General features: G+C 69.9%; 49 protein-coding genes, 1 pseudogene and 1 riboswitch. Of the genes and pseudogenes, 22 read left to right on the top strand and 28 right to left on the bottom strand.

Features of this window, described 5'->3' with window-relative positions:
* Positions 1-51 precede the first annotated feature (51 nt).
* A complete protein-coding gene (locus tag D7W79_RS02500; RefSeq protein ID WP_120523717.1) occupies positions 52-786 on the top strand; it encodes a hypothetical protein in 735 nt (244 codons plus the stop codon).
* Between the two features lie 57 nt (positions 787-843).
* On the opposite strand, the gene D7W79_RS02495 is transcribed toward D7W79_RS02500, so the two are convergent.
* The 10 genes from D7W79_RS02495 to hisG all read right to left on the bottom strand — a co-directional run bounded on the left by D7W79_RS02495 (position 844) and on the right by hisG (position 8,784).
* A complete protein-coding gene (locus tag D7W79_RS02495) occupies positions 844-1,287 on the bottom strand; it encodes a DofB protein (RefSeq protein ID WP_120523716.1) in 444 nt (147 codons plus the stop codon).
* A 222-nt stretch (positions 1,288-1,509) separates the two neighbouring features.
* Positions 1,510-2,127: a bifunctional phosphoribosyl-AMP cyclohydrolase/phosphoribosyl-ATP diphosphatase HisIE gene (hisIE, locus tag D7W79_RS02490; RefSeq protein WP_120523715.1), complete on the bottom strand. Its 618-nt coding sequence runs from the start codon at positions 2,125-2,127 to the stop codon at positions 1,510-1,512.
* Entirely contained in the window at positions 2,124-2,909 is a 786-nt protein-coding gene (gene hisN / locus D7W79_RS02485; RefSeq protein WP_120523714.1) for a histidinol-phosphatase, read from the bottom strand. The genes hisIE and hisN overlap by 4 nt, the downstream gene beginning before the upstream one ends.
* Positions 2,906-3,667, bottom strand: coding sequence for an imidazole glycerol phosphate synthase subunit HisF (gene hisF / locus D7W79_RS02480; protein WP_120523713.1), 762 nt, complete (start codon positions 3,665-3,667; stop codon positions 2,906-2,908). Before hisF ends, hisN begins: the two co-directional genes overlap by 4 nt.
* Positions 3,667-4,212 carry an imidazoleglycerol-phosphate dehydratase gene (locus tag D7W79_RS02475; RefSeq protein WP_120523712.1) on the bottom strand — a complete coding sequence of 182 codons (546 nt, stop codon included), beginning with the start codon at positions 4,210-4,212 and terminating at the stop codon, positions 3,667-3,669. Before D7W79_RS02475 ends, hisF begins: the two co-directional genes overlap by 1 nt.
* Positions 4,209-4,922 carry a 1-(5-phosphoribosyl)-5-[(5-phosphoribosylamino)methylideneamino]imidazole-4-carboxamide isomerase gene (locus tag D7W79_RS02470; RefSeq protein WP_120523711.1) on the bottom strand — a complete coding sequence of 238 codons (714 nt, stop codon included), beginning with the start codon at positions 4,920-4,922 and terminating at the stop codon, positions 4,209-4,211. Before D7W79_RS02470 ends, D7W79_RS02475 begins: the two co-directional genes overlap by 4 nt.
* Complete coding sequence (gene hisH, locus D7W79_RS02465; RefSeq protein WP_120523710.1) at positions 4,919-5,512, bottom strand: imidazole glycerol phosphate synthase subunit HisH; 594 nt, start codon at positions 5,510-5,512, stop codon at positions 4,919-4,921. The genes D7W79_RS02470 and hisH overlap by 4 nt, the downstream gene beginning before the upstream one ends.
* A complete protein-coding gene (locus D7W79_RS02460; protein ID WP_120523709.1) occupies positions 5,512-6,555 on the bottom strand; it encodes a pyridoxal phosphate-dependent aminotransferase in 1,044 nt (347 codons plus the stop codon). Before D7W79_RS02460 ends, hisH begins: the two co-directional genes overlap by 1 nt.
* Positions 6,552-7,853 carry a histidinol dehydrogenase gene (hisD, locus tag D7W79_RS02455; RefSeq protein ID WP_120523708.1) on the bottom strand — a complete coding sequence of 434 codons (1,302 nt, stop codon included), beginning with the start codon at positions 7,851-7,853 and terminating at the stop codon, positions 6,552-6,554. Before hisD ends, D7W79_RS02460 begins: the two co-directional genes overlap by 4 nt.
* A gap of 73 nt (positions 7,854-7,926) precedes the next feature.
* Positions 7,927-8,784, bottom strand: a complete 858-nt coding sequence (hisG, locus tag D7W79_RS02450) for an ATP phosphoribosyltransferase (RefSeq protein ID WP_120523707.1) — start codon at positions 8,782-8,784, stop codon at positions 7,927-7,929.
* A gap of 294 nt (positions 8,785-9,078) precedes the next feature.
* On the opposite strand from hisG, the gene thiO reads away from it, so the two are divergent.
* From thiO to moaA, 3 genes are all read left to right on the top strand, one after another.
* Complete coding sequence (gene thiO / locus D7W79_RS02445) at positions 9,079-10,194, top strand: glycine oxidase ThiO (protein ID WP_120523721.1); 1,116 nt, start codon at positions 9,079-9,081, stop codon at positions 10,192-10,194.
* 172 nt (positions 10,195-10,366) lie between these two features.
* A complete protein-coding gene (locus D7W79_RS02440; protein ID WP_120523706.1) occupies positions 10,367-11,599 on the top strand; it encodes an HD-GYP domain-containing protein in 1,233 nt (410 codons plus the stop codon).
* 67 nt (positions 11,600-11,666) lie between these two features.
* Complete coding sequence (moaA, locus tag D7W79_RS02435; protein WP_120523720.1) at positions 11,667-12,671, top strand: GTP 3',8-cyclase MoaA; 1,005 nt, start codon at positions 11,667-11,669, stop codon at positions 12,669-12,671.
* 3 nt (positions 12,672-12,674) lie between these two features.
* Here the strand turns inward: moaA and D7W79_RS02430 are convergent, their stop codons facing one another.
* Entirely contained in the window at positions 12,675-13,082 is a 408-nt protein-coding gene (locus D7W79_RS02430; RefSeq protein WP_120523705.1) for a DUF4870 domain-containing protein, read from the bottom strand.
* Positions 13,083-13,214: 132 nt separating this feature from the next.
* Positions 13,215-15,090: pseudogene (thiC, locus tag D7W79_RS02425) on the bottom strand (phosphomethylpyrimidine synthase ThiC).
* A gap of 43 nt (positions 15,091-15,133) precedes the next feature.
* Positions 15,134-15,246, bottom strand: a riboswitch (TPP riboswitch).
* A gap of 423 nt (positions 15,247-15,669) precedes the next feature.
* On the opposite strand from thiC, the gene D7W79_RS02420 reads away from it, so the two are divergent.
* The 6 genes from D7W79_RS02420 to D7W79_RS02395 all read left to right on the top strand — a co-directional run bounded on the left by D7W79_RS02420 (position 15,670) and on the right by D7W79_RS02395 (position 21,994).
* Positions 15,670-16,230 carry a hypothetical protein gene (locus tag D7W79_RS02420; RefSeq protein ID WP_147441775.1) on the top strand — a complete coding sequence of 187 codons (561 nt, stop codon included), beginning with the start codon at positions 15,670-15,672 and terminating at the stop codon, positions 16,228-16,230.
* A 224-nt stretch (positions 16,231-16,454) separates the two neighbouring features.
* On the top strand, positions 16,455-17,138 hold the full coding sequence (locus tag D7W79_RS02415; protein ID WP_120523703.1) for a hypothetical protein: 684 nt from the start codon (positions 16,455-16,457) through the stop codon (positions 17,136-17,138).
* A gap of 215 nt (positions 17,139-17,353) precedes the next feature.
* Positions 17,354-18,214 carry a hypothetical protein gene (locus D7W79_RS02410; protein WP_120523702.1) on the top strand — a complete coding sequence of 287 codons (861 nt, stop codon included), beginning with the start codon at positions 17,354-17,356 and terminating at the stop codon, positions 18,212-18,214.
* A 33-nt stretch (positions 18,215-18,247) separates the two neighbouring features.
* Positions 18,248-19,111, top strand: coding sequence for a hypothetical protein (locus D7W79_RS02405; protein ID WP_147441774.1), 864 nt, complete (start codon positions 18,248-18,250; stop codon positions 19,109-19,111).
* A gap of 54 nt (positions 19,112-19,165) precedes the next feature.
* The gene (locus tag D7W79_RS02400; protein ID WP_158616868.1) at positions 19,166-20,347 is read left to right on the top strand and encodes a Kelch repeat-containing protein; all 1,182 of its coding nucleotides are present in this window, start codon (positions 19,166-19,168) and stop codon (positions 20,345-20,347) included.
* A 237-nt stretch (positions 20,348-20,584) separates the two neighbouring features.
* The gene (locus D7W79_RS02395; RefSeq protein ID WP_147441773.1) at positions 20,585-21,994 is read left to right on the top strand and encodes a hypothetical protein; all 1,410 of its coding nucleotides are present in this window, start codon (positions 20,585-20,587) and stop codon (positions 21,992-21,994) included.
* 13 nt (positions 21,995-22,007) lie between these two features.
* On the opposite strand, the gene D7W79_RS02390 is transcribed toward D7W79_RS02395, so the two are convergent.
* Genes D7W79_RS02390 through D7W79_RS02380 form a run of 3 tightly spaced genes read right to left on the bottom strand, consistent with a single transcriptional unit; the run spans position 22,008 to position 25,416 of the window.
* Positions 22,008-24,275 (bottom strand): xanthine dehydrogenase family protein molybdopterin-binding subunit, encoded by a 2,268-nt coding sequence (locus tag D7W79_RS02390; RefSeq protein ID WP_120523698.1) that lies wholly within the window; start codon positions 24,273-24,275, stop codon positions 22,008-22,010.
* A gap of 11 nt (positions 24,276-24,286) precedes the next feature.
* Positions 24,287-24,748, bottom strand: a complete 462-nt coding sequence (locus D7W79_RS02385; RefSeq protein ID WP_120523719.1) for a (2Fe-2S)-binding protein — start codon at positions 24,746-24,748, stop codon at positions 24,287-24,289.
* Positions 24,745-25,416, bottom strand: a complete 672-nt coding sequence (locus D7W79_RS02380) for an Isoquinoline 1-oxidoreductase subunit (protein WP_120523697.1) — start codon at positions 25,414-25,416, stop codon at positions 24,745-24,747. The genes D7W79_RS02385 and D7W79_RS02380 overlap by 4 nt, the downstream gene beginning before the upstream one ends.
* A gap of 362 nt (positions 25,417-25,778) precedes the next feature.
* Between D7W79_RS02380 and D7W79_RS02375 the strand changes: the two genes are divergently transcribed.
* A complete protein-coding gene (locus D7W79_RS02375) occupies positions 25,779-26,144 on the top strand; it encodes a hypothetical protein (RefSeq protein ID WP_120523696.1) in 366 nt (121 codons plus the stop codon).
* 1 nt (position 26,145) lies between these two features.
* Here D7W79_RS02375 and D7W79_RS02370 read toward each other — a convergent pair whose 3' ends face one another.
* Positions 26,146-26,856 carry a siderophore-interacting protein gene (locus tag D7W79_RS02370; RefSeq protein ID WP_120523695.1) on the bottom strand — a complete coding sequence of 237 codons (711 nt, stop codon included), beginning with the start codon at positions 26,854-26,856 and terminating at the stop codon, positions 26,146-26,148.
* Between the two features lie 108 nt (positions 26,857-26,964).
* Between D7W79_RS02370 and D7W79_RS02365 the strand changes: the two genes are divergently transcribed.
* Complete coding sequence (locus D7W79_RS02365) at positions 26,965-27,711, top strand: DUF6600 domain-containing protein (RefSeq protein WP_120523694.1); 747 nt, start codon at positions 26,965-26,967, stop codon at positions 27,709-27,711.
* Between the two features lie 18 nt (positions 27,712-27,729).
* Here the strand turns inward: D7W79_RS02365 and D7W79_RS02360 are convergent, their stop codons facing one another.
* The 4 genes from D7W79_RS02360 to D7W79_RS02345 all read right to left on the bottom strand — a co-directional run bounded on the left by D7W79_RS02360 (position 27,730) and on the right by D7W79_RS02345 (position 33,961).
* Positions 27,730-28,194, bottom strand: a complete 465-nt coding sequence (locus D7W79_RS02360) for a GyrI-like domain-containing protein (protein WP_120523693.1) — start codon at positions 28,192-28,194, stop codon at positions 27,730-27,732.
* Positions 28,195-28,231: 37 nt separating this feature from the next.
* Complete coding sequence (locus D7W79_RS02355; RefSeq protein WP_120523692.1) at positions 28,232-29,626, bottom strand: glycoside hydrolase family protein; 1,395 nt, start codon at positions 29,624-29,626, stop codon at positions 28,232-28,234.
* Positions 29,627-29,706: 80 nt separating this feature from the next.
* Positions 29,707-31,425, bottom strand: coding sequence for a B12-binding domain-containing radical SAM protein (locus tag D7W79_RS02350; protein ID WP_120523691.1), 1,719 nt, complete (start codon positions 31,423-31,425; stop codon positions 29,707-29,709).
* A 118-nt stretch (positions 31,426-31,543) separates the two neighbouring features.
* The gene (locus D7W79_RS02345) at positions 31,544-33,961 is read right to left on the bottom strand and encodes a helicase-related protein (RefSeq protein ID WP_120523690.1); all 2,418 of its coding nucleotides are present in this window, start codon (positions 33,959-33,961) and stop codon (positions 31,544-31,546) included.
* Between the two features lie 252 nt (positions 33,962-34,213).
* Here D7W79_RS02345 and D7W79_RS02340 point away from each other — a divergent pair, with 252 nt between their 5' ends.
* Positions 34,214-34,753, top strand: coding sequence for a ferritin-like domain-containing protein (locus D7W79_RS02340; protein WP_120523718.1), 540 nt, complete (start codon positions 34,214-34,216; stop codon positions 34,751-34,753).
* 59 nt (positions 34,754-34,812) lie between these two features.
* On the opposite strand, the gene D7W79_RS02335 is transcribed toward D7W79_RS02340, so the two are convergent.
* The 4 genes from D7W79_RS02335 to D7W79_RS02320 form a co-directional block, all read right to left on the bottom strand.
* Positions 34,813-35,820: a fatty acid desaturase family protein gene (locus D7W79_RS02335; protein WP_120523689.1), complete on the bottom strand. Its 1,008-nt coding sequence runs from the start codon at positions 35,818-35,820 to the stop codon at positions 34,813-34,815.
* A 149-nt stretch (positions 35,821-35,969) separates the two neighbouring features.
* Complete coding sequence (locus D7W79_RS02330) at positions 35,970-36,797, bottom strand: PPK2 family polyphosphate kinase (RefSeq protein ID WP_120523688.1); 828 nt, start codon at positions 36,795-36,797, stop codon at positions 35,970-35,972.
* 134 nt (positions 36,798-36,931) lie between these two features.
* A complete protein-coding gene (locus tag D7W79_RS02325; RefSeq protein ID WP_147441772.1) occupies positions 36,932-37,444 on the bottom strand; it encodes a PM0498 family protein in 513 nt (170 codons plus the stop codon).
* Positions 37,441-37,878 carry a hypothetical protein gene (locus tag D7W79_RS02320; RefSeq protein WP_120523686.1) on the bottom strand — a complete coding sequence of 146 codons (438 nt, stop codon included), beginning with the start codon at positions 37,876-37,878 and terminating at the stop codon, positions 37,441-37,443. Before D7W79_RS02320 ends, D7W79_RS02325 begins: the two co-directional genes overlap by 4 nt.
* Positions 37,879-38,108: 230 nt before the next feature.
* On the opposite strand from D7W79_RS02320, the gene D7W79_RS02315 reads away from it, so the two are divergent.
* Positions 38,109-39,545 (top strand): cytochrome-c peroxidase, encoded by a 1,437-nt coding sequence (locus D7W79_RS02315; protein WP_120523685.1) that lies wholly within the window; start codon positions 38,109-38,111, stop codon positions 39,543-39,545.
* A gap of 7 nt (positions 39,546-39,552) precedes the next feature.
* On the opposite strand, the gene D7W79_RS02310 is transcribed toward D7W79_RS02315, so the two are convergent.
* Positions 39,553-40,038: an SRPBCC family protein gene (locus D7W79_RS02310; protein WP_158616866.1), complete on the bottom strand. Its 486-nt coding sequence runs from the start codon at positions 40,036-40,038 to the stop codon at positions 39,553-39,555.
* Between the two features lie 357 nt (positions 40,039-40,395).
* On the opposite strand from D7W79_RS02310, the gene D7W79_RS02305 reads away from it, so the two are divergent.
* From D7W79_RS02305 to D7W79_RS02270, 8 genes are all read left to right on the top strand, one after another.
* The gene (locus D7W79_RS02305; protein WP_120523683.1) at positions 40,396-41,028 is read left to right on the top strand and encodes an OsmC family protein; all 633 of its coding nucleotides are present in this window, start codon (positions 40,396-40,398) and stop codon (positions 41,026-41,028) included.
* Positions 40,958-41,206 (top strand): hypothetical protein, encoded by a 249-nt coding sequence (locus D7W79_RS02300; RefSeq protein WP_120523682.1) that lies wholly within the window; start codon positions 40,958-40,960, stop codon positions 41,204-41,206. Before D7W79_RS02305 ends, D7W79_RS02300 begins: the two co-directional genes overlap by 71 nt.
* A gap of 170 nt (positions 41,207-41,376) precedes the next feature.
* Positions 41,377-43,506: a PAS domain-containing sensor histidine kinase gene (locus D7W79_RS02295; RefSeq protein ID WP_120523681.1), complete on the top strand. Its 2,130-nt coding sequence runs from the start codon at positions 41,377-41,379 to the stop codon at positions 43,504-43,506.
* The gene (locus tag D7W79_RS02290; RefSeq protein WP_120523680.1) at positions 43,503-44,846 is read left to right on the top strand and encodes a sigma-54-dependent transcriptional regulator; all 1,344 of its coding nucleotides are present in this window, start codon (positions 43,503-43,505) and stop codon (positions 44,844-44,846) included. The genes D7W79_RS02295 and D7W79_RS02290 overlap by 4 nt, the downstream gene beginning before the upstream one ends.
* A gap of 103 nt (positions 44,847-44,949) precedes the next feature.
* Complete coding sequence (locus D7W79_RS02285) at positions 44,950-45,372, top strand: serine/threonine-protein kinase (protein ID WP_147441771.1); 423 nt, start codon at positions 44,950-44,952, stop codon at positions 45,370-45,372.
* 134 nt (positions 45,373-45,506) lie between these two features.
* Positions 45,507-46,847 carry a hypothetical protein gene (locus tag D7W79_RS02280; protein ID WP_120523678.1) on the top strand — a complete coding sequence of 447 codons (1,341 nt, stop codon included), beginning with the start codon at positions 45,507-45,509 and terminating at the stop codon, positions 46,845-46,847.
* A gap of 319 nt (positions 46,848-47,166) precedes the next feature.
* On the top strand, positions 47,167-48,357 hold the full coding sequence (locus tag D7W79_RS02275; protein WP_338078761.1) for a DUF2380 domain-containing protein: 1,191 nt from the start codon (positions 47,167-47,169) through the stop codon (positions 48,355-48,357).
* On the top strand, positions 48,354-48,824 hold the full coding sequence (locus D7W79_RS02270; RefSeq protein WP_120523676.1) for an NUDIX hydrolase: 471 nt from the start codon (positions 48,354-48,356) through the stop codon (positions 48,822-48,824). Before D7W79_RS02275 ends, D7W79_RS02270 begins: the two co-directional genes overlap by 4 nt.
* Before the next feature lie 66 nt (positions 48,825-48,890).
* On the opposite strand, the gene D7W79_RS02265 is transcribed toward D7W79_RS02270, so the two are convergent.
* The 3 genes from D7W79_RS02265 to D7W79_RS46170 form a co-directional block, all read right to left on the bottom strand.
* A complete protein-coding gene (locus tag D7W79_RS02265) occupies positions 48,891-49,235 on the bottom strand; it encodes a putative porin (protein ID WP_244221557.1) in 345 nt (114 codons plus the stop codon).
* Positions 49,232-51,301 (bottom strand): hypothetical protein, encoded by a 2,070-nt coding sequence (locus tag D7W79_RS02260; RefSeq protein WP_120523675.1) that lies wholly within the window; start codon positions 51,299-51,301, stop codon positions 49,232-49,234. Before D7W79_RS02260 ends, D7W79_RS02265 begins: the two co-directional genes overlap by 4 nt.
* A 192-nt stretch (positions 51,302-51,493) precedes the next feature.
* The coding region (locus tag D7W79_RS46170) for a transposase zinc-binding domain-containing protein (RefSeq protein WP_208729617.1) at positions 51,494-52,538 on the bottom strand (1,045 nt) is incomplete at its 5' end.

Raw genomic sequence — 52,538 nt, 5'->3', positions numbered from 1 at the left:
AGATGTGTATAAGGGACAGGTGCTCCGGCCGACAATCCCTGCGGCCAGGCCGTGACGCGCGCGTTGCAGGAGGCCGCGCGCCGGGGGAACCCGGCCCTGCAGGAGGCGCAGTGGAGCCTGGAGCACGCGGGGCCCGCCCTGGGCGCGGCCTGCCAGGAGCTCGTGCGCCAGGCCGTGGGCCCTGCCGCCATGACGGGAGCGGCCGTGGAGCCGCAGCTCCTGGCGCTGCTGGAGGCGCTGGCACCCACGTGCGTGAAGACGGGGCAGCTGCCCGCGGCGCTGCTGAACGCGGCGGCGGTGCAGCAGGGCTCGCGGGCGCCCCAGCTGGCGACGCTGCACACGCAGGGCGCGGTGGAGACCCAGGCCATTGAACCGGATCAGCAGACGGGGCCGGGAGACGCGTTCCGCGCATTCGACCGGGACGAGCTGTCAGGGGTGAAGCTGCCCCTGGCGAATGCCGGGGCTGAGTCGGGAACGGGCTCGGGCCCGGATGGCGCGCTGCGGCTGGGGTACGCGCCGGCGCTGAAGTACGCCGTGTCCTTCCAGGTGCTCGCCACGGGTCCGGGCTCGCTGCGGGCGCACGTCCGCGCGCCGGACGGCGTGGGGCACGCGGGGCCGGGAGGCACGGGCTTCTTCGTGGATCCCACCGTCTGCCGCTTCCGCGGCACGGGCAGGTGGGAGGTCTGCAAGCCCGGGGTCCCCCTGCTCGACGTGGACGCGCTGAGCGTCCTTCCGGAGCGGCCGGGGGTGGAGCTGAAGGAGCTGGAGATCATCGGCGCCCGGTAGCGCGGGCGCCATGACGCACGCGGCGTCGGAGGGCTTCCGACGTCGCCCGCGTGGGTCTCAGGCGATGAGGCCGCGGTCGCGCGCCTGGCGGAAGATGGACGACGCGTCCTTCTTCAGCGCGGTGGAGACGTCCTTGACGATGGCGTCCGCCGACTTGGCGACCGACAGGTAGTTGTCGAACGTGCGCGTGAGGATGAGCACGCCCGAGATGATGACTCGCTGGAGGTTGTGCTGCAGGTCCGTGCCCTCGTACACGAGCCAGGACTGCTCACAGTAGCGGCGGCCCTCGGCCACCATCTGGTTCAGGTGCGCGCGCTCGGTCGCGTCGGGAACCTTCGCCTTGGGGCTGATGGACGCGATGTACAGCACGTTCTGTCCCAGCCGCTGCGTCGCCTCCTCCATCTGCGCCATGATGGCCTGGACGTCATCCTTCGTCGGCGGGTTGTGCCAGCGCGAGAACAGGACGCGGTCGATGAGTTCGGATTGGTACGTGGCAGACACGAAGCCTCCGGGATGCGAACGCTGATGACGACGGGGCCGCTTCGTCGGGCACGGCCCGTGTCGCAGACTGGAATCTGTACCAGGATCACCGAAGCACTTGAAGAGTAGCGGACACACGCCTGCACCTTTGGGGCGCCTGTGTGCCAGCCACGCTGTGAGGATGCAGTACGGTTGGACAACTCCGCCTGGGTCGAAACCGACACGCCCGACAATCCGGGGAGTTCAGGGCGCTTTCGGGCGCGCGCGCGCGGCGAGCACGGCCTTGACGTCGTCCAGCGTCAGGCCCAGGGGACGGACCGCGACGAGCACGTGGTAGAGCACGTCGGCTGCTTCCTCTGCGGCCCGGTGCGGATCCGCGTCCGCGCAGGCGGTGACGAGCTCGGCGGCCTCCTCGCCCAGCTTCTTCAGGCGCAGGTTCCGGTCCTCCAGCAGGCGCCGCGTGTAGCTGGGCTTCGCGCCCTCCGGCAGAGGGCCCGTCGCGCGGGCCGCGAGCGTCGCGTCCAGGTGCGCGAGCGCGTCCCAGCGCCCTTCGCCGAAGCACGTCTCCTCGCCGGTGTGGCACGCGGGCCCGGCCTTCCGCACGCGCGCGAGCACCGCGTCGCCGTCGCAATCCGCGGTGAGGGAGACCACCTGCTGCGTGTTCCCGCTGGTGGCGCCCTTGTGCCAGAGGCCGCGCGTGCGGGAGCGGTAGTGCATCTCACCCGTGGCGAGCGTGCGCTCCATGGCCTCGCGGTCGGCGTGCGCCACCATCAGGACGTCGCCGGTGCTCGCGTCCTGCGTCACCACCGTCACCAGTCCCTGGCCCTTGTCGAAGTTCAGCGTGGAGAGGTCCAGCGTCATGGCCGCACTCCCTTGCCCAGCACTTCGCGCACCTGCTTCGACAGCGCCGCGTTGGTGGCGATGCCGTCACCGCCGAACGCCGTGCGCGTGCCCTTCCAGTCGGTGAACACGCCGCCCGCCTCCTCGATGATGGGTTGCAATGCCGCCGCGTCCCAGGGCGACAGGGCCTCGTCCACCATGGCCTCCGCGCGGCCGGTGGCGACGAGGAGGTAGCCGTAGCAGTCCCCCCACGTTCGGGAGAGGGACGCCTGCCGGGACAGCTCCCGCCATGCCGCGCCCTTCGCGGGGTTCTGGAGGAAGCGCTCGTCGGTGACGAGCACCACGGCCTGCGCCAGCGAGTCCTGTTCCGACACGCGCGCCGCGGAGCCGTTCCAGAAGCAGCCCAGGCCCGGGGACGCGACGAGCAGCTCGTTCACGGCCGGGAAGTAGGCCGCGCCCGCGAGGATGGTCTCCCCTTCCGCCACGGCGACCAGCGTGCCCCACAGCGGCACGCCCCGGATGAACGTCTTCGTGCCGTCGATGGGGTCCAATATCCAGCGGCGCTTCGCGCCCGGCCGCGACTCGCCGAACTCCTCGCCCAGGATGCCGTCCTCGGGGAAGTGCGCCTCCAGCCACTCGCGGGCGGTCCATTCGGCGGTGCGATCCGCCACGGTCACGGGCGTTCCATCGCTCTTGGTGTCCACGGCGATGCCGCGCCGGAAGAAGTCCAGCGCCACGTCACCGGCCTTGCGCGCCACGTCGGCGGCGGCCTCCATCAGGTCTCGCGGGTCCGCGCTCTTCATGTCGTGCTCCGGATGGAGATGCCGTTGTCCTTCAGCAGGGACTTCAAGGCGCCCACGGTGGTGAGGCCGTCGTGGAGGATGCCGGCCACCAGTGCCGCATCCGCCGCGCCGAGCGTCAAGGCATCGCGCACGTGCTCCGCGCGGCCCGCGCCACCGGAAGCGATGACGGGCACGTCCACGGCCTCCGCCACCGCGCGCGTCAGGTCCAGGTCATAGCCCGTGCGCGCGCCGTCCCGGTCGATGCTGGTGAGCAGCACCTCGCCCGCGCCGCGCCGGACGCACTCCTTCGCCCAGGCCACCGCGTCCAGGTCGGTGGGGCGCCGGCCGCCGTGCGTGTAGACGCGGTAGCGGTCTCCCTCCCGCTTCGCGTCGATGCTGGCCACCACGCACTGGGCGCCGAAGCGCTCCGCGCAGCCGGTCAGCAACTCCGGGGTGGCCACCGCCGCGGAGTTGATGCTCACCTTGTCCGCGCCGGCCCGCAGCGCGCGTCCCACGTCGTCCACGGTGCGCACGCCGCCGCCCACCGTGAGCGGGATGAAGAGGCGCTCCGCGGTGCGCTGGACCAGGTCCCACAGCGTCTGCCGCTCCTCGGCGCTCGCGGAGATGTCCAGGAAGGTCACCTCATCCGCGCCGGCTTCTTCATAGCGCCGTGCCAGCTCCACCGGGTCGCCCACGTCGCGCAGGCCCTCGAACTGGACGCCCTTCACCACGCGCCCGCCCTTCACGTCCAGGCAGACGATGATCCGTCGGCGGAGCATCACTTCACCTCCAGGGAGACGCTGCCCTTCATGCTGAAGACGACGCCGGAGTCCACCATCGCGTCGCGCAGCGCGAGCCCCAGCGCCTTGAAGGCCGCCTCGGTGAGGTGGTGGCTGTCCTTCCCGCGCAGCACCCGCAGGTGGAGCGTGATGCGCGAGTGCTCGCAGAACGAGCGCATCCAGTGCTCGTACAGGCGGTTCTTCAACGGGCCCCGGTAGTAGAAGCGCCCGCCCGCGTCCAGGCACGCCTGCACCAGCGCGTCGTCCATGGGCAGGGTGCGCTCGCCGTAGCGCGCCGCCGTGGCGGGGATGACGCGCTGGACGGCGGTGCCCAGGGTGATGGCCACGTCCTCCATCAGGTGGTGGCGCAGGTCGCCGCGTGCGCGCAGGGTCAGGTCCAGCCCCGCGTAGCGCGCGAAGGTGGCGAGCATGTGGTCGAAGAACTTGAGGCCCGTGTCCACCCGGGCCACGCCCGAGCCGCGCGCCAGCTCCACCGTGACCTGTGTCTCCTTCGTTTCCCGGACGACCGTGGTGACCGTGCTCATTCCGTGAACTCCCGCGCGACCGCGCGCGCATCCAGCCGTCCTGTGTAAAGCGCCATGCCCACCACCGCTCCGTGCGCGCCCACCTTCGCCAGTGCGCGCAGGTCCTCCAACGTCGTCACGCCGCCGGAGGCATAGAGCCGGTGCCGGCTCGAACGGGCCACCTCCTCCATCAGCGGCAGGTCCACGCCGCCCAACTGCCCCTCCTTGTGCACCGCCGTGACGAGCATCCCGCCCAGCGGCAGTGGCTCCAGCGCGGACAGCACGTCGCGGATGTCGCGCGCGCTGCCGGCCGTCCAGCCCCGCGTCACGACCTCGCGGCCCTTCACGTCCGCGGCGACCACCACGCGGCCCGGGAAGCGCTCGGCGACCTCGGTAAGCCACGCGAGGTCCTCGATGGCGCGAGTCCCCACGACGACCGAGGACGCCCCGCCCGCGAGCACCGCCTCCACGCGCGAGGCGTCGCGAACCCCACCGCCCACCGTGAAGGTGAGGCCCGGGGCATGCGACACCAGCCGCGCCACTACGTCCGCGTTGGAGCCCTTGCCCAGCGCCGCGTCCAGGTCCACGACGTGGAACGTGCGGAAGCCCAGCGCGAGCCACTGCTTCAAGGCGTCCAGCGGATCCACGCGCACGCGCTCCGCCTCGTAGGAGCCACCCACGAGCTGCACGCACGCGCCTTCCCTCAGGTCGATGGCTGGGATGGCGATCACGAGGCCACCTCCTGGAGGAACGCCTGCACGAAGCGCACGCCCTCGTGGGAGGACTTCTCCGGGTGGAACTGCACGCCCAGCACGTTGCCGCGCCGCACGGAGGCGGGGAACCGGTCGCCCTCGTGGGTCGTCCAGCCCACCACGTCGCGCGACTCCACGGCACGACACACGAAGCTGTGCGCGTAGTACACGGTGGACAGCCGCGCGGACTTCAGCGCCCGGTCCTCCTCCACGTCGTTCCAGCCAATCTGCGGGACATGCCGCGCGGCCAGCCGCGTCACGCGGCCCGGGAAGTAGCCGAGTCCCTGCCCTGCCCCCTCGTCGCTCTCCTCGAAGAGGAGCTGCATGCCCAAGCAGATGCCCAGGCACGGCAGGCCCGCGTCCAGCGCCTTCCGCATCGCCTCGCGTCCCGGAGCCAGCCGAGCCGCCGCCGAGCCGAACGCACCCACGCCGGGCAGCACCAGCACGTCGGTGTCCAATGCCCGCAGCGGATCCTCCTGCACGCGCACGTCCGCTCCAGGCGTGGTGGCCAGCGCCTTGATCAGCGAGTGCAGGTTGCCCGCGCCGTAGTCGAACAGGGTCACTCGCATCACAGCACCTCCTTGAGCGCCTTCAGCGCTGAAGACATCAGGGGCCAGGGACCGCAGCCGATGCGCAGCGCATCGCCCACGCCCGTGAGCCCTTCGAACACCCGCACGTTCACGTTGCGCTCCCGCAGCGCTTCGCCCACCCGCCGCGCTTCCGGCACGGGGACGAGGAGGAAGTTCCCCTCCGAGGGCAGCGGCTCCAGGCCCAGCGCCCTCAGTCCACCGCGCAGCCGCTCGCGGTTCTCCACGGCCTCCGCCGCGCAGGCCTCCATCCACGCGACGTCCTCCGTGAGCGCGGACACCGCCACGGCCTCCCCCAGCGTCGTGTGCTTGTAGGGCCCCCGCGCCTTCTCCACCTCCGCGACCAGCGACGGTGCACCGACGCCCCAGCCCACCCGCAGGCCCGCGAGGCCAAAGGCCTTGGACATCGTGCGAGTCACCAGGACGTTGGGCCGCGTCCGCGCCAGGTCGAGGAAGTCTCCGCCCCGCGCGAACTCCACATAGGCCTGATCGATGAGCACCACGCCCCGGGCCTGATCCACCAGCCGCTCCAGCGCCGCGCGAGAGGCCACCGTGCCCGTAGGGTTGTTCGGCGTGCACACGTAGATGAGCTTCGCCCCCGTGGCGAGCAGTCCCTCCACGTCCAGGTCCAGGTCCGCCCCCGCCCGCAGCGGCACGGGCACCGGCTTGAGCGCGCTCAACCGGGCGAACATGGGCACCATCACGAACGTGGGATCCGGAAAGGCCACCACGTCTCCGGGCTCCAGGAAGGCCCGCAGCGCGCAGTCGATGACGTCGTCCGAACCGCAGCCCGTCGTCACGTTCTCCACCGCGACGCCCGCGTAGTGGGCCACGGCGCGCTTCAGGTCCGGCGCATAGCCGGCGGGATAGCGGGAGAGCTTCAGGAGGCCCTCTTCCCGCAGCACGCGATCCGCAGAGGGCGGTGAGCCAAAGAGGTTGGTGTTGTCGCTCAGGTCCACCCGGCACGGCTTCTTCGCGGGCGAGTACAGCGGGATGTCCCGATACGTGTCGCGGAAAGGAATCACGGCACCCTCCAGGCCCGCGCCGCGGCCGCGTGGGCGAAGAGGCCCTCGCTGTCCGCCAGCGTCCCCACGTCGTCGGCCATCGCCGCTGCTGCTTCTGGCGTCACGCGTTGCCACGTGGTCCACCGGTAGAAGTCCAGCACGCTCAGCCCCGAGTACGCCCGGGCCAGGCCCGCCGTGGGCAGCACGTGGTTCGCGCCCGTGAGGTAGTCGCCGAAGGCCACCGACGCGCGCTGCCCCACGAACACCGTGCCCGCGTTGCGAACGCGCACCAGGTCCTCCGAGGGCTGGGTCGTCGCGAGCAGGAGGTGCTCCGGCGCGAACTCCGCGACGAAGGGCCACGCCTCCTCCAGTGAGTCGATGCGCAACACCGCGCCCCGGCTGCCCAGCGCCGAAAGGACGATGTCGCCGCGCCGCGCGACACGGGCCTGCTGCTCCACCGCGTCCCGCACCGCCTGCGCCAGCGGAGCGCCCACCACCAGCGCGACGCAGCAGGCCTCGGGGTCATGCTCCGCCTGGGCCAGCAACTCGCGCGCCACGGACTCCGGTTGGGCACTCGCATCGGCGACCACGAGGATTTCGCTCGGTCCCGCGGGAGCGTCGATGGCGACGGCGTCCACCACCTGGAGCTTCGCCGCCGCCACGTAGGCATTGCCCGGTCCGACGATGCGATCCACCCGGGGAACGCTCCGCGTGCCATAGGCGAGCGCGGCCACCGCGCCCGCGCCGCCCAATGCGAAGACCCGGTCCGCGCCCGCAAGCGCCGCCGCCGCGAGCACTCCCGCGCTCGGCAGACCGTCTGGCCCTGGGGGAGAGCAGACGATGACCTCGCCCACGCCCGCCACCTTCGCGGGCACCACGCCCATGAGCACGCTGCTGGGGTACACCGCCCGGCCGCCGGGGGCGTACACCCCGACCCGGCTCAGCGGATCCGGCCGGCGGCCCACGACCACGCCGGGCTCCGTCTCCACCTCGATGGCCTGGGGCCGCTGCACCGCGTGGGCCCGGGCGATGTTGCGCGCCGCACGGGCCAGCGCCTCGCGCACGCCGGACGGAATCGACTCCAGCGCCGCGTCCCACCGTGCGCGCGGAACCTCCAGGGACTGGAGCTCCACACGGTCGAACTCGCGAGCGAAGTCGAAGAGGGCCCGGTCACCTTCCGTACGGACTCGCGCGATGAGCGCCTGGACGCGGGCCGCCACCTGGGCGTCCGACTCTCCCGTGCGCGCCAGCAGCTTCCGCCGCGCTTCGGGCTCCAGTGCGGACAAGGCACCCTGGTACTTGAGGACCGGAGCGCTCATGGCGTCGCACTCCCGATGCAGAGGACGAACACGCCCCGCGACCGCCGCACATTGGACTTGAAGAGGGAGGCGCTCATGCCATCAACCTCTCGATGCGCGTGACGAGGATGCCCTGCCCGCCCAGCGCCTTCAGGGCGTTGACCGTGCGGTAGAGCGTCTTCGACGAGACCACCGCGTGCACCGCGACGAAGTGGCCCCCGTTCATCACGTCCACCACCGTGGGACCGTTGAGGCCGGGCAGCACCTCGCGCACCTGCTCCAGCGACGTCTTCGGGACGTTGGCCATCAGGTAGCGCCGCCCGCGCGCCGCCAGCACCGACCCCAGCGCCTGGGTCAGCTCCTCCAGCGCTCGCCGGGCCTCCGCGCCGTTGCGTGGATACGCGACCAGCCGCGCGCTGGACTCCAGCACGGTGGACACCTCCCGCAGGCCGTTCATCTTCAGCGTGGAGCCCGTGGACGTGAGGTCCACCACGATGTCCGCGATGCCCAGGTGCGGGGCGATCTCCGCCGCGCCGCTCACCGGCACCACCGTCACCTTCTGCCCGCGCTCCTGGAAGAAGGCCTGCGTCAGCCGGGGGAAGCAGGAGGCCACCCGCATCCCGTCCTTCACGTCCTCCACGCGGGTGATGCCGCTCTCGTCGCGCGCGGCCACCACCAGCCGGCAGCGGCCGAACTCCAGGTCCATCAGCGACTCCAGCTCGCGCCCGGCCTCGTTCACCAGGTCCCAGCCGGTGACGCCCGCCTGCGCGGCGCCGTCCGCGACGAACTCCGGAATGTCCTGGGCGCGGACGAAGATGGCCTCGAACTCGCCGCCCAGGGACGCGGTGAGGGCCCGCTCGCCCCGGGCACGCACCTCCAGGCCCGCGTCGTTGAACAGCTCGCGCACTTCCTCGGACAGACGTCCTTTGTTGGGCAGGGCAATCTTCAACATGGTTGGGCTCGGGGGACTGCGGTGGCGGAAACGAAAAAAGGCCCGTCCTGGGGGGGACGGGCCTTCGGTCACTGCGGCATCTGCCGGAAGTGGGTGCGTTCTAGTGCGTCACCCAGGCATGCGCGCGGCGAACGGTCCCGTCATGGGCCGGCCGATGATGCGCATGGTGGTGATGCAGGGACGTGGAACGCACGGCCCTAGGGTTAACGACTGGAGGCCTCAACGTCAAGTCACCCCGGGTCATCGTCCGTCTTGACGCTTGCAAAGCCGTGCTTGCTTGAGCACAAGCGGCGCATGGCAACCTCCGACGTCCTCGTGGTGGGCGGTGGCGTGATGGGCTGCGGCATCGCGCTGAGACTCCGTCAGGCCGGTGCGCGCGTGACGGTGCTGGAGCGCTCCATCCCCGGCGCCGAAGCCTCCAGCGCCGCGGGCGGCATCCTCGCGCCCCAGTGGGAGGCCGACGGACCGGGCCCCTTCTTCGAGCTCTGCCTGCGAAGCCGCGCCCTCTACGGAAGCTTCGCCTCGGAGCTGCGCGAACTCTCCGGCGTGGACATCGCGTACCGGCCGTGCGGCCTCTTGCGCGTCGCGTTCGACGAAGCGGACCTCCACCACGTGGAGTCCACCGTGGGCTGGCAGCACGGCATGGGGCTGCGCGCCGAGCTGCTCGATGGCAGGGCCGCGCGCGAGCTGGAGCCGCGCCTGTCCCCCACCGCCGTGGGCGCCGCGCACTTCCCGGATGATCATCAAGTGGACAACCGGCTCCTCGTGCGCGCGCTCACCATGGCCGCCGCGCGCGTGGGGGCGGTGTTCAGGAGCGGCTACGTGCGCGGCGTGGTGCACGAGCACGGCCGCGCGGTGGGCGTGGACCTGGACGGGGAGGTGCTGCGCGCGGACGCCGTGGTGCTGGCGGCGGGCTCGTGGTCGTCCCTGGTCCAGGGTGCGGGCGTGTCGGCCCAGGCGGTGCGCCCGGCGCGCGGGCAGATGGTGCAATTGCAGACGCGGCTGCCGCTGCTGGAGCGCGTGGTGACGTCCGCGAAGGGCTACCTGGTGCCGCGCGCGGATGGGCGGATCATCGCCGGGAGCACCATGGAGCACGTGGGCTTCGACAAGCAGGTGACCGCGGCGGGCCTGGCGCGGATCCTCGACATGGCGCTGGAGCTGTGCCCGGACCTGGGCAGCGCGCCCGTCACGGAGACGTGGGCCGGCTTCCGTCCCTGGACCCAGGACGCGCTGCCGTACATCGGGCAGGGGCCCACCCCCGGCCTGTTCCTCGCCACGGGCCACTTCCGCAACGGCATCCTCCTCACCCCCATCACCGCGAAGCTCGTCGCGCAGGCCGTGCTGGGGGAGAAGCCCTCGGTGGACCTCACCCCCTTCCGCTACGACCGGGGGACGGTGGCGCGCGGATGACGCAGGGCGCCTGCCCGCCCTACTCGCCGGGATGGGGAATGCGCCGAGGACCGCTGACGTTCACCCCGGCGCCAGGGCTCGCACCCCACCCTGGATGGCAGGGAGGCGAGGGGGTGATGATTTCTCGCACTCGTTCGCCTTTAATCCCTGGAAACCTCTAGAATCTTCCGCCGTGGAAGCCATCCCCCCCGCACCGCCCAGAATCCTGATCGTCGACGACGACGACTCCGTCCGCGACGTCATCTCCGTGCTCCTCCGTGAGGAGGGCTACAACTGCGTCGTGGCCAACGGCGCCGAGATGGCGCTCGACGTCGCGGGTGAAGAAGAGACGCCGCTCGTCATCAGCGACATGAAGATGCCGGGGCGCGACGGGCTGTGGCTCCTGGAGAACCTGCGCGAGCGGCTGCCGGACACGTCCGTCATCATGCTCACCGGCTACGGCGACACCGAGTCGGCCGTGGACTGTCTGCGCCGGGGCGCGGTGGACTATCTGCTCAAGCCACCCAAGCTCACCGACCTGATCCGGGCCATCGAGCGTGCGCTCGCCAAGCGGCGCATCGAGATGGCGCGCAAGCGCTACCAGAAGAAGCTCGAGGGCAAGGTGCGCGACCGCACCGCGGAGCTTCGCAGCGCGCTGCACAACATCGCCAACACGTACCAGAACACGCTGCTGGCGCTGGTGGCGGCCCTGGACGCGCGCGAGCACGAGACGAGCGACCACTCCCAGCGCGTGGTCAGCTACACGAGCGCCATCGCCAGCCGCATGGGCATCCGCGGCAAGGAGATGGAGGAGATTGGCCGCGGGGCGCTGCTGCACGACATCGGGAAGATTGGCGTGCCGGACGCGGTGCTGCTCAAGCCCGGCAAGCTCACCCCCGACGAGTGGCTGGAGATGCGGCGTCATCCGGAGATCGGCTTCCAGATGATCCAGAACATCCCCTTCCTCTCCACCCCGGCGGACATCGTCCTGTCGCACCAGGAGCGCTACGACGGCGCGGGCTACCCCCGCAACCTCCAGCGCAACGAGATCCACATCGGCGCGCGCATCTTCGCGGTGGCGGACACGCTGGACGCGATGACGAGCGACCGGCCGTACCGCAAGGGCACGACGTTCGCCAACGCCATCCAGGAGATCAAGCGCTGCGCCAACACGCAGTTCGACCCGGACGTGGTGAAGGCGTTCCTGGACATCGGCGAGGAGGGCCTCATCCGCATCAAGAAGGAGATGGCGGAGAAGAAGCTCAACCCGATGCAGGCCGCCGCGGACGCCGCCGAGTCCGAGGCCGAGCTGGCGCGGCTCACCGACCTGGACGACGAGCCGGACTCTCCGCCGGTGGGCAGCACCGCCACGCCCATTGGCGCGCCGCCCGCCATCATCCGCTCCGCGTCCGGCACCGAGGGCTGAGCCGGCCCTCGGGAAGCGGTGTCTTTCCCCGGCCGGGTTGCTATCCATGATGGCGGAAGGCCCCGCGATGACCGCTCCCCTGCCCGCTTCGAATCCGCTCGCCCCGCCGCTGTGTGACGCACAGGGGCGGCGCATGACGTACCTGCGGCTGAGCGTCACGGACCGCTGCAACTTCCGCTGCACCTACTGCTCGCCCGCGTCATGGGGCGGGAAGAAGGACCTGCTGGACGCGGGCGAGTTCGAGCGCATCGTCTCCGTCTTCGCGCGCATGGGCATCCGCCGCGTGCGCCTGACGGGCGGCGAGCCGCTCGCCCGGCCGGACATCCTGGAGATTGCCCGGCGCATCGCCGCGGTAGCCGGCGTGGAGCACCTGGCCATCACCACCAACGCCAGCCGCCTGGAGTCCCTGGCCGTGCCGCTGCGCGACGCGGGCGTCACCCAGCTCAACCTGAGCCTGGACACGCTGTCCGCGGACGTGTTCCGGCGCATCTCCAAGCAAGGCGACTTCGCGGCGGTGCTCCGCGGCATCGACGCGGCGGCGGGCGCGGGCTTCCAGTCGCTGAAGCTCAACGTCGTGGTCATGCGCGGCGTCAACGACGCGGAGGTGCCGGAGCTGGTGACGTACGCGCACGCGCGCGGCATCACCCCGCGCTTCATCGAATTGATGCCCTTTGGCCAGGGCACGCCGGTGCCCACGGCGGAGCTGCTGGAGCGCCTGGCGGCCTCGGGCCGCGTCCTCACCGAGGAGCCCCAGGAGAGCGCCGCGTCACCCACGTCCGGCCCGGCGCGCTACTGGCGCACGGAGGGTGGGCGTGTGGGGTTCATCTCCCCGCTGACGCAGAACTTCTGCGGCGGCTGCAACCGGGTGCGGGTGGCGTCCAACGGCGACCTGCGCAGCTGCCTGGGCGGCCGGGCACAGGCGCCGCTGCATCAGCTCATCCGGGGCGGCGCGACGGACGCGGAGCTGGCCGTGGCCGTGCGCCGCGCGCTGGGAGAGAAGCCGGAGGGGCACCGCTTCACGGAGGCCGGAAACGGCGCCACGCTCCTGCCCATGATGGGCATTGGCGGCTGACGGCTACTTCACCATCCGGATGTTCACCGGGTAGCGGTAGAGCTCGCCGTCGTTGGCCTTCAGGCCCGCCATGACGCTGAACACCACCGACGCCAGGAAGGTGATGGCTCCCGTGATGAAGCCGAGGCCCAGCGCGCACACCAGCAGCGCGGAGACGGTCATCGCGATGGCGACGGTGATCTGGAAGTTGAGCGACTCCACCGCGTGCGCGCGGACGAAGGACGACTCCTTGCCCTTGGTCAGCATCAGGAACAGCGGCACCGCCCAGCCCAGGAAGCCCGCGCCCACCACGAGGCCGGCGATGGTGCCCAGATGGGCCAGCATCCCCATCGTCTTCTCATCCTGGGTCGCCGTGGGCGAACCGGTGATGAACGTGCCGAACTGCTGATCCTCGCGCTGCCCTGGGTCCATGAAAACGCCCTCCCAATCTGAATGGGGCGCGACGGGATGCGCCCGGATGGGGCGCAACATGGCATGCCGTGTCGGTGCCTGTCATCCAGTGGACAGGGGCCGCGCCAGGAAGCCCCCGTCCGCTGGCCGGCTTCAGCGGTACAGCTCGTGGCCCGCCTTCTTGAATTCCTCGCTCTTGTCCTTCATCCCCTGCTCCAGCGCCTGGGTCTCGTTGACGCCGACCTTGTCCGCGTAGTCGCGCACGTCCTGGGTGATCTTCATGGAGCAGAAGTGCGGGCCGCACATGGAGCAGAAGTGCGCGACCTTGGCGCCTTCCGCGGGGAGCGTCTCGTCGTGGAAGGCGCGGGCGCGCTCGGGGTCCAGGGACAGGTTGAACTGATCCTCCCAGCGGAACTCGAAGCGCGCCTTGGACAGGGCGTTGTCGCGGGCCTGCGCGCCCGGGTGGCCCTTGGCGAGGTCCGCGGCGTGGGCGGCGATCTTGTACGTGATGACGCCTTCCTTCACGTCGTCACGGTCGGGCAGGCCCAAATGCTCCTTGGGCGTCACGTAGCAGAGCATCGCCGTGCCGAACCAGCCGATCATCGCCGCGCCAATGCCACTGGTGAAGTGGTCGTAGCCCGGGGCGATGTCCGTGGTGAGGGGCCCCAGCGTGTAGAACGGCGCCTCGTGGCACACGGCGAGCTGCTTCGTCATGTTCTCCTGGATGAGGTGCATGGGGACGTGGCCGGGGCCTTCGATCATCACCTGCACGTCGTGCTTCCAGGCCACCTTCGTCAGCTCGCCCAGCGTCTCCAGCTCGCCGAACTGCGCGGCGTCGTTGGCGTCGGCGATGGAGCCGGGGCGCAGGCCGTCACCCAGGCTGAAGCTGACGTCATACGCCTTCATGATCTCGCAGATCTCCTCGAAGTGCGTGTAGAGGAAGTTCTCCTGGTGGTGGGCGAGGCACCACTTGGCGAGGATGGAGCCGCCGCGGCTGACGATGCCGGTGAGGCGCTTCGCGGTGAGCGGGACGTACTGGAGGCGCACGCCCGCGTGGATGGTGAAGTAGTCCACGCCCTGCTCGGCCTGTTCGATGAGGGTGTCGCGGAAGATGGCCCAGGTGAGCTCCTCGGCCTTGCCGTTCACCTTCTCCAGCGCCTGGTAGATGGGCACGGTGCCGATGGGCACGGGCGCGTTGCGGAGGATCCACTCGCGCGTCTCGTGGATGTTGCGGCCGGTGGACAGGTCCATGACGGTGTCCGCGCCCCAGCGGATGGACCAGACCATCTTCTCCACCTCCTCCTCGATGGAGGACGTGACGGCGGAGTTGCCGATGTTGGCGTTGATCTTCACCAGGAAGTTGCGGCCGATGATCATCGGCTCCACTTCCGGGTGGTTGATGTTGGCGGGGATGATGGCGCGGCCCCGGGCGATCTCATCGCGCACGAACTCCGGCGTGATGACCCGGGGAATCGCGGCGCCCCAGGAGTGGCCGGGGTGCTGGGCGGCGAGCGAAGCGTCGAGCTTCTGGTTCTCGCGCACGGCGACGTATTCCATCTCCGGCGTGATGATGCCCTTGCGGGCGTAGTGCATCTGGCTGACGTTGGCGCCAGCCTTGGCGACGCGGGGCTTGCGGATGTGGGCGAAGCGCAGGCCGTTCAGGCGCGGGTCGGCTTCGCGGGCGCGGCCGTACTCGGAGGTGATGCCGGACAGCTCGTCGGTGTCGTTGCGGCTGCGGATCCAGTTCTCACGGACGGCGGGCAGGCCCCGGCGCAGGTCGATGTCGGCGGCGGGGTCGGTGTAGGGGCCGCTGGAGTCGTAGACGTAGACGGGGGTTGGGGGTTTCCGGGCCGCCGCCAGCGGGGCCGTGGTGACGCGTGGGCGTCTGGGCAATCTCGCGCAGGGGGACGCGGAGGTCGGGGTGCAGGGACCCGGACGCGTAAACCTTGCGCGAGGCGGGAAGCGGGCCGCGGCTGATCCCCTCCAGCACCTTCCCATCGACCTTCAGGCTCTTGGACGCTCCACTCATCGGACGGCTCCTCGTGAAAACGGACGGGAGTCGGGACGGGCCTGGAGCACCCACACCGCTTCCCTCCGCCGGTACTAACCGGTTCAGGTTCAAAGGGATCGGAAGCGGCCACGCCTCCGTCTCAGCCTCCTCCCGGAGGCACCCCTAGCGACTGCGGAGCGGTGTAGCGCAGGGGGAAGCGGGCTTCAACCCGGGTGGCCTCGAGCCCGGGGACAGTGGACGCACGGCGGCCCTGCGGGGAGGGACGGGACGTAAGAGAGGGAGTTTCAGGGCTCTCCAAGCTGCTCGCCTGAGAACGCGACCCAGACAAGCCGGGGCCCTGCCTGTGATTGCGGCATCGGCTGATCTCTAGTGAACTCAATGAAGCGGCAGAATGCTGCCTCGCTCTCATTCCGGAGGTGTACTTCCATGTCTCAAAATGCTCCTGTGACTGCGGCGCCAACCGGTGCCGCGCCCCCGCGACGCGCCAGGTTCGGAAGCATCATCCTGCTGGGCGCCGGGGTCGTTCTGCTCGTCGTGTTGGGGACTCAGATTGCATCCTCCCTCAGCGCAAGCGGGGGTTCCCTTGAGGCCACCCGGATGTTCGTGCCCAACCTATGGCTCGACGATGTGGCCAGCTTCACACCACACTCATCATTGACTCCGGATCGCCGGGAAGAGATCCGAAAGCTGCGTGATCAGGCCAACCTGCACGTCAGTACATATATCGCGCGGAACCGGTCAGATGCCCAGCGGAGCCAATACGCCGAGTGGATCGCCTTTGGCCTCAGCTCACTGATTACATTGCTCGCGGGGTACTTCGGACAATTGCCAGAGCCGGCCGCTGCCCCATCCGCACCGGACCCTGCATCCCAGGCAACAGGAGGCGCCCAAACGGCCAGGAGTCCGACGCGTGGGGCTCGCGCGGTTTCCCGAAGCAGGTTCGCCGTCATGGTAGGCGTCGTGGGGGCGCTGGCTGCGATTTCGACCGGGTTCTCCAACAGGTTCCAGGTCGCCGCCGCAAAGAGCCTCGTTGAAGCCAAAATCATCAGTGAAGCCCTGGAGAAGACCATGAAAATCGCCGCTGCGCCCACGAGCGAGGCGGATCTGGAAGAAGCGCTCCAAAGTCTCCAGCAAACGCTTCTGCTCAACGCCCCATGAGCCGCGCGTCAATTCTGTTCGTTGCACTGGCGCTGGCTGGCTGCACACCCCCTGAATCCACTGTTCCAAAGCTCTCGCTGCCCCAGCAGTACGGGCTTCAAGAGTCATTCCGCTACCGAAGCGCCATCTCGGAGGCAGTGTCACTGGCGAATAGGGTCCTGGGGCCAGGTGCGCCCATTCGCTTGTACCCCTCCTGGAGGGGCGGTGAAGGCGGCTTCCAGCCCGTGTACGAGAAGGGTGGTGGCTTCTCGGTGACACTGGGAGTTCCTGTCTATGCGGTGGAAGGCAAGAACCTCGCTCCGGAGTATTTCGTCTTTGTCCCGCCCAAGGGACATGGCGTCTTCGTCAACGTGGACCGTCTCCCCGACTTCTTCCGTCTGTTCTCTCCGACGACTCGCATCGAGGGCTTGCCCGTTGATGAACCACGGGTCCTGGCATTCGCGCTGATGCATGAATCAGGACACCTTTTTCATCAGGATGCCGGCAGCTTTGACAGTACCCACCCCCTGGCACTCCAAGACATGGTTGCCGTGGAGCTGACCCTGGAGGATGTCAAGGCGGGACGGACTGCCCACCTCAACCCAGAGCTTCGCGCGGACCTCTTCGCGCTAGGATATATCAATGAAGCCTTGTCTGATGGGTCCGACACGGACAGATGGATGGAAGCCAAAAGCATCCAAGGAACGTTCAGCACGACGACGTTCAACATCACAGGGCTACGCGTCGTGGAGGGATTCGGCGAGCAGGGTTTGGCGCGGCGGGCGCGCTTCCGGGATGGCAGCTACTCCCATCCCAACTTCGAGTTGCGCATGCATGTCCTCAACTATCTCAGCAACCCGGGCACTCAGGCAGAGGAACTGCTGAGCACCTTCCTGAAGGAGCGAAGCGCTCCGCCCAGCGGCGAATAGCGCCGGGTGCCTCCCAGGCAACGCGAACAACACCGCCTGTCGCTCCGGGAGCAACAACTGAGAGGCGCCCTCCCCTCTCCTCCCTCTGGGGAGCGCGTTGGTACGGCAGTTGAAATGAGTCACTCCATCCACGGGTCGCGGCGGTAACGGCGCGTCGTGGCAGGGGGAGCCCCTCGGCGGGCACTTCCTTCACTTCTGTGAATGGAGGCAGGACCATGCAGCGCAACAAATGGCGAGTCTTCTCGCGCACGGGCACCATTGTCGTGACCCTGGGGCTGATGTCCGGCTCCGTGGCGGTCGCGCAGGACAGGCCCACTTCGGAAAAGCCGTCGGACATTCCTCCCAGCCGCGTCATCGCCGGCCGGGTCCTGCACTCGCCTCCGAAGCTGGATGCGGCGGATGCTCGCAAGAGCGTCAATGCCTTCATCACCTGGGCCGGTGAGTCCATCGTGGAGGAGCAGAACGACGCGCGCCGGGCGCTGGCCTCCGCCGCGAAGCAGCCGGCGCTCATCCAGGCCTTCACCGAGGACATCCTCGAGTCGCACAAGTCCGGCGACACCAGCCGCGCGCTCGTGGGCCTGGGGCTGCTCGGGGAGATGCGGACCTACGACGGCGCGAAGTTCCTCGTGGAGTTCGTCCGCATGCCCCTGCCCGACAAGGGCACCGTCATCGAAGGCGAGCTCCAGGAAGAGGCCCAGCAGGCGCGCCTGCAGGCCAAGGCCATCGCGGGCGTCGCGTACCTGCGGGACCCGGAGTTCGACCGCGAGGTGATGAACCAGGCCGGCGCGCACCCGTCCGTCATCGTCCGCGCGGAGGCCATCAGCGCCTTCCTGTGGAACCGCGGGGACACGCTGGAGGCTCGCAAGGAGCTGGAGCCGTTCGTCCGCAAGGAGGAGCGCCTGTTCCTGGACCGCGTCCGGCGCGTCAGCGGTGAGGGCGCGGACGCGTTCAACCGCAAGCTGACCGCCTACCTGAAGGCCCACCCCGAAGTGCAGGCGCCGAACCCCGAGCCGAAGGAGCCGCGCCCGCCCGAGGAGAAGCCCAACACCTTCGACGTGACCCCTCCGAAGTTCTGACCTTCCCTCACGACCTGAGGAGCGAGAACGCCCATGAATCTCAAGCAAGGCATTGCCCTGATGTCGTCCGTCCTGGCCTTTGGCCTGGCCACCGAGGCCGGCGCCGTCTGCACCCAGACGGCCGCGAGCAACGCGGACCGGGCCCTGTGGAACACCCACGGCTGCTGGCAGGACTTCTTCCTCTGGCAGTACCAGGCCTACGGCCTGCGCTCCGGGGACTGGAGCAACCGCGGCTGGAATGACGCCTGCAACGTCAACCTGGAGTTCCCCAAGCACTGGAACGCGTCCTACCTGCTGACGTACGGCATGGCGGACAACCTCTCCCAGTCCTTCCACGGCACCTCGGACTACCGAGCGACGGCGGAGGCGCGCAGCAGCAAGTTCCACGATAGCCTGTATCACAGCATCACCGACCGCACGGACGTCTTCGGGACCTTCACCCCCCGGTTCTGGCCGTGGGACACGGACCGCGTGGAGACGGCCTGCCCGCTCTACAACCCGACCGTCAGCAACTCCAACCCGGGCTCCCGCGCGGGTGACTACATGCACGAGGGCTGGCACGCGTACTTCGACAAGTACAACTTCAACAATGGCAACACCGGCGGCCACCGGCCCGGTCCGCAGGGCGCCTGCACCATCAACGGGTGCGACTACTTCTACTTCCATGGCATTGGCGCGTATGCCTTTGGCGCCATGTGGGAGAACAATGGCACCGCCAGCCGGTTCCACTCGCCCAACCAGGTGCAGGTGGAGTTCCTCTGCGACGTGGCGGACCAGTCGCAGTGGTGGATCCCGCTGAGCGTGCGGCAGACTGCCGCCGCGGATGCCAACGGCCGCGCCGCGTCCCGCTTCATCAACGGCCCGGGCTACACCTGCGGCAGCCCGCGTCCCTGGTAGTTGGAGGAATCCCCGATGGCGCATTCGAAGCGTCACGCAGTGAAGCCGTTTCGGATGCGCCTGGGTTCAGGCCTGTTCCTCCTCACCCTGGTCTGCTGCTCGAGTCCGCAGAAGGCCGGGGTGGAGGAACAGGGCACCTGGGAGCTCCTGCCCACGGGCGCGGGCCCTGGCGCGGGGCTCCAGGTGGCGACGGTGTTCGACGGCCAGGACGTCCTGCTCTGGGGCGGACTGGGCGGCTGCACCGTCAACGGGGTCTGCGGAGACGGGGCCCGGTTCGACGTGGCGTCGAGGACCTGGACGCCGCTGTCGTCCCAGGGCGCTCCCGCCGCGCGCACGCTGCATACGGCGGTGTGGACCGGCCAGCGGATGCTCGTCTGGGGCGGCGTGGGGTGCGGTGAGCGGCCCCAGACACCTTGCGGCGACGGGGCGGCCTACGCACCGTCCACCGACTCCTGGAGCGCGCTTTCGGCCCAAGGCGCGCCCTCCGCTCGCGGCTGGCACTCGGCGGCATGGACGGGACGGTGGATGCTGGTGTGGGGCGGCGAGGAGCCCCAGCAGACGCGCGTGCTGGGCGATGGGGCCCGGTACGACGTGGAGGCCGGCGCCTGGACGCCCATGTCCGGCGCCGGGGCACCCGTGGCCCGCCGCTACCACTCCTCGGTGTGGACGGGGCAGGCGCTGCTTGTCTGGGGTGGCAGCGGCGGGGCCTCCGTGGACGTGGCGCTGAGCGATGGCGCGGCCTACTCCCCCGAGACGGACTCCTGGCGTCCGCTGTCTTCCCAGGGGGCTCCCCAGGCCCGTTGGGCGCACACGGCGGTGTGGACCGGGACGAAGATGCTCGTCTGGGGCGGGCTGGGCTGTGGCAGCGACGGTCAGGACCTGCCGCGCTACTGCGAAGGAGGCGCCGCGTATGACCCACGGCTCGATACCTGGTCGCCCCTGTCCGACAAGGACGCGCCCTCCCCCCGCACCGGCCACTCCGCGGTGTGGACCGGGACGAGGATGATCGTCTGGGGTGGCGCCTCGTCGAAGTGTGGCTCCGGTGGCGCATGTTCGGATGGCGCGGCCTACGACCCCGCCACGGACACCTGGACCCCGCTGCGCACCCAGGGCGCCCCGACCGCGCGGTCGGGGCACTCGGGCGTGTGGACGGGGGACGCCCTCTTCATCTGGGGAGGCATGGGCGGCGGCGGCTCGGAGGTCGCCCTGTCGGATGGGGCCCTGTGGGTGCCATGAGCGCGTGACAGGCGGCCCGCCGAGCCCCACCTGGTCCGTTCTTGCCTTGGTTGAGAGGAAGGGCGCAGCATCCCTGGCACATCCTCTTCCAGCCTCCGCGCGCGGGCTGACTCGGGACACGCATCCATGGGCCAGATCAACTGCAAGCAGTGCAAAGAGAAGAAGGAACAGGGAAGCAAACCCGGCTTCTGTCAGGACTGCTGTGCCCGGTATGCGTGTCCGCTCTGTCCAAAGCCCATGTTGCCGGTCAACGTGGGCGTCACCACCCTCAACTGTGAAGGCTGTTCCAAAACCTTCCAGGCCCACATGGGCTGCGCCAAGAGCCTCAAGGCCGCGCCGCTGTGCGCCAGCTGCCAGTCCTCCTCCACCGGGTCCACGGGACCGAGCATCACCATCCTGTCGACGCTCCACGGCACCCCGACTGAACACGGGATCGAGTTGATCAAGGATGGCCGGACCTGCAACGCGTGTGGCGCCAGCTACGACCAGGGACGTGATGCGTGCCGCATTCTTGGCATCTCCGGGGATAGCAAGAACGCGCACTGCGTGATTCCCCAGACCATCCTCAAGCGGACCGGGAGGCTGGTGTTCGAGTTCTACAACCTCGTCTGCAACGCTCCTTCCGGAAAGACCCTCCGGAAGACGCAGAAGCGGGCCCACCTGAGGCTCAAGTCCGTCCCCACGCTCCCCATTGGCCTCTGCTGGGCGCCGCAGGAGGCGATCTGCTCCGAGGTGCAGGCGGTCCTGAACGAACTGGTCGAGATCGAGGAGCGGCCGACCGACTCGTCCGGCGTCGAAAAGGAATTCTTCTATTTCGATCAGGTCACCACCAGCAATGAAGGCTCAGGGCTCTTCAACCGCGCGAAGGAGGTCATCGGCCAGGGCAACCTGGGAGACTTCTACACGGGGAAGCAGTGCGGACTCTGCGAAAGCATCCAGGGAGACCTGCCCATCCTGGAGCGCTACTTCGTGCTCGTGGCGTTCGAGAAGGCCGTCAAGCTGCTCCCCCGGTTCGTCTCGCAATACAAGGAGACCTCCATGCGCGCCGTGCAGCGCATGTCGAGCTTCGAAGTCGCCGAGGAGTCGAGATTCAATGCCTTCGCGCGCAGGACGAAGCAAGGCCCAGAGCAACTCAGGCGCCTCCGCGACAGGCACGTCAACACGATGGAGCAATTGCAGACGGAGCTGGCCGGCTTGTGGGAGACCCATGACTCGGAGCAGGCCGTGCACCTTGGCTTCATCAACGATCCGCTGGTGCGGGCGTGGGTCGAGGCGCTGGTGAAGCGGGACTTCCAGATCCCCGTCCTGCGGGCCATGCTCCAGGTCTACGTGGGCAAGCACCTGTATCGCGCCATCGAGCGACACGCCAATCCCTACGCGTTCCTGATGAGCTGGATGGACGTGGAGCTGATCCAGGAGATCCACGCCCGGTTGGAGAAGATCGCGGCGCAGTACCACCCGCTGCCCGCGGAGGTCGCGCTGGACCTCTGGCCCCTCTTCCTCCAGTTCTACGCCGCGTCGATGTTCTCCGAATGCAGCAGCAAGCCCGTCCTGCCGGAAGTGGAACGGCTCATGACGTTCCACGACAAGCACATCCACAGCGTCCGGCGCAGCACCGCCTGGGAGCAGTGGAGCCGGACCGTCTGACGTCCGCGCCGGCTCACACCTTCACGGTCTTCACCAGCGGCAGCTCGCGCACGCGGGTCCCCGTGAGCGCGAAGACAGCGTTGGCCAGGGCCGGGGCCACGGGGGGCACTCCGGGCTCTCCAATGCCTCCCGGGCGGCCGTCGCTGGGGATGATGTCCACGTGGATCTTCCGGGGCGTCTCCGCGATGCGCGCCAGGCGGTAGTCGCGGAAGTTGCTCTCCACCGTGGCGCCGTCCTTCATCGTGATGGCGCCGTAGAGCCCCAGGCTCAGGCCGAACACCACCGCGCCCTCCATCTGCGCCCGGACGCGCTCCATGTTCACGATGGTGCCCGCGTCGGCGACGATCCACGCCTCGTCCACCCGGATGCGCTCGTCCGCGTCCTTCACCACCGACACCACCACCGCCACGTACGTCAGGAAGCTGCGGTGCGCCGCCAGGCCTAGCGCCCTTCCCTGCTGCTTGCGCTCGTCCCAGCGCGCAAGGCCCGTCACCCGCTCAATCACACGCCGCAGCCGCGCCGTGTCCACCGGGTGCTCTTCAATCGGCTGGCCGTAGTTGGGCACCTTCGCCACGCCCAGGTCCTTGGGCGTCACGATGCGGGAGGGCCCCAGCACCTCCAGCAGCGTGTCGCGCGGATCCGTGCCGCGCTCGTGCGCCAGCTCGTCGATGAAGCTCTGCACCGCGAACGCGTGGTAGATGTTCGCCACGGACCGCAGCCAGCCGATGCGCGTGTGCGCCCGCGCCTCGCAGTTCTCCATCCGGACGTCGGGGATGGCCAGCGGCAGGTCCATGATGCCCTGCCCCATCTCCCCTTCGCCCGCGAACGTCGCGTCCGCGAACGTGGAGCCGATGGGCGGGAACGCGATGCGCTGGTGCCACGCCACCACCTTGCCGTTCGCGTCCAGGCCCGCCTCCAGCCGCTGCGCGCTCGTGGAGTGGTAGTAGTCGTGGCGAACGTCGTCCTCGCGCGTCCACTGCAGGCGCACCGGCGCGCCCACCGCCTTCGCGACGAGCGCCGCCTCCACCACGTAGTCCGGCTTCGACTTGCGGCCGAACCCGCCGCCCAAGAGCGTCACGTGCACCGTCACCTTGGACGGGTCCAGGCCCAGCGCCTTCGCCACCTCGCTGCGCGCGGCCTGCGGGTTCTGCGTCGTGGCCCACACCTCGCAGGTGCCGTTCTCCACCTTCGCCACCGCCGCGGGCGGCTCCATGGGCGCGTGCGCCAGGTGCGGCGTGTTGTACGTGGCCTGCACCCGCTTCGCCGCCTTCGCCAGCGCGCCTTCCGCGTCACCGACGTTGCGCACCACCTTGCCCGGCTTGCCAATCACCTCCAGCAGCTGCTCGCGGTACGCCGCCGAGTCGTAGACGGCGTTGTCCCCGCCCTCCCACGTCACGTCCAGCACCGCGCGGCCCTTCATGGCCGCCCAGGTGTTGTCCGCCACCACCGCCAGCCCGCCCAGCGGCTGGAACAGGAAGGGCTTCTTCGCCGCCGGCAGCTCCACCACCTGCCGCACGCCCGGCACCGCCAGCGTCTTCGTCGCGTCGTAGCGGGCCACGCTGCCTCCCGCCACGGGCGGACGCGCGATGACCGCCGTGCGCATCCCCGGCAGCACCACGTCCGCGCCGAACACCGCCCGGCCCGTCACGATGTCCGGCCCGTCCAGCAGCGGCAGCTCCTTGCCCAGGTTCTTGAGCTCGCCGCGCGGCCGCAGCGTCACGGCCTCCTTCTTCGGGACCTTGAGCTTCGCCGCGTCGCTGGCCAGCTCGCCGAACCGGAGCGTCCGCTGCGTGCCCTTGTGGAACACCGCGTGGTCGCGCGCCTCGCACTCCGTGGGCGCCACCTTCCAGCGCTTCGCCGCCACCGCGACCAGCATCGTGCGCGCCGTCGCGCCCGCGTAGCGCAGGTCGTCGAAGGTCTTCCGCACGCTGCTGGAGCCGTCCGTGTTCTGGTCGCCGTAGGCCTCGTCGCCGTCGCCCTGGACCACCTTCACGTGGGCCATGTCCGCGCCCAGCTCATCCGCGATGAGCACCGGCAGCGAGCTGCGCACGCCCTGCCCCATCTCCGAGCGGTGGCAGACGATGGTCACCACGCCGTCCGGTGCCACGTGGACGAAGACGTTGGCGCGGAGCCCTTCCGTGGGCACCGCGGGCAGCGACGTGGGCATGGGCGCGGCGTGCGCCCTGGCGGGGAGGACCACCTCCAGCCCCAGGCCCCCGGCCACGAGGCCCATTCCCGCGAGCACGGAGCGGCGCGACAGACGGATGCGCATGTCTTGCATGGTGGGGGTCCTCACTCCGTCGGCAGTCCCGCCGCCTTCTTCACGGCGGTGCGGATGCGCGTGTACGTCCCGCAGCGGCAGAGGTTGCCCGCCAGCGATTGATCAATCTCCGCGTCGGTGGGCTTCGGCTTCTTCGCCAGCAGCGCCGCCGCGGTCATGATCTGCCCCGCCTGACAGAAGCCACACTGCGGCACCGCCAGGTCCACCCAGGCCTTCTGCAGCGGGTGCGAGCCGTCCGGCGATAGGCCTTCAATGGTCATCACCTCGCGGCCCTCCGCGCGGCGCACCGGCGTCACGCACGAGCGCACCGCCGCGCCGTCGATGTGCACGACGCACGCGCCGCAGAGCGCCTGGCCGCAGCCGTACTTCGTCCCGGTCAGCGTCAGCACGTCGCGCAGCGCCCAGAGCAGCGGCATCTCCGGATCCACGTCGAGCACGTGCTCGGTTCCATTCACTCGTAGACGGATGCTCACGGTCGGCTCTCCTCGCGCGGGCACTCCGCGCCGTCCTTCACCCACGCGGCCATCAGGGCCCCGAACCCGGCCTGCGTCCCCGGCGCCGGCACCCGGTCCGCGCCCGGCTTCCAGCCCCAGCCCACCAGCTCGTCATGCGCGGAGTGCTCAATCAGCTCCGCCAGGCTCTTGCCGCCGTTGCGCGACGGGTCCTTCAACTGCTCGCACAGCGAGCGCGGCGTGCGTCCCTCCCAGAACATCACCTTGGGCGCCAGGTGCCACTTGGGCGCGCCGGGGACCCGCGCCAGCTGCGCGTTGCGGTCCTGGTGGCAGGAGGTGCACTCCAGGCCGGGCACGCCCTGGTCTTCAGGGCCACGGGCCACCGGCGGGTCATGGACCTGGCCGTTCATGCCCTGCAGGGGGCTGTCACCCACGGGGTGGCAGTTGACGCAGCGCGGATGCAGCATCACCCGGCTCGCCTCCAGGAACAGCGCCCGCGAGCGCTCCTTCTTGTCGCCAATGCCCGCGAAGGCCTCCGGCGTCCGGAGCGCTTGCGGATTCTCGGGCGGCGGCACCGCGGCGACATGCGCCGCGCGGCCTCCACATCCCGCGCCGAACAGGAGCGACAGCGACAACCCCGCCGCCCCCGCGCCCAGCACGACTCCCAGTGCTTTCGAGCGAAGCTTCATCGTGCCCCGTCCATCCCTTCGGCCAGAGGTCGCCCGGCCTCATGCGCAGCGCCACGAGGCCGGACGGGTCATGATGCCCGGGTCCAACCTCCGGCGAGCGTGTCAAAAAGCCGCATGGCCTGTGAAGTGATTCTTCACAACGGTCCAGCCTGGGAGTGCACGGCGCCGTCACGCGGCGTGGGGGACGGCGGCCGTCGTGAAGGCCTCCAGTCGCGGGCCGTGCCTGGGTGACACGGGCCGCTGGCGCGATTGACGGAATGTCCTTTCGCAGCCCCCGGGGCTTCACGCAAGTGCGCGGAATCGCGTGCGCGAGGGGTTGGAACGCCGTGTGTATTGGGAAGCGCGCAAGGAGATAGCCCGCCATGCGCCAGAGCCCCGCGTCGTCCGTGTTCTCCCTCACCCGCCTCTTCGTCGAGCAGTGCGCCCGCTGGAGGCTGCGCGAGGAGGTCATCGCGTTCATCCTCGAGTTCGGCACTCCCGCCCGCGCGTGCGGTGCCACCCACCTCACCGTGCACGAGCGCGACCTGCCCGTGGCCCTTCGCGATTCGTCGCTGGCCCGGCAGGCGCGCGGATGGATCCTCATCCTCAATGACGAGGACCGGCTCCTCACCTGCTACCGCCGCCAGGATGCCTCGCGCTTCCTGCGGCAGAAGTCCAAGCGCCGCCCCGCGGGCGTCTCCCGGGACCGCGACGACGTCCTGCGCGGCCTCCAGTTCGCTCCGGCCTGAATCAGTCCAGCCCCGCCTTGCCCACCGCCCAGTAGGCCTTCACCCTGGGCGTGGCGCGTTCGCCGTCGCCGCGCAGCCGTGAGCGCAGGGCCTGGATGGACTGCGCCCGGCCCGTCATCACCAGCGTCGCGCCGGGCTTCGCGCGCAGCGCCTCGCGCAGCCGTTCGTGGACCTGCGCCAGGTGCGCGTCCCCTGGCGTGCGCTCCACGTCCTGGCCCTCGAAGCCCAGCTCCCGCAGCGCGGGCGCGCAGTCCTCCCGGCGCGTCACCTCGAAGAGCGGCGTGACGTCCCGCTTCGCTCCGGTCCGGAGCGCGTGCGCCACCGCGAAGGACGTTTCGTCACCGAAGAGGACCACCGGCGCGTCACCGGCCTCCAGTGCCACCGAGCGCCGGGGCCCGAAGAACTGGACCGGGTCCCCGGCGCGCACGTCGCGGCCCCACTTCGCTCCCGGGCTGTCGCCGTGCAGGTACACGAGGAAGGCCGTGGCGCCGCGCGTTTCGTCCCACGACAGCGGCGTGTACGTGCGCATGCCCAGCCCTGGCAGGAACACCTGCACCTTGTCGCCAGGGGTCCAGCCCTGCCCCCGCAGCGCTGGCCCTTCACAGTCAATCTGGCGAAAGGCGCGCGACACCTCTCGCACCTGCGTGACCCGGGCGTCGGTGAAGAGGAAGCGGCCCAGCATGCTTCCCAACATGGCCTTCGCGGATGCCATTGGAACCTCCGTTCAGGCGTACATACGCCCCCCTTCCGGCGCTGGCTCGTGAAGTTGCGTGAAGTCATCCGCACCTTGCAGGGCGTACCCCCACGAAAGGAACCGGACATGGGCCCCTGGCACACCCGGGTGCGCTGGCTTCGGACCGGCGGCGTGACTGTCTTCGCCATCCTGGCAGCCAGCGGCTGCGCGCTGGGCCCGGCGGACGACTTCGGGCCGCAGGTGACGTCGAGCGCCGGCTCCCTGACCCAACCCATGTCCCAGTTCCGGGAGGTGCTGGCCCCCTACGGCACCTGGATGGAACTGCCGGACGTGGGCTGGGTCTGGCGCCCGGACCCGAACGTCGTCGGCGCGGACTTCGTCCCCTACTCCACCGGGGGCCAGTGGGTGTCCAGCGATTGGGGATGGACCTTCGAGAGTGATTGGGATTGGGGCCAGGCGCCCTTCCACTATGGCCGGTGGTTCGTCGCGCCGTCCGCGGGCTGGGTGTGGTGGCCCGACAGTGAGTGGGCGCCGGCCTGGGTGGACTGGCGGTCGGGGGATGGCCTCATCGGCTGGCAGCCGCTCGCGCCTCCCGGCATCAGCACCGGGCTGAGCTGGACCTTCGTGGGCGTGAACGACTTCGTGCGGCCCGACGTGGGCATGCATCGACTCCCGGCCTCGCGGGTCCAGGAGCTGATGCGCCAGACGCAGCCCGTGGGCGAGCACGTGGTGGCTCGCGAGGGGTACTGGAACCGGGGGCCTGAGCCAGCGGAGGTCGCGCGTGTCACGGGGCGGCCCGTGCCGCTCGCGAAGCCCATGACTCCGCCCACGGGACATCCGCCGCGTGCGCACTCCGAGGGCGCTGACCGCTGACGGTGACGAAGCGGCCCGTCAGTCGAGCAACGGCCGGTTGCACTCCGTCCGCCACGTCTTGGGGTCGGGACTCGACTCCGGCCCCGAGACGTAGACCTCCCAGACGTCCTGGGCCGTGTGGAGCCCCTGCTCCCGGATCCACGCCTCGAACTCGCCCCAGGCGGCGCCCAGGCCCTCATAGGGTCCCTGGTAGACGGCGCGTACCACCTTCATCGCGGGCCACTGCCCCGGCTTGACGCGGCCCGCGGCCTTGACCGGCGAGGGCACGGGCACGCTGATCTCCAGGTCGAAGACCTCCGGGTCGATCCGCAGGTGATGCACGAACCACGGCCCCGCGGGCTTGAGGCCCTGCGCGGCCACGGTGGCCATCACCTCCGAGATGCCCGGCCCCATGACCTGACGGAGCTGCGAGCGGGGCACGGTCACATGGATGAGCGCGGTGTGCTGCGCGTCCGTCTGCGTGATGCGTGGGGTTTCAATCATGGAGAGGCTCCTGGCGACTTTTCGAGTGTGTCGCAGCCTACTTCACGCAGTGGAGGGCAGGCCCCTTGGGGATGCCGTCCCACTGAGTCACGCTCATGGACGCGATGGACGAGTTGTTGTGCGTGATGGCCTCCAGGCAGCTCACCGGCCACAGCCGTCCGTCATCCAGAGAGAACGCGGCGGGGCGGCCGGACGCGCCGTAGACGGGCGCTCCCGAGTGCATCGAAGCCCCGTAGGGGACGCGGTAGAAGATGTCGGACGCGACGCCGATCGCGTTGCGTGACAGGTCCAGCGCGGGGGCGGCCAGCGCGAACTGGAGCCGCGTCCCACCGCGCACCAGGGTGAGCGGCAGGCCGGCGCTCTGGATGAGGTAGCCCTCGTACACGCGCCCCATCGGCACCTGGTCGCACGAGCGCCCCGTCAAGAGGTCCACGCCGCTGTGCGCCAGGTTCCAGGTGTTCACGTCGCCCGTGCCCACCGAGCGGAGGATGTCCACCGGGACCGTGCCGCACGTGGATGACGCGACAGCGTGCTTGTCCGGACGCGACACGATGGCCGGCCCTTCCGTCCACGTCCCCGCGACGTCGAACTGATCCACCTGCTGGTTCAGCGCGCTGTTGAAGAGGAAGACACGCGTCGCGCCGGAGGTGCTTCCGTCCACCGCGACGGCGAACGTGTCGTTCGTGTCCACGTACTGCCAGTCCACGGAGAACGCGCCGATCAGCGAGTGCCGCGTGTGGTTCGCCGCCGTCCGGGGCGCGAAGCCCGTGGCCGTCAGCTCCTCCACGCCCGTCTGGAAGGTGGGGTCCGACGAGCGCAGGACGAACTGGCCCCCGCCGTTGCCGTCCACCGCGTAGCCCGTGGAGTCCGTGAAGATGAGGTAGAACTTCCCCTCCACGTACGTGACGCTCGGCTGCCCCGCGCCGTACTTGTTGGGCACGGTGCGGTAGTCCCGCGCGGGCACGATGATGGGATTGCCGCCGTTGAGGCGCGTCCAGTTGAGGCCATCCGGACTGGACGCCACGCCAATCATCGTGGTGCCCGTGCCGTCGCCGTAGCCGCCGTAATACATGTAATACGTCGCGTCGACGCGGATGACGGACGGATCACAGACGTGGATGCCGTCGAACTGCGCGGCGTTCCCCGTGGGCCGGAACACCGTGTTGTAGCTGTTGGCCGCCGTGGAGCCTCGCGCGTGCCACGGGCCGCCCAGGCTGTCCGCCTCGGCGTAGAGGATGTAGTCGCCCGCGATGCCGCCGCACCACCACATGCGGTAGACGCCGTCCTTCATCACGCTCGGCACGTAGTCATACGAGGTGCGCGAGTACACCGGCGCGTTGCCACCCCGGTAGTTCGTCACCGTCGCCGCGCCAGCACCCGAAGCCAGCAGGCCGCCGGCCAGCGTGAGCCACAAGGTCGCATTCCTGAACATCGGACCGCTCCTTCTTCATGAAGAGGGGCTATCACGATATCCATGACTTAAAGCTATTGCACGCTTTGGCGTCCCGTGCCCTACGCGGGCTGGAGGAAGCGTCCTTCCACCAGGTGGTCGATGACGTCATGGGCGGACTGCGGGTCCAGCCTTGCCTTCGAGCCCAGGTGCGTCACGGCGTGGGAGACGGTGGTGGGCTGCTTGAAGGCCTCCAGGGCGGCGAGGAGGATGGCGCCGTCCTCGCCTTGCGTCAGCGTCGGGTCATTGAATCTGCGCGGGCTGACGGACGGGGCGCAGCTCAGGGTGATGCCGTCCACCGAGCGCAGCACCGTCACCGGCTCCTTCGCCAGCTTCGCGGGCGCGCGGTGGCTTCCCAGCCAGTCCCCCAGCGTGAAGCGCTCCGTCGAGGGCGCGGTGTTCTTGAGCCGCGTGCGCCCGTTGAGGGTGACGCGCTTCCTCGCGTCCCGGTGCTTCCAGACGAGGGCGTCCACCCGGTCCGAGTTGCGCTGCACCGCGGCCTCCAGCTCCGCGTCCTTGAAGCGGATCATCGGCACGGACACGTCGCCGGGCTCGCGGCGCTCGAAGTAGTCGAGGAACTCCGCGAACGTCTTCGCCTCCGTCACCATGTCGAAGCGCGCGGGGTGCTCCGTGACGAGCGCTCCGGGCTGTGCCTCCAGCCGCTGGTAGCCCACCACGCAGTCCAGGCCGATGACGCGCTCCACCAGCTGGAGCTCCTCCGCGAGCCGTGCCTTGTTCGTGAACGGGAGGCCGCCGATGCCGGAGATTTCGATGTCCACGTTCGGGTGGCGGCGGACGGACTCGATGACATCGAGCAGCTCGCGGTCCTTCGCGCACGGCTTGAGCAGGCCCTTGCCCATCTGCTCCAGCCGCTGCTGTTCGGAGAAGCAGCCGATGTCGATGACCATGTAGATGCGCTGGAAGGTCGCCGCCAGCGCCGCGACCAACTCCACGCGCGGCACGCCCCAGAGGAAGTACGTGCAGCAGTGGCGGGAGAGGTCCACGCCCGCCCAGGTGCTCCCCAGGAACTCCGCCGTGCTGCCCGCGAAGTCGTAGCGCATCTGCCACGTCCGGCCGGCGATCTCCTGGTGGTCCCGGCGCACGTTCTCCTCGGAGCGCAGGAACGGCTTCGCGCGCCCGAAGTCCGCCTTCTGGTTGCCCCGGGCCCCGCCGCAATACAGACAGTTCTCCCCACAGCCCTTCCCGGGCGCGACCCAGCCGGAGAAGGAGTGCGCATCCCGCTGGCTGAGGAAGATGTCCTTGAAGTGCGAGTAGTAGACGTCCTCCGTATTGGTGGCGCGCTGCACGTACGCCAGCGGCAGCCTGCGGGGACGGCCATCCGGCGTGCGCGTCACGACGTTGGGCGGGGCTTCTTCGCCGTTGCAGAGCGCCAGCAGCGGGACCTCTCCGTCGCCCAGCACGACGTGGTCGATGCAGTCGAAGCCGCTCAGCTCCTTCCACCAGTACGACGCGGAGTTGCCGCCCACGACGATGCGGATGGACGGGTCGATCTTCCGCACGGTCCGCGCGATGAGCAGCGCGCGGTCCACGTGGTGGAACCACTTGAGGCTGATGCCGATGAGCTTCGGGCGCACGCGGGCGATGAGGCGCTCGAAGGTGTCCTTCACCTCCCCTGCGCTCTCGTCGCCGTCCCACAGCCGCACGAAGGCTTCAATCCCGCCGCGCCGCAGGTAGCTCGCCAGGTAGAGGATGCCGCACGTGGCTTCGCCCGTTCCGGCACCGACGAGGAGGACTGGCGAGAGGGCACGACCACCGCTCATGAGACGACCACCGGCCTGGGTTGGAGACGGCGCCAGCGTAGGCCAATCCGGCCGGAGCCCGCGTGGATTCGTCGCCTCCCCTCCTCCCGGGCAGCCGGCCTGCTCCCTGGACGTCCCCTCATGAGGGGCGTTCGTTGAGCCACTTCGATGCCGCCGGCTCACGTCCGCGAGCACCATTCGCCTCGGGTGCCGTCGCCGATGGCTTCCGTCCGCGCTTTCTCCGCCGCCGCTTCGAGGCCGCGCCCTGGGGCTGTCCCCCCAGCGCCCGCAGCACCTGCGCGCGCACGCCGCCTTCCAAGCGCAGTTGCTGCATGAGCGCTTGCGCCTGCCGGGCACCCTGGGGATTCCGCAATCCCTCCCCCAGCCGCTCCACGATGTCGATGCGCAGCGCCACCGGGCCGATGACCTCGTAGCCGAAGGACCGCGCGTTCCGGCCGGCAAGCGTCGCGACGTTCAGCGCCGGCTCCTGCGGGATGCCCTGCGGACACGGGGCCTGCTGGAACAGCGCCGTCAACATGGCCCGCCGCTCCAGGGCCTGCGGCGACAGGGCCCCGGTGACGTAGAGGAACCGCTGGCCCTCGTGGACCCCCTGCGCCTTCAGCCGCTCCCGCGACTCCTCGTCCAGGAGCTTCCACTGTTCGCGCGCCTCGCCCTGGGAGATGACCCCCAGCCCTTCCGCCAGCCGGTAGGCCACGCCTCGCATCGCCGGTGCGCGGCTCTCGCCCGTGAAGGACTCCGCGGGAAAGCCTCCCATGGCCTCCGTCACCAGGTCCTTCGCCAGCGCCACCAGCCGGCGCTCCAGCCGCTGCCGCGCGCCGCCCGTCCACACCTCCGGCTCCGCCAACGCCAATTGCGGCGAGCGCCGGTCCCGTCCCCGCACCAGCCGGGCCAGCGGCTGGCTCTCGAACGAGATGCGCCCCATCGGGTCCACTTCGAAGGCGTCGTGCGTCGCGTCCACCACGCGCTGGACGAACTGCTCCTCCGTCATCACCGCACCTTCCGCGCCCGGCACCTCCGTCAGCAACTGCCCCAGCTTGGCGAAGGGACTGTCCGAACCGACCTGCGGCTGCGCGCTGGCCCTCACGAAGCGGCGCGCGCTCCTCCTCGCGGCCCGCTGGACGAAGCGCTCCACCAGCCGCTCATGCAGGGCATCGCCCAGCGCGTCCTCGATGCGGCGCGTGCGCTCCTGCCATTCCTCCGCGTCGTGCAGCCAGCCCGGACGGTGGCTGATGTACGTCCAGATGCGGATGGCCGCGAGCCGGTCCATCAGCGTGTGGATGTCCCCGGACGCGTCGTCGAGCGGCGACACCTGCCGGCCCAGCCACGTGGGGTCCAGCTTCCCATCCCCCGCGGTCAGCTGGAGGAACGTCTCGCGCAACAGCGCGACGTGCTGGCCGAAGAGGCCCTTGCGGAAGTCCGGGACCTGGCAGACCTGCCACAGGAGCTCGACGGACGCCTTGTCGGTGGTGACATCCCGGATGGCGGGCACGGCCGACAGCCCCTTGAGCGCGTCGAAATCATCCGCGCGCTCCACCCGCACGAAGGCGTTGTCGCGCGGCGCTCGCGACAGCGAGTCCAGCAGGGCCTCCGGGCTGGAGAAGTCCAGCAAGGAGTTGCGCCAGATGAGGCTGCGCACCGCGGGGAAGCGGTGCGATTCGATGGCGGTAACGACGCGCGGCGGAAGCTCCGGCAGCGTGTTCAGCGCGCCGAAGCTGCCATCGTTCAGGTGGCGCCCCGCGCGGCCGGCGATCTGCGCCAGCTCGTCGGGATACAGGTCGCGCTGCTCGGCGCCGTCGAACTTGGAGAGCGTCGCGAAGGCCACGTGGTTGAGGTCCAGGTTCAACCCCATGCCAATGGCATCCGTGGCCACGAGGTACTGGACCTCGCCGGACTGATACATGGCCACCTGCGCGTTGCGCGTCCGGGGCGACAGCGCCCCCAGCACCACCGCCACCCCACCCCGCAGGCGGCGCAGCGATTCGGCCAGCTCGTAGACGCGGTCCGCGGAGAACGCGACCACCGCCGAGCGCGGCGGCAGGCTCTTCAGCGACTTGCGCCCGGAATAGCGCAGCTGCGAAAGGCGCGTGGCGCGCTTCATGGACGCATGCGGGATGAGCGCCTGCACCATGGGCCGCATCGTCTCCGCGCCCAGGAACCACGTCTCCTTGCGGCCGCGCGCGTGCAGCAGCCGGTCGGTGAAGACGTGCCCGCGCTCCCGGTGCGCGGCGAGCTGGATCTCATCCACCGCGAGGAAGTCGACCTGCCGGTCCGTCGGCATCGCCTCCACGGTGCAGATCCAGTAGTCGGGCCGGGGCGGGATGCGCTTCTCCTCGCCCGTCATCAGCGCGACCCGGCCCTCGCCCACCTTCGCGGTCACCCGGTCGTAGACCTCTCGGGCAAGCAAGCGGAGCGGCAGGCCGATGATGCCTGAGTCGTGCTCGAGCATCCGTTCGATGGCGCGGTAGGTCTTCCCGGTGTTCGTGGGCCCCAGCTCCGCCACGACGACGGACGGCCGGCTGGATGGGCTCGAGCTCATTGGCGAAGACTAACCCCGAACCCCCTCCTCCGCCCTGGGGGCCGCAAGGGGTGTTCGTGGGCAACGTCCCTGCCCGCGCAGGGCATGGAAGCAAGCGTCGCCGGCGGGAATCGGCTCCGGGGACACTGGAAGCCCAGGGCCGCGGGGTGGGACGGACAGGCGCGGTGTTCCCGGCACGCGGGGGCAGGAGGGATGGGCGGCGTGGCCGGGGCCGCCCAGCTTCCCGACACCCAGCCGCCCGGAGGCACCGCCATGGCCGACACGCGTCCGCAGCCGTTCGTCACCGACCTCCAGGAGCTCCACCGCCATGCGCGCGAGCAACTGGCGGCGGGGGCCCGCACGGACACCGCCGGGGGCGAGCTGAAGATTGGACTCACGCTGCTCAACGCCGCGCTCGCGACCACGGTCGTCTGCGTGCGGCGCTACACACGCCACGCCTTGTGCGCGGCAGGCCCCGGTTCGGAGGCGGTGAAGGCCGCGTTCGGCCGGCACGCGCGTGAGCAGCAGGACCACGCGCTGAGGCTCGCCGAGCGCATCCAGCAGCTGGGCGGCCGGCCGGATTTCAACCTTGGAGGACTCATGTCCAGCGGTGACACCCAGGACGAAGAGGGGCGGACGCTGGTGGAGCTGCTCCGCGAGAACCTGGCGGCGGAGCGCGTCGCCATCGAGACGTACCGCGAGCTGATCCCCTACTTCGCGGAGCGCGACCCCACCACGGGGCGGCTGCTGGAGGAGCTCCTCACCGAGGAGGAGGCACACGCCAAGGCGCTGCAGGTGCTGCTGGAGCCTTGAGACCCCGGCCCGGTGGGTTCCTCGGGCGGGTCTCGAACGGACCCGCCGGGCCGCGGTCCTCAGGCGCCGTGGACAAGCCGCGCGTCGCGGTAGCGCACCATCCGCTTGAGCGACGGATCCCACAGGTTCAGCCGCAGGCAGCCCACGATGTCCTTCAGCGTGAGCGTGGTGACGTGCGGCCCCTGGAGCTCCGGGATGGCCGCCATCGCCTCCGGCAGCCGGTAGAACGGGATGCGCGGGTTGAGGTGGTGCACGTGGTGGTAGCCGATGTTGCCCGTGAACCACTCCATCACCGGCCCGAAGCGCATGTAGCTGCTGGCCTCCAGCGCCGCGTCCGCGTGGTTCCACGCGGCCTCCGGCAGGATGGCCACGTCGTCGAAGTTGTGCTGCGCGTAGAACAGGTACGTGCCCAGCGCGTACGCGACGACCAGCGGCCCCAGGAAGGCGCAGAGGTAGACGCCCAGGCCGAGGAAATGCCAGACGGCCGCGGACAGCGCCACGTGCACGCCCAGCGCGAGCCCGGAGGTCCAGTAGCGCTTCGGGTTCTTCACGAACGGCTGGAGGCACAGGCTGTAGAGGAACGCGGTGAAGTAGCCGAGCATCAACGTCACCGGGTGGCGCTCCACCACGTAGCCCAGGCGCTGCGCGCCCGTGGCCTTGCGCCACTGCTCCGTGGTCCAGGTGACGAAGGTGCCCGCCGAGTCCGCGGCGATGCGCGCGGTGTTGGCGTGGTGGTGGTTGTGCGTGTCATTCCAGATGCGCGCGGGAGTGAGCGTGAGCAGCCCCTGCACCTGGAAGAGGACCTTCGCCCACCGCGACTTCGGCAGCAGCGCGCCGTGCATCGCGTCGTGGAAGAGGATGAAGCAGCGGATGAGCACCAGCGCTTCGATGAGCCCGCCCACGATGCGCAGGGGCCACCAGGGCGCGGCCACCGCCAGCGCCACCGCGCCCGCGAGCGCGGCGTAGGTGGAGAGCAGCGCCCCGACGGAGCGCGCGGTGTCCTGGGCCGCGAAGGGGCGCGTGCGGGCGATGAGGTCCTTGCTCGACGGCGACGCGGTTCGTTCCATGTCGACAGGGCTCCGGGGGTGACCGCCCGGCGACACACCGGGACGGATGACCGACCGTGTTGTCCCATCCCCATGTCACGGCCGGGTCAGCGGTTCCCACGACGCGCGGCGTGTGCTCGCGCGTCATCCATGACGCGCAAGGCCGTGCCTCAGCGCTTCTTGCGCCAGGCGCGCAGCTCGGCCTTCTTGTGCTTGCCGACCTCGTCCAGCCGCTCCTGCCACTGTTCGCGGTAGGGGCGCAGGGCCTCCGCCACGGCGCGGGCCACCACCAGGTTGCGGTACCACTTGGCGTCCGAGGGCACCAGGTGCCAGGGCGCCTGCTCGGTGGACGTCTGCGCGAAGACGTCCTCGTAGGCCTGCGTGTAGTCCGCCCAGTGCTTGCGGTCCTCCCAGTCGCCCGCCGAGATCTTCCAGGCCTTGCGCGGCTCCTGTTCGCGCGCCAGCAGCCGCTGCTCCTGCTCCTCCTTGCTGATGTGGAGGAAGAACTTGAGGATGACGGTGCCGTGCTCCACGAGCAGGGTCTCGAAGTCGCGGATGTGCTGATAGCGCGCCTTCCAGAGCGGCTTGGGGACCAAGTTGTTCACCCGCGCCACGAGGACGTCCTCGTAGTGCGAGCGATTGAAGATGGAGAACTCGCCCTTGCGCGGAGCCTCGCGGTGCACGCGCCAGAGGAAGTCGTGCTCCTGCTCCTCGGTGCTGGGCACGCCGAAGGAGGTGACGCTCACGCCGCGCGGGTTGAGGCTGCCCACCACGTGCTTGATGGTGCCGTCCTTGCCAGCGGTGTCGCGCCCCTGCAGGACGATGAGGACGGAGTTCATCTTCGCGCCCCACAGCAGGTCCTGCAGGTCGAACAGTTCCTCGCCCAGCGCCTCGAACTCCGCCTTCGCCTCTTCCCGGTCCGCCTTCTTCGGCGGCGACGTGGAGATGCGCTCGAGCTTCACCTTCGCGCCCTGCTTGTCGTTGCGGATGATGTCCATGGTCCCCTTCGCTCCAGGTATCAGCGGCAGCGTGCCCGGAGCGAAGGCGGATTCACACCGTTCCAAGCCGGGACGGCGGCAAAACGTCCGGGTCGAACCATTCGAGGCCCCTGTGGCGTAACAGAGCCGGCGCCTCAGGAGGGCAGCACGGCCCAGCCGCGAAGGTCATCGTGGTTGCTCAACTCCAGGAGGGCATCTCGACGGTAGCCTTCCAGGTCCGCCGTGAGCCAATGCTCTCCCGTCCGTTCCAGATGAAAGCGCAAGGTGCACGCGTTGCTGCATCCGAGGATGAGCACGAACCGCCGATCCCCTGGGAGCACCCGCTGCAACGCCCAGGCGAGTCGCAGACCGTAACCCACCTGGTCCTTGAGGCGCAGCCGGCGGGCCCACGGGTCCTCCTCGAACGAGCCCACGAAGTCAGCAACGTGGATCTTGTTCGCGAAGCACTCGTAGCCGGTCGCGTCCTGGAAGTCGGGATGAATGAGTGGGGCGCTCTTCGTCGCCGCGCGCCGAAGCACCCAGAAGCCATGGTCCTCGACGACTCCTTCATCGAGCAGCGCCTGCATCCTGGGCGTGAGCGGACGAGCCATGACTTCATGTACCCGCGCGTTGCGCAGATAGGCCCGCATCAACGCGTTGGTCCTCAAGGTGGCACCTCTCCCAGGTAGTACAGCCCCTTCTCCACGGACGAGGCAAACTTCGCGTCCGTCTTGAGCAATTCGTTTACCCAGCGGGGAGCGTTCGCGAAACTCCTGGAGGCGGGATCGTACAAGTACTTCGCACCCGTCTGCGCGTCCTGGAAGTGGAGCTGCCCGGGGCGAACTCCGGGCGCTGGGTTCTCCACATCGAGACGGATCCGTCCCTGCTTCCAGAGTGTCTTGCTGTCGATGCGGGCTCCGCGTGCCCCCAGCATCCTCGGGGCGGGCGTGTCCGCTCCGCAGCCCTCGTACTGCCCTGGATGCCGCTTCAGGCAACATGAGACGGTGCTGTCTGACTGGTTGCACTCGCTGGAGATGATCGCGGCCCCACATCCAAGGCCGCAGGACAGCAGGAACAACACCAGCCATTGGATGACGGGCATGGGCTCTCCCGGCCGTGAGGTTCAGCAGGCCCCCGGAAGCATGTGCCTGGACGTGCGACGCCCAGCCGCGATGCTGGCGGCACCTCGTCCGCTGCTCGACGGCATCCCGGCCTCACCGCCCGCCGCGCAACGGATGAGACCGACCCCAGGGCATGGCGCTCTTCTTCGGGGTGACACGAAGAGGGGCCCGCGGTGTTTCCCTGCCATCGCAGCCAACTGGAGGGGAACACATGGCAGGGCATCGACTCATCGCGCGCACCGTGGGGGCCTTCGTGCTCGCCGGGCTCGCTGGCTGCACTGACGCCGTCGCGCCCGTGGAGTCCACCGGGGAACTCGCGACATCCGAGGCGGAGCTGGTGTCCCCAGCGCAGGCGGCCGCCGGCAAGAAACACTTCCAGGAGGCCCTTCCCGGCACCAACGGGCGCTCCTGCGCGACGTGCCACGTGCTTTCGGACAACACCGCGCTCACGCCCGCGCACGTGGAGGCGCTCTGGGCCCGGAACCCCGCGGATCCGCTGTTCAACCGCATCGACGCGGATGACCCCACCGCCGCCGTGCCCACCTACGAGCACCTCAAGAAGGGACTGGTGCGCGTGGTGCTCCCCCTTCCCGCGAACATGGACGTCATCGACGTGCAGGGGAACGTCATCACCGCCCCGGACCGCAAGGTGTCCGTCTGGCGCGCCGTGCCGAGCATCGCCGACACCGGCTTCTCCGGCCCCTTCCAGTTCGACGGCCGCGAGACCGACCTCGTCACCCAGGCCCAGAGCGCCGTCACCAGCCACAGCCAGGGCGGGACCGTGCCGCTCCCCGTGCTCCAGCGCATCGCCGCGTTCGAGCGCACCGTGTTCAGCTCCCCCCGCGCCCGCTTCGTGTCGGAGCTGTTGGAACAGGGCTGGCCCCTGAGCGCCATCCCGGATCCGGACGCCCTGCTCCTGCTCGACGCCTCCGAACGGCGTGGACGCGACGTCTACAACCTGGCCTGCGAGGCCTGCCACGGCGACCGCACCCGCAACCGCGTCGTGAACCGAGCCACGCACGACGCCCTCTTCTACGCCCTCAAACCCGACGGCAACATCCAGTACACCGTCACGCCCGGCGGCCGGCCCGAACCCGTCCGCGTGCCCCGCCCCCACAGCGAGTTCCTCAACGCCGGCTACGCGTTCATGACCTACCTGGGACAGCGCGGCGTCGTGCCCCTCTTCAACACGTCCGTCGACTTCCCCCAGTACCGCTTCCGCTTCTACACGGACGGCACGCGCCAGCACCCCGTCACCGACCTGCCCCCCATCCCCGTCACCGCGAGCGGCCACCCGGATGACATCAACCCCGCCCTGGATGAGAACGGCGCGCCCATCGTGGGCCCCGCGCTCGCGGCCCAGTGGTACTCCACCGACCCCGGCCGCGCGCTGATCAGCGGCGACCCCGCGGAGTTCGAGGCCTTCGACGTGCCTTCCCTGCGCGGCATCGCCCGGTCCGCGCCGTACTTCCACGACAACAGCCACGCCACGCTCGCGGACACGGTGGACACCTACAGCCGCTTCATCCTCCCGGGCATCCCCACGGTGGGCCTGCCGCTGCACCCGCCCGAGTTCCCAGGTGGGCCGCCGGAGTCCCTCACCCCGGCGCAGAAGCAGGACCTGTTGCGCTTCCTCCAGCGGCTGTGAGCGCCCGTCAGCGCCGCCACTCCAGCTCCGGCGCCGACACCCGGGGCGGAGGCGGCAGGAAGGTGTGCGCCAGCCCCCGCAGGCCCCGCGCGAAGAACTCCTCGCGGATCCACTGACACAGCGCCGCCGCCTCGCCCTCGTGGCCGGGCGTCAGATTGAACGTCGCGGACCACTCCACGAAGGTCTGCCCGGTCGCCGTCACCGGCGTCACCCGCAGCTTCGCCAGGTGGTCGCGCACGGGCAGCGGGCTCTCCAGCAGCGTGTACGCATAGCTGCGCGCGTGCGGGTCGTGCTCCAGCCGCGCCTCCAGGTACACCTCGCCGTCGCGCGTGGTGAGCCGGCGCAGGGGCCCGGGACCGGCCTCGGGACGCGTCACCCGCTCGCTGGAGACGACGCCCGGGTGCCAGCGCGGAAGATTGTCAAAGCCTCCCACCCGGTCCCAGACCACGTCCGCGGGGGCCTGGATGAGCTGACTTGCATACGCTTCGGCCATCGGTGCCTCACCTCGTTCTTGCATGGACATGGTTCAAGCGGCCGTACGGCCCTGGAAGCCCTCGCAAAGCCATACAATCAACGAACACCCTTCCCCACCGCGTCGAATCACACCCATGCCGTCCCCCCATGTCAGGCATTGCGGTGCTGGATGTGGAGCAGGAACGGCGGGGGCGAAATCGTCCAAAAGGGCTGTTGCAGGGCGGCCGCATCCCGGGCCAGGGCGCGTGTGGCCCCGCGATCACCGCCCTACCTGGGGGGACTCGTACCCGAGGGCAGGTGCCAGAGGGATGAGAAGCATTGCCGCGGCATGGGTGTTGAAAGCGCATTGCACAGGCCCCTACCGAGGACATGCCTGATGACCTCCGCTTCCATCACCGAGTACGAAACGCGCCTCTACTGGCAGGGAGAAAGGGGCGCGGTGCTGACGAGCGACCATGCGCCCCCCGTACCGATTGGTCGTCCGTTGAACGGCCAGGACAGCGGCCCCGGGGATGGGCGGTGGGACCCGGAGGCGCTGCTGGTGGGCGCGGTGGAGGGGCGCACGCTGCACGCGTTCCTGGACGGGGCACGGGAGGCGGGCGTGGGAGTGCTCTTCTACCAGAGCTGCGCGACGGCCCGGCTGGTGAGCGGAAGCCCGGAGCAGGCCGCCCACTTCACCGACCTCATCGTCCGGCCGCACGTCGCCGTGGCCAGCGCGCGGGAGGCGGAGCACGTGCGCCAGCTCTTCGCCCAACTGCCGGCGCGCTGCTTCCCCAGCTCCATGCTCCAGCTCACCCCGCGCATCGAGCCCGTGGTGGAGGTCTGGGCCCACGCCCGCCGCCGGGACGCCGGGACACCTGTCGAAAACCACGCACCCGCCGACGACGAGGAGGCAGCGGCGGTTCCCTGGGAGGACGGCGTGCGCAGTGTGGAGGTCCATGCCGACGAATCCACAGACGACCCCGCCCGAGAAGCCGGTGAAGGAGCCGGAGCCGAAGCCCACGCCTGAGATCGAACCGCCCCGGCCGTCCGTCCCGGAGAAGGATCCACCGCCGGGCGAGCCCCGGCGCCGGGAACCGCCTCCGCCCCTGCAGGACCCCGAGGTGAAGCCGGGCATCCAGGACCCACCCGCGCATGATCCCAACCGTCCGGGACCGCCGGACATCATCGCGGGGCCTGCTGTCTGAGATTGCACGCGTCCGCGCGGCTCGGGGGTTTCCACAGGTCCCGCGCACCGGGCGTTCCACCTTGTTCACCGGGAGGGAGGGCTTCCCTGGACCTTCGTCCAACGCCTGCGTTGGCGGGGTTCGCGTGTCGATGCGAGGACCCCTAAAGTAAGGCGCGCTTCCCGCGCGCCATGTCCTCGCCCTCTCCTTCCCCGCTCCTCCGGATCACCGCCGTCGCCGCCGCGTGCGCGGTGTTCATGGCCGTGGTGGGGGCGTGGAGCGGAAGCCTGGCCCCGGGGCCTCGCATCGCCGTGCTGGCGGTGAGCGCGTTCGTGCTGGCGGCGGTGGGCGCCGCGGCCGCGCTGCGCGCCCTGGCCCGGAGCGAGCACGAGGGCACCCGGCTGCGCGAACAGGTGGACGACGCGCGGGCGCTGCGCGACGCGGTCATGACCATCACCCCGGTGGGCTTCGCGTTCTATGACCGCGACCTGAAGTACGTGCACGTCAACGCCGCGCTCGCCGCGATGAATGGCCTGCCCGCGGAGGCGCACCTGGGCCGCCACGTCTCGGAGGTGCTGCCCGCGCTGGGCACCGCGCTGGCGCCCCGGCTCGCCCGTGCGCTGGAGTCGGACGCGCCCCTGCAGGACCTCAGCCTCCAGGTGGAGACGCCCGCGGCCCCTGGCGAGACGCGCTTCTGGTTCGGGAGCTATTCGCGCGTGCGCGGCGCGGGCGGCGCGGTGCTGGGCGTCATCGCGGCCCTGTCGGAGGTCACGGAGCGGATGCGCGCGGAGGCGTCGCTCCAGGAGCACGAGGGGCGCCTGGACGTGCTCACCCGGTCGCTGCCGGACTACCTGTGGGGTGGGAAGCTGCGGGACGGCGTGTTGCGTGACTTCTACTGCACGCCCGTCATCGAGCGCACCACCGGCTACCCGGCCAGCGCCTTCACCGGCAGCGGCCCGCAGGGCACGCCCTCCCCGCTATGGTCGGAGATGATCCACCCGGAGGACCGCACGCGCTACCGCGAGTGCATCGAGTCCCTGGCCCTGGCCCCGAGCACGGAGGTGGAGATCGAGCACCGCATCATCTGCGCGGACGGGCGCCTGCGCTGGGTGCGCAGCCGCGCCGCGGCCTCCGGCCTGGACGACCGGGGCGGCGTGCACCTGGGCTGCGTTGTCACCGACATCACCGACCGGCGCCTCGCGGACGACCTGCGCCAGCGGCTGAACGACAGCTTCCGCCGCTCCGCGACGGAGTGGCGCCGCACCTTCGACGCGGTGTCCTCGCCGCTGCTGGTGCTGACGGCGGACGGCATCATCCACCGGCTCAACGACGCCGCCCGCGTGCTCTTCCGGGAGGCGGACCCGTCCGGCCAGCCGTTGTCCGCGACCGACGGGGCGCCGCCCTGGTCCAGCGCGGGACCGCTGGTGGAGGAGCTGCGCGCGACGCACGGCAGCGCCAGCCGCCAGGTGCACGACGCGGAGTCCGGACGCACCTGGGAGCTGGCGGCCGCCTGGGTGGATGAGCAGGCCAGTGGAGAGCCCCGCATCATCCTGGTGGCCACGGAGATCACCCGGCTGCTGGAGCTGCAGGCCCACGTGCGGCGCGGTGAAACAATGGCCGCCATGGGCGCCATCGTCGCGGGCGTGGCCCACGAGGTGCGCAACCCCCTCTTCTCCATCTCCGCCGTCGTGGACGCGGTGGAGGCCACCTACGGCGCCCAGCCAGAGCTGAAGCCCTACCTGGACGTGCTGCGCGGCGAGGTGCGCCGCCTCACCCACCTCACCCAGGAGCTGTTCGAGTACGGCCGTCCCACCCGGGGCGAGTGGACGGACGGCGCCGTGGGCCCGGTGGTCGCCGAGGCCCTGTCCGCCTGCGCGCTGTCCGGCGACAAGGCCTCCGTGAAGCTCACGCGCGAGCTGTCGGACGCGCTGCCACCGGTGCGCATGGACGCGCGCCGCCTGTTCCACGTCTTCCGCAACGTGGTGGAGAACGCCGTGCAGCACTCGCCCCAGGGCGCCACCGTCCACGTGACGGCGGAGGCCGTGGAGGAGGCGGGCCGCCCGTGGGTGCGCTGCACCGTCCACGATGGAGGGCCCGGCTTCAAGAGCGAGGACCTGCCCCACGTCTTCGAGCCCTTCTTCAGCAAGCGCCGGGGAGGCACCGGCCTGGGGCTGTCCATCGTCCAGCGCATCCTGGAGGAGCACCAGGGGCGCATCCGTCTGTCCAACCATCCCCAGGGAGGCGCCGAGGTGACCATCCTGTTGCCCGCCCTCCCCCCGGTTGTGATCGCCGGGCTCCTTCCGAAGTCACAGGTATCATGACGCGTACCCGCATCCTGCTCGTGGACGACGAGCCCGGCGTCCGGCTGGGCATGAAGGGCTACCTCACGCAGCACGGCTTCGACGTGGACGAAGCCACCAGCGTGGCGGAGGCCCAGGAGGGCTTCCGCACGCACCGGCCCGACGTGGCGGTCATCGACTACCGGCTGCCGGACGGCACCGCGCTGGAGCTGCTGCCCCGGCTCAAGGAGCTGGACGCGGCGGTGCCCCTGGTGGTGCTGACCGGGCACGGCTCCATCGAGCTGGCGGTGCAGGCCGTGAAGGAAGGCGCCGAGCAGTTCCTCACCAAGCCGCTGGAGCTGGCGGTCCTCAAGGTGGTGCTGGAGCGGCTCGTGGCCCAGCGGCGCGAGCGGCAGCGGCTGCTGGCGGACCGCTCGCGCACGGCGCGCACCCAGGTGGACCCCTTCCTGGGGAACAGCCCCGCCATCCGAGCGCTGCGTGACGAGGCGGAGCGCGTGCGCGACAGCGACAGCCCGGTGCTCGTCACGGGCGAGACGGGCAGTGGCAAGAGCGTGCTCGCGCGCTGGCTGCATGAAGGCGGGCCGCGCAAGGAGGCCCCCTTCGTGGACCTGAACTGCGCGGCGCTGTCCAAGGACCTGCTGGACTCAGAGCTGTTCGGCCACGAGAAGGGCGCCTTCACCGGCGCGGTGGCCGCGAAGCAGGGCCTGCTGGAGGTGGCGGACCGGGGCACGCTGTTCCTGGATGAGATTGGCGACATGGACGTGGCCGTCCAGCCCAAGCTGCTCAAGGTGCTGGAGGAGAAGCGCTTCCGGCGCCTGGGCGACGTGAAGGACCGGCGCGTGGACGTGCGGCTCGTCGCGGCCACGCACCAGGACCTGCAGGTGGCCGCGCGCGAGAAGCGCTTCCGCAGCGACCTGTACTTCCGCATCAGCACGCTCATCCTCCACGTGCCGCCCCTGCGAGAGCGCGCGGAGGACGTGCCGGTGCTCGCGCGCCACTTCCTCGCGGAGATGGGCGCGCACCGGGGCCGGGGCCAGGTGGAGCTGGAGCCCGACGCGGAGCGCGCGCTGATGGCCTACGGCTGGCCGGGCAACATCCGCGAGCTGCGCAACGTGCTGGAGCGCGCGGTGCTGCTGTCCGGCACCTCCCGCCTGTCGCGCAGCGCCCTGCGCTTCGAGTCCCTGCTGCCCGCGGAGGAGCCGCTGGGCGAGGACCTCACGCTGGAGCAGCTGGAGCACCGCCACATCGAGCGCGTGCTGGCACGCGAGGGCGGCCACGTGGAGCGCGCGGCGGCGAAGCTGGGCATCTCCCGCAGCTCCCTGTACGCGAAGATCAAGGGCTGGCAGCACAAGGGGGGCTGACGGCGGTGCGCGGGGATACGGGTTCGAGTCCCGTACTCCTCGCCACTGGCTCTCGCGGGAGCAGAGCCAACGCGGGCTCGCGGCACTGGCCACGACGATGGACATGCACCTGCCACCCTTCGTGGAGGACACCGTCCAGCGCGCCATGGTGTTCAGCGGCAAGGACGTGAAGGAAACCGCGTTCGGGCTGTCCACCTCGCTGCGCTCCGTCTTCCTCCGGCTGCTGTGCCGGGAGCCGGCGTCTCGCTACCCGACAGCGGCGGCGCTGGAGTTGGAGTTGCGCGGGCAGCTCGTGCGGCTGGGGCCGTACAGCGCGGCGTATGCGGTGAAGGAGGTAGAGACCGCCCTCTTTGAAGGCGGCGAGGCCATGGAGGAACTGAATCTGCTGGAGGACGAGGGTGGCATCGTCCCAGCCTTTCCGTTGCTGAGTCAGGACGCCATCCGCACGGAGCCGCACCCGCTGCGCAGCGCGGACGAGACGACGACAGAGCCGGGACCGGGCGCCCTGCGAATGACGCGCCATTAGCCGTCGCGGGCCCGATGCGGCCGGCCCTCCTTCCCTTCACCCCTGGATAGCGGCGCGGGGCCTGCGGGGGCCGGGCTGAATGTCAGCCGTGTGTCCTTTGCTCTCCTCGGAGGAGTCAATCCCAGGGGGCGTGGATGCGAATGACGCGAAGTGGGGCTGTCTGGCTGTGGCTGCTGTTGCCGGTCGCCGCATGGGCCGAGGACGTCCCGGAGGTGCCACCGGTGGAGGAGGAACGGCGCCCACGGGACGAGGCCTGGCGCAACCTGCTGCGCATGGAGGCGACGACGTTGTCCTTCCTGCCGCGCACGGGCATCGGCACGGACGAGGGCTTCCTCCAGGTGGAGCCGACCCTCATTCTCGACGGAGGCGAGGACTTCGGCCTCAACCTGGGCACACCCGTGCGGTTGCGCCTCTGGGGCGGTGGTGGGGCCGCGGGCTTCGTGCGACGCGAGGACTGGGACAGCCTCTCTGACTTCGGGCAGGTGGTGCGCGGCCTCAAGCTGGGCTCGAACGACGCGCCCGTGGGCGTCTGGTTCGGCGCGCTGGAGTCCTACAGCCTGCTGTCCGCGCACCTCGTGCGGCGCTACTCCAACCGAAGCAATCCCGACTACCACCCAGTGGGCGGCTTCCTCACGGGCACGCTGGGGCCCCTCTATACGCAGGCGTTCGCCTCGGACGTACTGGGCGCGCGACTCATGGGGGCGGAAGTCGCGCTGGACCTGGAGCACGTCCTCTTCGGCCAGCCCCGCGCGCAGGGCCGGTACACGCTGGCGCTGTCGGCGGTGCATGACTGGGGGGAGGCCGGAGGTCGCGCGCCTCCGGTGACGCTGGCGCACCTGGACGCAACCGCCGTGGTGGTGGTGCGGCCGGGCTTCGAGGCCCACCTGCTTGCCGGTTGGGGCGGACGGCCCGGTGCGAGCGGCGCATGGGGTGCGGTGGTGGGTGCGGGCGCGGATGCGGTGACACCCACGCTGGACATGCGGCTGCGGTTGGAGGTGCGCAGGCAGCATGGTGGCTTCCGACAGGGATACTTCGGCCCGGACTACGAGCTGGCGCGCTTCCACGCGGCGGGGCCGGAGGGCGTGCCACTGGCGGAGGCCCTCTTCCCGGACGGGACTTCCGCCTATGGCGAGGCGGAGGTGGGCTGGGACGCGGTCCGCTACGGCGGCCTCTCCAAGCACCTGAAGCTGTCGCTGGGGGTGGAGGCCTTCAACTGGGGCCGCATCGACGTGGACGGGCGCGTGGCGGTGCAGCTCTTCGCGCGCAGCCTCGAAGTGGCGTTGAAGGGGCTCGGAGTGGGCATGGTGCGGCCCGGGGCGCGCTACCTGGGGGCCGCCGAAGCCCGCTGGCGATTGCTGGGCGGGAAACTCTACGCGATGGGGACGGGCGGCACGCTGCTCTTCCCCACGCCGGAGGGGACGCTGCGGCCGGGGGCTTTCGCCTCGGTGGGCTTGGGGGTGGACAATGCGCGCTGATGCCCTCTTGCTGGCCCTGGTGCTACTGGCCACGGGATGCGCCTCTGTGCCGCAAGCGCATGGGCGAGGCCAAAGCTTGAGCTATGCACCGCGAGAGGACTCCTCGCCCGCGTGGGTGGAAGCTCCGAACGATGAGCCCCCGCGCGCCCAGAATTTCCTCCCGCGCGCGCTTGCTGGGCCCGAGCAACGGCTCCTGCGCCGCCAGCAGCCGCGTGACGACGTGACCGCCGTGGGAGGCGGAACTGTCGGGGGCGGGGTCCGGAGCAATGCATTGACGCGGCAGGCAGTCCTCGACGCGACGAAAGACGTGAAGGGCTCCGTGACCCGCGTCGAGGCCGCGTTCACCAAGCTGGCGGCCCGTCCTCCGGACCCCTGGGGCTGGAGTCTCACCGGCGTCTTCACGCGCTACCTCGACCAGGGCTCCAAGCAGGTAACGTGGCTTCATGGCGCGCTTGGGAGCGCCACCGCGTTGACGGAAGTGGCCTCGGAAGTTGGCGACACGGACATGGAGCTGGGCCTGCTTCGCATGACGGGGCCGAAGCTCCAGGCGGCCCAATTCGGAACGCTCCTGCTGGCCACCTGGGTGGACTTCCTGCACCTCGCGGACGCCGTACTTCGCAACTGCCCTATGTGCAGTGCCGAGAAGCTCTTCGCGGACCTGTATCGCGTGCAGGGGCTGATGGAGCCCACGCTGACGGACCTTGCCTCACTGGACCCGGAGCGGGTGGAGGCGGCGACAACCGCGATGCCCGAGCTGATGGGGAAGCTGACGCGTGAATTCGACACACTCCAACGGGAGACCCGCGAGACCCTGAAGCTTGGCGGGCAGGTCATCGCGGCGATGCAAGCGGTGGAGATGGTCACGATGATCTCCACGATGAAGATGGCCCTGCCACGCGTGCCGCCCTCGGCCCCTGCGGCGCTCGGCGTGGGACTGGCAATGAGTTCAGGCGGCGTCATGGTGGGCTCGCGGCTGGTGGTCTCCGCCGAGTGGGTGGAAATGATGCGAAGGCTGGTGCAGGCGGGCGTCATCTCCGTGCCTGCCGTCGGCGCGGCTGTTCTCATTCAGGGCGGACAGGTCACGATGGCGCAGGCGCATCAGGACTTGCCCGAGGGCGTGCGAGAGGCGCTGGGGGACAGTCCCGAGGTGCGCGGCATGCACGTCACGGGAAAGGCAGGGGCGGGCATGTCCGATGCCCCCAAGCACCACGTCCTGCCGAAGGAGCACCGCGAGTGGTTCGAGCAGCGCGGCTTCAAGGGCGACATGGACATCGACCAGTTCTGTGTCCGCCTGGAGCAGGCCCACCACGAGGCGATTCACGGAGGGGGAGACTGGAAGCTGGGGCGCATGTGGCCCGACGAGTGGAACAGAAGGATCATGCGCGCGCTCCAAGTTGCCGAGGCCAGCGCCGGGAGGCCGTTGACGCGAGATGCGATCCTCAAGATCGTCGGCAAGAATATGAAGGCCTACGATATCCCAATGAACTTCACTCCCGGGAGAAGCCGATGACCGATGGACGCTCGTGGCAGGGGAATTGGATCGCCCGCCTGTATGAGCGCATCCGTGAGCGGGGGTACGACTCGGTCACCGCCTTTGCTGAAGATCGCCCCACGGCGTCACTCGTCGCTCTTGCAGAGGAACTTGGCCCGGACGACATTGCCGGCGTCCAGGTGTTCAAAGGGTTGGTCGCTGAGGCTGAGCGCGGCAAGAAGCTCACTCGATTGGCTCGCGGACAGCTTGTTCGCGAACTGTCGGATGTCCTCCCCAACGGCTGGCCAGATGTGCTGAATGATGATGCCCGCCTGGAGGTCGCGATAGCACTCGGCCAATGGTCGGCATACACCCCAGAACCCCTGGTGGAGCGTGTAAGGAGTGCTAGCGGCGCACTCCTGGCCAATCCGCCTCCGGCCGGTTGGCGTCCGCTCGGTCCCGATGACGAGTTTCTTCGGACGCTCCTGCCGGACGATGAAGCCTGACCGTACTCCTCGCTAAAAATTGAGGGACCGCACGCGAAACAACACAACAGGGGAACGACCACCAAATCAGAACGCGACCTGGAACCGGGACAGCACGACGTTCTCTGCTTCCCTGTCACCGTCCAGGGCCCCGCCCACGTAGTCCGTGCGGTGGTAGTTCAACGCGAAGCGCACGCGGCGGTTGAAGGCAATCAGCGTGGCGACACCGAAACCCCGGGCCCGGCTCACGGAGCGGGTCGGGTCCGCGAAGACGGGGAACGCGTCGTCATCCATGTCCAGGCCCTGGTAGCGCAGGGAGAGCTCCAGCGCGCCGCCCTTGCCCGTCTTGGGGTCGAAGGGGCGGCGGGGCTTGGGCCGTTGGCGCTCTCCCCGCTGGCGCCCCATGACGCCGACCAGGTGGGCACCGTTCACCCTCCAGACCAGGCAGGTGCCGGCACAACCGAGGCTGGGATCCCGCCCTCGCCCGGCACCGCGCCCGAGTTGATGTATGTCAGAACGTCGGTCGTCGTCGTGTACGCCCAGCCAGCGAACGAGACGGCGATCTGCGCTGCCTTGGCCGCCTGACCGCCCGGCGCGAACCACTCGACGAGTTGGACGATGACCATCGGCAGAGCGAACCAGCCGACGTCAAGCATGAGGCGGAACAGCTGCCACGTGAGGCCCTCCTGCGCGATGACCAGTAGCACAGAGAGTAGCGCCGCGGTGATGCTGGCCTCGGGATTCAGCTTGGCAATGAGGATGACGGCCTCGATCACCGCCCTGACATTCTTGTTCTCCATGAGCAGGCTCATCACTCCTGTGCGCGCCGCCTCTTGGCTGATCAGGAGCGGACCGAGCCCGAGCGCCAAGAACCACCCGAAGGTGAAGTCATAGACAATCGGCCACAGCTGCCACAGCTCAGGCGGGAAGTCGCCCACCTTGTCCTGGAGCGCGAGCGCCCGCAGGTGGCTCTCGCGCCCCTGCTGCGTCGGGTTCATGAGGAGCGTGAAGGTCGAGGGCAGCGTCAGCAGGTCGCTTCCCGCTGCGACGATCGCCTTTCCCGGACCGACCGCGGCGAACATCGAGGTCGCGCCGACGACGCTGAGCGCCGCCGTGCCGTTCGTAGTCAACGAGGCGACGAAGACGGCCGGGGTGCCCGGCGCTACGTACAGCGTGCCGTCCGCTTTGAGCACGACCGGGGTGCCACCCGGGTCGGTCAGCGTCATCTGGCTCGGGTTCCCTGTGACCGGGTGGGTCGTGAACTGCGTCGTGGGCCCGGAGACCAACGCGTTCGCGAGGACCTGGCCCGAAGTCGTGTCGACCGCCCAGAAGCTCCCGGTGCACGTCTGGACGGCCACCTCGTCGCCGTCGCTGAACAGGCCGGCCAGAGAGATGAGCTGCGAGGGCTCGACGGCGGGGAGGGTCGCGCTGACGGTGAACTGCGTGCCTTCCTCCACCACCCGCCCCACCGGAACGTCCGGTCCCCACGCGTACGTCATCGCGAACGTCTTGGGGACGTTCGGCCAGCTATCGACGAACAGCGCGTTGTTGGGCGTGATCTGCAGGGCGTTGGCCTTGACGAGCGCGCGGACCTGCGCGGTCACGTCCGCCTTGCCGTACGCAGCTCCGAGGACGGTCAGCGTGAGCGGGTCAGGCGGCGGCCGGTACGGCGGCCGTTGAGCGCTGTAGCTGTAGTCGACGACCACCGCATCGCCTGCGGGAACGACGAGGAACTTCGGCTGCTCGTCGCCGTACTGGTAGGCGAGGCTCAGTGTCGCGGTTTCCGGTGCCGAGGGCCCCTCCGGCGTCCCAAAGACATCTTCGTTCGCTACCACGTTGAGCGTGCGGCGGCGGACCTTGTCCTGCGCGATGGACGTGACGTCGCTCAGTCCCCAGAACGCGCTCAGCACGCGGAGCGGCGGGCGATACGTGACGAAGTACGTGGCGTTCTCCTGGACGACGTCGATGAACGGTGCGTAGTCGCTATAGCCGGCGACGATTACCAGGGCCTTGGTGACGTTCGGCCAGGTGTCGCCCAACGTAGCGTTGTTCGCGGTCAGGCTCAGGGACTGCGTGGCGGCGTCGACGAGCGTGCGAACCGTCGCGGTCACGTCGCTCGGGCCGTACGTCGCCGCCAGCACCTGCAGCAGGGGACCGGGGTCATCCACCGCCGGGCGCGCGCGGTACGCCTCGAACTCTGCCGCGCCGATGGTCAGCGTGGCGTTCTCTTTCACGACGGCGACCGAGACCGGGCCGGTGCTGCTGTACCGGTAGGCGACGGTAAGCGACTTTGTAACGGTCGGCCATGTGTCCCCGAAATTTTCGTTCGTGGCGTCGATCGAGAGCGACTGCGGTGTTGTGTTGCGGTTCACCGCGGCGATGACCGCGCTCGTCACGTTTACCAGACCATACACTGCGCCGACGATCTGCAGCTCGGGCGCCGGGGCGTTCGGGGTTGCACCAGCGGCAGGCGCGGAGGGGGCGGGTGCTCCGGTCATGGGTCGTCTTCCTCTACGCGGACGGTCTTCACCTTCCGGCCGCGCGCTGTCAGGTGGTGGAAGCGGCGGGAGTTGATCAACGAGGCGCGCCGACCGTACAACAGAGAGCGACCATAAGTCGCCGTCTGAGCCGCTCGGCGAAAATCCACTCGCGGTGTCCTCTCCTTCATCCGCTCCTTCCTGGCCGCTGCCTCAAGCCCCGTGCTCGCCTCCTCCGCACCTGCTTGAGGACCAGAAATGGCCGCAGTTTGGCGACTGGAGCGAAGACGCCGTGGAACCTCGTGAGGTTTGCCCGAGGCACCAGGCACCAGGGAAGCCAGGCGACGCAGCAACTCCAACCCGGTGAAGAGGAGGTGCGTGGTGCCGTCCGGCAGCGGTCGCTTCTCCCTGCCTGTCGTTGGCATGCAGGTGCGTGTTGGCGTGCAGGGAGAAACCCTCCAGCAAGGCGCATCGCGGCTGCTTGTTGGGAGGGGGCCGGACGTCCACCTCCGTCCAGCGCAGCCGTTGCTGCAGGGAGTGCTCCTGGTACGCCTGCAGCGCGTCCTCAGGCCCTTGCGCGGGCAGGGCCCCTCTCTTCTCCAGCAGGCGCAGCACCCGGTGACGCACCACCTTCAGCAGCCGCTCCACCTCACCTTGCGGGGGCGGCGGCAACGCTTCGAAGTGCACGCCGCCCTCCCCCGGAACGAAGACGCCTTCCGGCACCAGCGCATGGTCGTGAGGGGTTACTTGCAAGGCCGAGCCGAAAATCTGGAGAAAAGAGACGGCCCCGGTCTGTCCACCGCGCACGCCCTGCCCCCGTGCCCTGCGACGTTGCAGGGCAAACACCGCTCGCAGGAAAAGGGTGAGGACGCCCGAGAGCAGCCCCTTCTCCTTCAGCAGTCCCCATCGCACCCGGTGCGGCAAGGACAACGCCGACTGACGGTAGGGCACGTGCGGCAGCACCCGCTCCACCACGTGCACCGCTGTCACCTGCGCCCGCTTCGCGTTGCAGGAGGGACACACCCCTCGCCCCTTGCACGAGAAGGCGACGAGCAGTTCGTCCTTACAACTCTCGCAGCGCACCCGCGCGAATCCGTGCACCAGCACGCCGCACTCCAGGTAGCTGGCGAAGTCCCGCTCCACGTACCGGGGCAGGCCGCGCCCCACGTCGCTCGCCTCCGCCAGCAGCGTGGCAAGGTTCTCCCTCACCGCCTCGTACAGCACCGTCCCCTCCGGCTGCCTCCGCCGGTACGCCCCC

Origin of the sequence: Corallococcus exercitus, from assembly GCF_003611585.1 — a bacterium.
GTDB classification, from domain to species: Bacteria; Myxococcota; Myxococcia; order Myxococcales; family Myxococcaceae; genus Corallococcus; species Corallococcus exercitus.
The sequence above is the reverse complement of the archived record's forward strand: the minus strand, read 5'-3'. Positions and strand labels throughout refer to the sequence as shown.

Bases quoted from the DNA above. Each gene is read 5' to 3' on its own strand.
- hisIE (WP_120523715.1), bottom strand. From the start codon at position 2,127: ATGACGCTGGACCTCTCCACGCTGAACTTCGACAAGGGCCAGGGACTG.
- hisN (WP_120523714.1), bottom strand. From the start codon at position 2,909: ATGAAGAGCGCGGACCCGCGAGACCTGATGGAGGCCGCCGCCGACGTG.
- hisF (WP_120523713.1), bottom strand. From the start codon at position 3,667: ATGCTCCGCCGACGGATCATCGTCTGCCTGGACGTGAAGGGCGGGCGC.
- D7W79_RS02475 (WP_120523712.1), bottom strand. From the start codon at position 4,212: ATGAGCACGGTCACCACGGTCGTCCGGGAAACGAAGGAGACACAGGTC.
- hisH (WP_120523710.1), bottom strand. From the start codon at position 5,512: ATGCGAGTGACCCTGTTCGACTACGGCGCGGGCAACCTGCACTCGCTG.
- hisD (WP_120523708.1), bottom strand. From the start codon at position 7,853: ATGAGCGCTCCGGTCCTCAAGTACCAGGGTGCCTTGTCCGCACTGGAG.
- hisG (WP_120523707.1), bottom strand. From the start codon at position 8,784: ATGTTGAAGATTGCCCTGCCCAACAAAGGACGTCTGTCCGAGGAAGTG.
- thiO (WP_120523721.1), top strand. From the start codon at position 9,079: ATGGCAACCTCCGACGTCCTCGTGGTGGGCGGTGGCGTGATGGGCTGC.
- moaA (WP_120523720.1), top strand. From the start codon at position 11,667: ATGACCGCTCCCCTGCCCGCTTCGAATCCGCTCGCCCCGCCGCTGTGT.
- D7W79_RS02430 (WP_120523705.1), bottom strand. From the start codon at position 13,082: ATGGACCCAGGGCAGCGCGAGGATCAGCAGTTCGGCACGTTCATCACC.
- D7W79_RS02420 (WP_147441775.1), top strand. From the start codon at position 15,670: ATGTTCGTGCCCAACCTATGGCTCGACGATGTGGCCAGCTTCACACCA.
- D7W79_RS02410 (WP_120523702.1), top strand. From the start codon at position 17,354: ATGCAGCGCAACAAATGGCGAGTCTTCTCGCGCACGGGCACCATTGTC.
- D7W79_RS02405 (WP_147441774.1), top strand. From the start codon at position 18,248: ATGAATCTCAAGCAAGGCATTGCCCTGATGTCGTCCGTCCTGGCCTTT.
- D7W79_RS02400 (WP_158616868.1), top strand. From the start codon at position 19,166: ATGCGCCTGGGTTCAGGCCTGTTCCTCCTCACCCTGGTCTGCTGCTCG.
- D7W79_RS02395 (WP_147441773.1), top strand. From the start codon at position 20,585: ATGTTGCCGGTCAACGTGGGCGTCACCACCCTCAACTGTGAAGGCTGT.
- D7W79_RS02390 (WP_120523698.1), bottom strand. From the start codon at position 24,275: ATGCAAGACATGCGCATCCGTCTGTCGCGCCGCTCCGTGCTCGCGGGA.
- D7W79_RS02380 (WP_120523697.1), bottom strand. From the start codon at position 25,416: ATGAAGCTTCGCTCGAAAGCACTGGGAGTCGTGCTGGGCGCGGGGGCG.
- D7W79_RS02375 (WP_120523696.1), top strand. From the start codon at position 25,779: ATGCGCCAGAGCCCCGCGTCGTCCGTGTTCTCCCTCACCCGCCTCTTC.
- D7W79_RS02370 (WP_120523695.1), bottom strand. From the start codon at position 26,856: ATGGCATCCGCGAAGGCCATGTTGGGAAGCATGCTGGGCCGCTTCCTC.
- D7W79_RS02365 (WP_120523694.1), top strand. From the start codon at position 26,965: ATGGGCCCCTGGCACACCCGGGTGCGCTGGCTTCGGACCGGCGGCGTG.
- D7W79_RS02360 (WP_120523693.1), bottom strand. From the start codon at position 28,194: ATGATTGAAACCCCACGCATCACGCAGACGGACGCGCAGCACACCGCG.
- D7W79_RS02355 (WP_120523692.1), bottom strand. From the start codon at position 29,626: ATGTTCAGGAATGCGACCTTGTGGCTCACGCTGGCCGGCGGCCTGCTG.
- D7W79_RS02350 (WP_120523691.1), bottom strand. From the start codon at position 31,425: ATGAGCGGTGGTCGTGCCCTCTCGCCAGTCCTCCTCGTCGGTGCCGGA.
- D7W79_RS02345 (WP_120523690.1), bottom strand. From the start codon at position 33,961: ATGAGCTCGAGCCCATCCAGCCGGCCGTCCGTCGTCGTGGCGGAGCTG.
- D7W79_RS02340 (WP_120523718.1), top strand. From the start codon at position 34,214: ATGGCCGACACGCGTCCGCAGCCGTTCGTCACCGACCTCCAGGAGCTC.
- D7W79_RS02335 (WP_120523689.1), bottom strand. From the start codon at position 35,820: ATGGAACGAACCGCGTCGCCGTCGAGCAAGGACCTCATCGCCCGCACG.
- D7W79_RS02330 (WP_120523688.1), bottom strand. From the start codon at position 36,797: ATGGACATCATCCGCAACGACAAGCAGGGCGCGAAGGTGAAGCTCGAG.
- D7W79_RS02320 (WP_120523686.1), bottom strand. From the start codon at position 37,878: ATGCCCGTCATCCAATGGCTGGTGTTGTTCCTGCTGTCCTGCGGCCTT.
- D7W79_RS02315 (WP_120523685.1), top strand. From the start codon at position 38,109: ATGGCAGGGCATCGACTCATCGCGCGCACCGTGGGGGCCTTCGTGCTC.
- D7W79_RS02310 (WP_158616866.1), bottom strand. From the start codon at position 40,038: ATGGCCGAAGCGTATGCAAGTCAGCTCATCCAGGCCCCCGCGGACGTG.
- D7W79_RS02305 (WP_120523683.1), top strand. From the start codon at position 40,396: ATGACCTCCGCTTCCATCACCGAGTACGAAACGCGCCTCTACTGGCAG.
- D7W79_RS02300 (WP_120523682.1), top strand. From the start codon at position 40,958: ATGCCGACGAATCCACAGACGACCCCGCCCGAGAAGCCGGTGAAGGAG.
- D7W79_RS02295 (WP_120523681.1), top strand. From the start codon at position 41,377: ATGTCCTCGCCCTCTCCTTCCCCGCTCCTCCGGATCACCGCCGTCGCC.
- D7W79_RS02290 (WP_120523680.1), top strand. From the start codon at position 43,503: ATGACGCGTACCCGCATCCTGCTCGTGGACGACGAGCCCGGCGTCCGG.
- D7W79_RS02285 (WP_147441771.1), top strand. From the start codon at position 44,950: ATGCACCTGCCACCCTTCGTGGAGGACACCGTCCAGCGCGCCATGGTG.
- D7W79_RS02280 (WP_120523678.1), top strand. From the start codon at position 45,507: ATGCGAATGACGCGAAGTGGGGCTGTCTGGCTGTGGCTGCTGTTGCCG.
- D7W79_RS02270 (WP_120523676.1), top strand. From the start codon at position 48,354: ATGACCGATGGACGCTCGTGGCAGGGGAATTGGATCGCCCGCCTGTAT.
- D7W79_RS02260 (WP_120523675.1), bottom strand. From the start codon at position 51,301: ATGACCGGAGCACCCGCCCCCTCCGCGCCTGCCGCTGGTGCAACCCCG.